The organism is Phocaeicola sp. RTP21198st1_B8_RTP21198_201120 (genome assembly GCF_040929485.1).
Taxonomy (GTDB): Bacteria; Bacteroidota; Bacteroidia; order Bacteroidales; family Bacteroidaceae; genus Phocaeicola; species Phocaeicola dorei.
Window position 1 is genome coordinate 1 of sequence record NZ_JBCOCI010000028.1, and the last position, 45,209, is coordinate 45,209.

The following is a 45,209-nucleotide window of genomic DNA, read 5'->3' on the forward strand; positions in this document are numbered from 1 at the left end:
AATAATAAAGCTAATGATGCTACTTTTGTTTTCATACGATATGATTTTTAGTTCGACATTTCCAAGACAACCGACAGAGCTTTCCTGTTTCCGATACAAAAGTACAGGTATTATTCCACAGTAGCTTTGCTGTAAGGCTCAAATATGCGAAACAGATAAAATATTTTTGTACTCTTGACCTTGCATGGCAGCAGTCGCCTTACTGTTATTATAGAAATAATATGCTCTTTTTCTTTATCTGTCATATACAGACAGATAAAGAGTTATTTGAAAGCATGAGGAATATGGTGGTTCTAAACAGTTTGCCTTTTTCTTATCCGTTGCCCGTTCTCATGTGAGTTTCATATAGGTTACTGATAGTCATATAAAATACTTCAGACGCAGACGCGGCAGACGCAGGTCCTTTTTTCTCACACACGTGCGTGTACCTATTATAGAGAAGAAAAATAAACGAGGCAGAGTGAGGAGAAGAGAAGCGCCGGAAAGAGAAAAGACGAAGGAAAAAAGATAAAAAGACCGGCGGCAAAACCGGAAGGGGATGATAAGACTTGGAAAAAAGGAAATTAAAAAAGTTTCTGAATAACATGGCTTGCATAAGTCTTGAAATTCGCATTAAATGGTAGTATGGCATACATCGTTTCAGGGGGAGGAGCCTTTGATGAGAGATGCCGGATTTAATCGCATTATAATGTACACGCACGTGTGTGAGAAAAAAGGACCTGCGTCTGCCGCGTCTGCGTCTGCGTTGGAAGTAGCTTCCGTCTTCTTGGGCATCTGCCGTTTTGTGTCTGTATTGTTCATGTTATGGGAACAGACGGGAGAGCTGAAAGATTTAAATCTTGCGGCGGTAAGATTATAGATCTTATACCTGAAAGATTATAAATCTTTCCCGGTAGCAACAGGTATGCCGTAAGTTCTTTTTTTAATAAATTATGGGAAACAAAAGATAAAAGCTGCGTTCTTTCAACCATTATGCCGATAAAATTGTTTAAATTTGCAGGAATACTTGTACAGACACTCAATGAAGAAAAAACAGCTTCGTTGGACATTGTGGACGATAGCATCTCCGTTCATTCTGTTCATCATTTTATGTATATTGATTTATTTGCCACCCATTCAGAACTTTCTGGTGGACAAAGCTGCTGTATATGCCTCGGAAGCTACCGGTATGAATATCTCCGTGGGACGTATCTCTTTGTCTTTTCCGTTGAATCTGGTGGTGACCGATGTAGATGCCGCTTCCCCGCATAAGGATACGTTGCTCAGTGTGCGCCGCCTGCAAGTGAATGTGCAGTTGCTGCCACTGCTGAAAAAGCAGGTGGAAGTGGATGGCATATCCCTGCAAGGAGCCACAGTGAATTCTAATGACTTGATACATGGCATGAGGTTGAACGGTACTTTGGGGGAATTGTTCATCTCCAGTCATGGAGTGGCGCTGGACCCCGAAACTGCCATCGTTAACAAAGTCTTGTTGAAAGATACGGATTTATCTCTCTGCCTGAATGACACCGCTGCGGCCGATACGGCTGCAAGTGACACCACCTATTGGAAAATAATATTACAGGATATTGATTTGCAGAATGTATCCTTTGCACTGGATATGCCTTTGGACAGTTTGTCATTGGCGGCTTCGCTGGATAATGCCACACTGCGCGACGGGCTGATAGACTTGCATAAATCGGCCTATTCGCTGCAAACTTTCCGGATAAAGAACGGGCGCGTGCGCTATGACAGCGGGAGGCCGAGTGCCACCGCATCTGCCGACAGCTTGTCCGCCGGACTGGATCCGTCCCATATTGCCTTGACGGATATCGGTGTGAAGCTGGACTCCCTGTACTACGAAGGCAGGAATATGAAAGCCGTCATCAGTCAGTTTGTGCTGAAAGAGCGTTCGGGGGTGGAGATCGTTTCTACCGAAGGGCGGCTGGTATCCAATGACAAGGTGCTGCGTGTGCCTTCATTGAAACTGGAAACCCGGGATTCTTATCTGGAACTGAATGCTGCGATGGATTGGGATGCCTTGGATTTCAAGAAGGAAGGCTTGGTGTCCGCACGCCTGATGGCTGATATCGGAAAACCGGATGTGGTGAGATTCATGGGAAGTATGGATGAAAAGTTTATCCGGAAATATCCTTCCGAACCCCTGCGCATCCGTACAGGGATTGACGGGGATTTGAACAAACTGAAACTGACCACTCTTACCGCAGAACTTCCCGGTGCATTGGAACTGTTCGCCAAAGGTGAGCTGACTAGCCTGACGGACAGCTTGCTGCGTGGAGGAGATATCACGCTGCAAGCTGAAACCAAAGATTTGAAGTTTATCTCCACGTTGGCCGAAGGAATAGAAATTCCATACGGAACGCGCTTGGAGGGTAAATTTACGATGGCGGGCCCTAAAATGGGCACGGACCTGTTGCTGATGCAGCCTGAAGCGCACGCGGTGGCTGCGGCCGATACCATTCCTATAACAGTTTATAATGACAGCATCTCCGTGGCGGATGATTTCAAGATGGAACGGGCGGCCCGTCTGTTTGCCAAATACGACTTGTCGCGTGACAGGTATGAGGCAGACTTGGCTGTCAATCATTTTGACTTGCACCAGTTTATGCCAGCCGATTCTTTGTACACCCTGTCCACCCGTCTGAAAGTGGAGGGGGAAGGTTTTGACTTTTTCTCCCCCCGTACTTATTTCAATGCAAAGGGCGGTATAGACCGTTTCCATTATGGCAGTTATCATTTGACAGGAATCTCACTGGCTGCCGGACTGGAGAAATCGAAGGTACATGCTTCACTGGCAGTGAAAAACTGGACCATGGATATCAAGGCGCATCTGGATGGTATCTTAAAACCTCATGATGTTTCGGGCAACTTGAAAATGGATGTGGCTCATTTGGATTGGCAGGCGCTTCATCTGATGGATACCCGTTTTCAGACCTCCCAGCACTTGGGTGTCCGCTTCAGCAGTGATCTCAGAAAAAGGTATGCCGTAGAGGCCGAGATGACAAATGCCACGATTGTCACTGCCAAACGTACTTCCCATTCCAAGGACCTGTTTGTCGGATTCAGCACTTCCAGAGATTCTACTTCTGCTTATTTACGTGCAGGTGACCTTGATCTGAGCCTGGAAGGAGCAGGGCACATTGAATCTATTTCCGGCAGGGCGGAGATGCTGATGAAGAAACTGACGGAACAATGGAATAGTAAACATATTGAGCAGGAAGAACTTCGGGAATTCCTTCCGGGGCTTTGCCTGAGGATATCTTCAGGTCCCGATAATCCGATAGCCAATTACCTTTCTATGATGGGGTTGTCATACGGCCGTTTGTTTATGGATATGGATTCATCTCCGACAGAGGGATTGAACGGAGAGGCTTATTTATATGGATTGCGTACGGACAGTCTGGTGTTGGATACGATCTATCTGGACGTGCAACAAGACATGAATGGAATAAACCTGCTGAGTGGAGTGGTAAATGGGCCTAAACCGGGGCAGGAAGCGTTTGACGTGACTTTGGAAGGAAATATAGGAAATAATAATGCCCAGCTGTTGGTGCAGTATCTTAATGCCCGTAAGGAACAGGGGGTATATATGGGCGTGACGGCCGACTTGCGCCGTCACGGCATACGCATGAAGGTCTTTCCGGAACACCCCACGCTGGTATACCGTCCTTTTACCGTAAACAGGGATAATTATATTTATCTGGCGAATAACGGGCGGATTCATGCTAATCTGAATTTGCATGACGACCAAGGCTCCGGACTCAGTTTTTATACGAATCGTGAGGATACTATTGCTAAACAGGATATGACTTTTGAACTTTCACGCATTAATTTGAAAGAATTCCGGCGTATTCTCCCTTACATGCCTGATATAGAAGGGTGGATAGGGGCGGAAGCACACTATATAGACTCTGGTCCGTATATGATGGTGAGCAGTGATTTGCGCGTGGACGAATTCAAGTACGAAGGTAGTGCGCTGGGAAATTGGGAATTCAGCGGGGTGTATCTGCCGGGTGAGGAGAAAGATCATCATCTGGACGCTTACATACGCCGTGATGGCAAGGAAATAGCTCATTTGGGAGGTATCTATCTACCTGCTGCGGAAGGGACAGGAAGTCTGAGTGCGGATATGGCTTTTGAGCATTTCCCGCTGAATGTTGTCAATCCGTTTGTTCCCGACCGTATGGTGGAACTGAACGGGGATATTGACGGAACTTTATCCATGAAAGGGGATCCTGCCAAGCCCTTGCTGAATGGGGAACTGGCATTGGACTCTGTGACATTCTTCATGCCGGAAATGTCTGCCATGTTCCGTTTTGATAATGAACCGGTGCAGGTGGTGAACAGTAAGATGATGTTCAAGGATTTTGATATATTCACCAAAGGGAAGACCCCTTTTACGATTAATGGAGAGGTGGACTTCTCGGATTTGGAACGGATGGCGGTGAACCTTAAAATGCATGCCGAGAATTATGAGTTGCTGAATGCTCCCCGTACCAAGCGGGCTATGGTTTACGGCAAGATGTATGTGGACTTTAACGCAACGCTGCGCGGTCCTGTGGAGGAACTGGTGATGCGGGGGAACATGAACATATTGGGGAAGACCAATGTGACCTATGTCCTGAAAGACTCTCCCTTGACGGTGAACGACCGTTTGGGGGATATGGTGACTTTTGTCAATTTTAACGACACAACCTCGGTGGAAGAGTCCTCTGTCCAGCAAATCTCTTTGGGAGGGATGGATGTGGCCATGACCATGCATATAGACCAGGCGGTGCAGGCACGTGTGGATCTGGTGCCGGACGGCTCCAACTATATGTTGCTGGAAGGGGGCGGAGACTTGTCATTCCAGTACACTCCTCAGGGGGATATGTTGCTGACCGGGCGTTATTCTTTGATGAGCGGGGAGATGAAATATCAGATTCCGATTATTCCACTGAAGACTTTTAATATTCAAAATGGCAGTTATGTGGAGTGGACGGGAAATATCATGAATCCGCAACTGAACATTACCGCGACCGAAAGGGTCCGTGCTTCGGTGGGCGAGGATGGAAAGACTTCGCGTATCGTCGGGTTTGATGTAGGGATCGCTTTGAGCCAGAGTCTGGAGAATCTGGGGCTGGCGTTTACCCTTTCGGCTCCCGAGGATGCGTCTGTGCAAGACCAGCTGAATGCCATGTCGGTGGAGGAACGGGGAAAACTGGCTGTCACCATGCTGGTGACCGGAATGTATATGGCTGAAGGAAACTCTACGGGAGGATTTAATGTGAATAATGCCTTGAACTCATTCTTGCAGAGCGAAATCTCGAATATTGCCGGAAAAGCACTTGATATCAATGTGGGCATGGAAACGGTGGATGATGCCGATAGCGGCGGGAAACGCACGGATTATAACTTCCAGTTCGCCAAACGTTTCTGGAATAACCGCTTCCGTATAGTGGTAGGCGGTAAAGTGTCTACCGGAAGTACGGTACAGCAGGATGAAACCTTTATTGATAATGTATCCATAGAATACCGCCTGGACAACAGCGGTACCCGGTATGTCAAGCTCTTCCACGACAAGAATTATGAGAGTGTGCTGGAAGGTGAGATCATAGAGACCGGTGTGGGTATTGTGCTTCGCAAGAAGATGAGCCACCTGGGCGAACTGTTTATTTTCAAGTCTAAGAAGAAAAAATGATCGTTGGAGATATGGAGAGAAAACATAACATAAACCTGCTTCTATTATCGGTATTGTTGCTGGTGACAGCTGCCTGCTCTACTACTAGGAACTTGCCGGAAGACGAAACGCTATATGTCGGTGTGAAAAATATGGAGATTCTGAATGAGGACAAGACCCCTGCCGGTGTCCAGACTTTGGAAGAGGTGGAGGCTGCTTTGTCTTATCCTCCCAATAATGCCATTCTGGGAAGCAACTCCTTGCGTTTTCCCATTCCTTTCGGTTTGTGGATATACAATGATTTTGTGAAATACCAGGATAAAAAGGGGGTGGGGCATTGGATCTTCAACAAGCTGGGGGCTGCTCCGGTGTATTTGTCTACAGTGAACCCGGAAACCCGTGTGAAGGTGGCGACCAATCTGTTGCACGATTATGGCTTTTTCAATGGTGCTGTGACTTATTCTGTAGACTCGTTGAAGAATCCTCGGAAAGCCAAGTTAAGTTATAAGATTGATATGGCGAACCCTTATTATCTGGACTCTGTCATGTATCTGAAATATCCTCCTCGCGCCGATAGTCTGATCAGGGCTGCTTATGACCAGAGGGTATTGCATAAAGGAGATAATTTCAGTGTATTGAAACTGGAGGAGGAACGCCAGCGGCTGAGTACCCTTTTCCGTAACAATGGTTATTATTATTTCCGTCCCGAATTCATTACTTTCCGTGCGGATACCTTGCGCAAACCGGGAATGGTCAGTTTGCAGGTTGTCCCGAAAGCCGGAGTGCCTGCCGATGCGAAAAAACCTTATTATATAGGGAATACCTCTGTTTATCTCACCGGATATAAAGGGGAGGAACCCACTGATTCCATCGTCTTTCCGGGAATGACTTTACACTATAGCGGTAAGAAACCCGGTATCCGCCCCGGAGTATTGGCTAAGCGCTTCTTTTACCAGAAAGGGCAGCTTTATTCTCAGGCCCGCCAGAATTTTACGCAGGAAGCCTTGGCGCGTCTGGGCATTTTCAAATTTGCCGAGTTCCGCTATGCCCCGCAAGATACATTGCCGGGGTGTGATACGCTGAATGTGCGGATGAATGCTACATTCGATTTGCCGTATGACGGAGAACTGGAATTCAATGTGACTACCAAAAGTACGGATCAGACTGGTCCCGGAGCGATTTTCAGCCTCTCGCGGAAGAATTTCATGCGTACAGCCGCCACGCTTTCTTTCCAGTTGAAAGGGTCATACGAATGGCAGACCAATTCTACGGCGGATGGGAACAGTTCTAAATTGAATTCATACGAGCTGGGAACTTCTTTCTCATTGGAGTATCCTCGCCTGGTGTTGCCGTGGATGAGTAAAAAAATGATGCGCTCACGATTTCCGCAGCATACCTCGTTTAAGTTGTATGCCAGTCAGTTGAACCGTGCCCGTTTCTTTAAAATGCTTTCTTTCGGTGGAACGGTGTCATACGATTTCCAGCCTTCGCGGGTATGGAAACATACGGTGACTCCTTTCAGACTGGCATTTAATACGTTGCAGCATACTACTACACGTTTTGATACGATAGTGGACAAGAACCGGAGTTTGAAGATCAGTTTGGGAAATCAGTTTATTCCGGCTATGAGTTATACGTTTACGTATGATAACGCCCCGTTGAAGAAACGCAATAATTTATGGTGGGAGACGTCCTTTACTTCGGCTGGTAATCTGACTTCGTTGGTGTATGCTGCTTTTGGGAAAGGATTCAAGGAAACAGATAAGAAGTTATTGAACAGTCCTTATGCGCAATTCCTGAAAATGACATCCGAAGTGCGTTGTTTGTTTAAAGTCGGAGAGAAACAGCATATAGCCACTCGTTTGATGGGGGGGATTTTGTATGCATACGGGAACCAGACTGTAGCGCCCTACAGCGAGCAGTTCTATATTGGGGGAGCCAACAGTATCCGTGCGTTTACAGTGCGCTCTATCGGCCCCGGTTCTTATCGTCCTGAAGATAAACAGTATGGTTATCTGGATGAGACCGGAGATGTGAAGCTGGAAGCGAATGTGGAATACCGTTTCCCTATCCTGGGTGATTTGTATGGGGCAGCTTTTCTGGACGCGGGAAATGTGTGGCTGCTGCGTGAGCAAAAGAATGAGGAAGGTGAGAATATACGCCCCGGCGGTTTGCTTACTCTTCGTAATTTTGCTAAAAGTGTAGCTTTGGGTACTGGGGTGGGGTTGCGTTATGACCTTACTTTCCTGGTGATCCGCCTGGATCTGGGTATTGCTCTTCATGATCCGTATGACACCGGCAAGAAAGGATATTATAATATTCCTAAGTTTAAGGATGGACTGGGATTGCACTTTGCTATCGGCTATCCTTTCTAGAAATAGGGCTTGATTTGCGTCAAAAGGAGGGAAATGATTGATTTATGCTCGAATTTGAATGGAATGTAGCTTTTTTCCTCCGTATTATTTTGTAGCTTTGTACCATCAAATATTCAATTTTAAATAAATAAACTATGAAACCAACTTTATTTTTATTGGCGGCTGGTATGGGCAGCCGTTACGGAGGATTGAAGCAATTGGATGGTCTGGGTCCTAACGGCGAAACTATTATGGATTATTCTATTTATGACGCTATCAACGCCGGTTTTGGAAAACTGGTCTTTGTTATCCGTAAAGATTTTGAACAAGATTTTCGTGAAAAGATTATTTCTAAATATGAAGGTCATATTCCTTGCGAACTGGTATTCCAGGCTTTAGACAATCTGCCGGAGGGTTTTACTTGTCCTGCGGAGCGTACAAAACCTTGGGGAACTAACCATGCTGTCATGATGGGAGCTGATGTGATACAGGAACCGTTTGCAGTGATCAATTGCGATGACTTCTATGGCCGTGACTCATTCCAGGTAATGGGCAAGTTCCTTTCTGTATTGCCCGAAGGTGCTAAAAACACTTACGCTATGGTGGGCTTCCGCGTAGGAAATACATTGAGCGAGAGTGGAACGGTATCCCGCGGCATCTGCGGAACCAATGCGGATCATTTGTTGACTTCCGTGGTAGAACGTACCAAGATTCAGCGCATAGACGGAGAAGTGAAGTATATTGACGACAATGGCGAATGGACAGCTACCCCTGACACAACTCCGGTGAGCATGAACTTCTGGGGCTTTACTCCTGATTACTTTGCTTACAGCAAGGAATTCTTTAAAGCATTCTTGAGTGATCCTAAAAATATGGAAAACTTGAAGAGTGAATTCTTTATTCCGCTGATGGTGGACAAGCTGATTAATGACGGTACTGCTACCGTTGAGGTATTGGATACTACCAGCAAATGGTTTGGAGTAACTTATCCTGAAGACCGTCAGAGTGTGGTTGATAAGATCCAGGCATTGGTGGATGCCGGTGAATATCCTGCGAAATTATTTTAAGATGAGAGGTAGTGTGGTCACACTTATATAATTTACTTTCGGGGGCTGTCCGTTTTTTTTCGGACAGCCCCCGTTGGATTACTATTTCTTATCTTCTGTTTTTATTATTGCATCTTGTATTCGCTGGGAGATAACCCGGTATGGTGCTTAAAGTATTTGCCAAAAAAGGAAGGGTTCGGGAAATTCATAAAATAGGCTACTTCCTGAATAGACATGACGGAATATTTCAATAGAGCTTTAGCTTCCAGTATTACATATTCGTCAATCCATTCTCCGGCGGTTTTTCCGCTTACTTTCTTTACTACGGTGGAGAAATGTTTGGGACTCAGGAATAATTGCTCCGCGTAAAAGTCTACGCGTCTTTCTTTGCGGTGATGTTCAGTCAGCAGATTAATGAATTGATTAAATAATACTTCTTCTCTTTTCAGTGATTTCGGATTTTCAGAAAGGAATTCCGGCTGTCTTCTATGAAGAATAGAACCTATCTTGTATAAATAGGCTCCCATCAGCCTACGTACGATTTCTGTTTTGAAGTTATCGTTCCGGCTTACTGTTTCTTCTATGAGTTGATAGAAGGATTTCAGTTCCTGCACTTCTTTTTCTGTCAAATGGAATTTGGGATTCTCTTTCAATGAGATGAAAAATGGCATGAAACTGTTCAGGTTGATATACATCTCTTTTAAGAAATCAGATGATATTAAAAACATTTGTGACAAATGAATGCCCGGTGATAACATGGACTGTAGAATATCGCCGGGAGCGCAAATAATCAGATCGTTTTTCTCAATGTCGTATTCCCGTAAATTGATATTGACTTTGGCAGAGCCTTTTTCACGGATAGAGATAATGATTCCATCCAGCCGTAATGGGTATTTAAAGATGGGGTTCATATTCTCGGGGATGTAATGTTCGCTTCTATCCATTACAAAATCATTGTTAATCCCTTTTAAACAGGGATTCATCTGTCGGATACGGGCTATGGATATATTTCCTATTTCATGTTCCATATTTCTTAATTTTGCCCCAAATGTATAAATCAAAAGTCAATAATCCATTCTTTTTTTCTCATAATATTATTTTTTAAATGAAATTGACGGATGTGAATACAGAAGAGCTTGATGGCAGAAAATCTTAATTCTATTTAAAAGGGTGAGGTTGGCAAACTGTTTGTACATAATAACATGTATATTTAACAACAAAATTATAAAGAACAAAACTATGTCAATGTATTGGATCTTATTTATTGGAATCGCGGTAATCAGCTATATTGTACAGAATAGTCTGCAAAGCAAGTTTAAGAAATACTCGAAGATGCCTTTGGCTAGTGGTATGACAGGAAAGGATGTGGCTGAAAAAATGTTACATGATAATGGTATTTATGATGTGCGTGTAACCAGTACTCCGGGTATGCTGACCGATCATTATAATCCGGCAAACAAAACGGTGAACCTTAGTGAAGGGGTATATGGAAGTAACAGTGTAGCTGCTGCGGCAGTTGCCGCCCATGAATGCGGACACGCCGTGCAACATGCGCGTGCATACGCTCCGCTAAAGATGCGCTCGGCTTTGGTACCTGTGGTGCAGTTCTCATCTTCTATTATGACTTGGGTGTTACTGGCAGGTATTTTGATGGTGAATACTTTCCCGCAGTTATTATTGGCAGGAATTTGTCTTTTTGCCATGACTACTCTTTTCAGCTTTATTACGTTGCCTGTTGAGATCAATGCCAGCCAGCGTGCGTTGGTATGGTTGAGCAAGGCCGGAATTACCAATTCGTATAACCATCATGCGGCAGAGGATGCGTTGCGTTCGGCTGCTTATACCTATGTGGTTGCGGCACTTAGTTCGTTGGCTACACTGATTTACTATATAATGATTTATATGGGACGTCGCGACTAAGACCTTATAAGGGAAATATATTTTTATTATAGAGGGCTGCCTGTGGGTAGCCCTTTCTGGTTATATTTTGATTTGTTTCGAAATAATTTTTGTTTTAATCTCTTTTTCTTTTCGTTTTAATTTGTATTTTTGTCCCGTCAGCAAAATGAGATAATACCTATGAAAAAACAATTACTGATCTTTTTAACAATTTGTTGTTTCCCGTTTATGCTAAATGCACAAATGCCGGAACGTACTCCCGGGAATATTGCAAAATACAAAGAATTGTGCCGTGCTCATATTTATAAAGATATGAAAGGCATGTATCGTGAAGCCGGAGGAGCTTTAGTCTTTCCGTTCCTTGCTCCGGGAAGTAATCAATACTTGGATATGCTATGGGATTGGGATTCTTGGTTGAGCAACATCGCTCTGCGTCAAATCTTATTAGAGAACGGCACGGAAAAGGATAAGCAGGAGGCCCTGAAGTATGAACAGGGATGCATCCTCAATTCCTTGCACTATGGAGGTATGGACGGTTGGATTCCTATCTGGATAGAACGGAATGCCCCTAGCCGCGAAGAGATGTTGAAAACACGGAACCCTTGGAAAAGCAATATGCACAAACCTACATTGGCACAACATGCCGCCTTTATTGTCCGCAATATGAACGGGGATGCGGAGTGGTTGCGCGATGATTTTTATACGTTGCAGGCATTTGTCTGTAAATATTTGAATTTTCATCGTCACAAGGCGACCGGGTTATTCTATTGGGAAACTGATGAGGCTATCGGAGTTGATAATGATCCCAGTACTTTTTATCGTCCTCAAGGCAGTTCGGGATCCATCTTCTTGAACGCGTTGATGTATCGCGAATTACAGGCTATGGCATACTTGGCCGGCTGTCTGAATTTGGATGATATAGCAGTTTCCTTTGAGAAAGAAGCGGCGGTATTGAAAGGAAAGGTACAAGAACATTGTTGGGACCCGCGTGACCGTTTTTATTATAGTGTGGATTTGAATCTGCTTCCGGTGGAGAAACCGGATATAAAGGGGCTGTACCCGGGACAATTGTTTCTGCACGTAGGGCAGCCGCGTGATTATGATTGTTTGATTCAGCGTCTTAGTGTGTGGAGCGGATTTATGGCGATGTGGGCTGAAATAGCCACTCCGGAGCAAGCAAAGGAAATAGTGCGGATTCATTTTCATGATACTTGCTCCTTTAACGCTCCGGCGGGAATCCGTACTTTGTCTCCTTTGGAAAAAATGTATAATGTACGTGCCAGTGGGAATCCGTCTTCCTGGCAAGGTCCGGTTTGGATTAATGTGAATTATCTGGTCTTTCGTGGATTGGTGAAATATGGATTTACGGAAGAGGCCCGGGAATTGGCGGAAAAGACCATTTTGCTTTTGGGACGTGACTATGAACGTTTCGGGGCATTACATGAATATTATCTGCCTGATAATGGTGAGCCGGTATTGAATAAAGGTTTTCAGAACTGGAATTTACTGGTGTTGAATATGGCTGCATGGTTGGATGGGAAACCGTTCGTTACTGAATTCTAGGTATGAAGCTGCCTCTTGACATAGAGCGGGAATTAATTCGGAAACTTATAAATGGAGACAAGATTGCTTTCAGCCATCTTTTCTCTTTTTATAAGTCCCAGGTCCTTTATTATTGTGTCCATTTTGTCAAGGATAAAGAGATAGCTGAGGATATAACACAAGATATTTTTTTGACCGTTTGGGAAAAGAAGGAAGATATTCGGATTGAGCAGTCTTTTTCCGCTTTTCTTTATACTATAGCAAGAAATCGTATTTACGATATATTTCGTTCTCTGTCTGCCCGATCTGTGCTATACGAAAAACTGATGGAACAGGCCATTGATTATGTAGATGATGTAGAGAAGAGTCTGGAAGAAAAGAATATTCAGGAATTGATTGCACAGGCTTTGGAGCAGTTGAGTCCGCGCCAACGGGAGATTTTCGAATTGAGCCGGAATAGAGGACTGTCTCATAAAGAAATAGCTGAACAACTTGGTTTGTCTGTTTATACCGTGCAAGATCATATAAAAAATGCATTAGAGAAAATTCGTGCTTATCTGATCCCTTTCATAAGTGCCTGTCCAATACTTGTAAGCCTAATCATATTAAAATACGTTAAACCATAAGATTCCTATCCCCACCTTTTGCTTTTGATTCGTATCCTTTATAGAGAAACGAAAGAAATGCATAATGAAAGAAAAACAAAAGATACATTATTCGGTTTGGAAAAGATTTGTTGACGGTATTTATACCTGTAAGGATATTGAGGAGCTGTTGGCAGACAAAAAGACAGACCGGTCAAAAGACTTTGATGAAGCTTCTGCTTGTTTATGGAAAACTGGTGAGGAAGAGTCTTCATCCTCATGGGAGGAATGGATTTCCAATGAGCGTCAGGCACTTCAAATTATCAGCAATTACGAGGACAGGCGTCGGAGTCACTCTATCTATTTAGTAAAAAAATGGGGGAGCATTGCTGCGGCTGTATTGCTTTGCATCGTTTTGAGCGTAGTTTATTTTGCTAATCCGGCAGACATGAAGGTTGCTCAATATGAAATACACGTACCTTATGGTAAAAGACAAAAAGTGGTGCTCCCTGACGGGACAAAAGTGATCTTGAATGCAGGCTCTTATATGAAATATCCGAGGCAGTTTGGAAAAGAAGACCGTTACGTTCATTTCAAGGGAGAGGCTTATTTTGATGTAGCTAAAAATAAAGACTGTCCTTTCATTATTCAAAGTCAGGATTATAAAATACGTGTTTTGGGTACTACTTTTAATCTGAATAATTATGAAGATAGTGAGGAACTGCAACTGACTCTATGCACAGGAAAGGTGCTGATGAATTTCGGCGAAGAACAATTGAAACTGACTCCCGGAGAGCAATTGGTATTGGATAAAACCAATATGCATCTGGAACGTGAGCATGTGAATACTCAAAATTATATGTTGTGGATGCAGAACAAGTTATACTTTAACCGTACTCCGATACAAGAAGTGACGAGGAGGTTGGAACGGGTGTATAACTACACTATACAATTGGACTCAAGTTTTGTCTTTAATAATTTTCTTTCAGGTACGCATGATAATAGGAGTTTGGAGGCGGTTTTGGAGTCCATTCGCTTGGCTACGGGAATTAAATACAGGAAAGAAAACAATTCGTATATTCTATATAAATAATACCTTAATAATTAAATAATCAAGATCTATGAAACAACATGCGAAGAGGGCTTCGTGGGCCCGAGTATTGCTTGTACCGACCTTGTTGCTAGGTTCGGCATCCATGGCTGCTTTCCCTGTGCATGCAGCACAAGTTGAATTGAATCAGACTGTTACATTGCAGATGCGTAAAGTAAAATTGGCTGATGTGTTCAAGAAACTGAGTAACCTTTCCGGTTATGAGTTTTTCTATGATGAGAGTGTTGTCCAAAAGTATAATACGATTGATATTGATTTGGACAATGTAAGTTTCGACCAGGCTTTAGAGCAAATCAGGAAACAAACTAGTCTGCAATTGAGCAAGGTGAATAATACCATTGTGGTGAGTCTTGCCAAACAAGTACTGGCATCTTCCGGTAAAGTACAGGCTTCCAGGCATAGAGTCACCGGTAGAGTAACCGATGCTAATAATGAACCGCTGATTGGGGTAAGTATAGTTATTCAAGGAAATAGCGGAGGAACTATAACGGATATTGACGGACGTTATACGTTGGAAGAAGTGGATGCCGATGCCACTTTGGTCTTCTCTTACATCGGTTATGTTCCACAGAAAATAGTTGTCGGAAATCAGCAGACATTGAATGTACAAATGAAAGAAGACAATCAGACTTTGGAAGAAGTCGTAGTAATAGGTTATGGTGTGCAAAAGAAAAGGGATATGACCGGTTCCATTGCTTCTATTAAAAGTAAGGATATCACAGCTATTCCTACTACCAATGCCTTGGAGGCATTACAAGGAAAAGTAGCCGGACTTGATCTTACAAACTCTTCGGGGCAAGCAGGAAGCACACCTAATTTTACAATCCGTGGAGAGCGTTCATTGACGGCTAGTAATGCTCCGTTGATTCTTGTGGATGGTATTGATTATGGTACCTCGCTAGATATAAATCCCACTGATATAGAATCTATTGAAGTGTTAAAAGATGCCTCTTCTACAGCTATTTATGGAACACGGGGTGCGAATGGTATTATTATGATTACGACTAAAAAGGGAAAAGAAGGAAAGTCAAAAGTATCCTTTAATGCTTTTGTTTCTTCTACCATGATAACTGATTATCCTGATATCATGGATGCTGAAGAATATGCCCAATACAAAAGAGAGGCCTATCGGGACAGAACAACAGGAAAATACGCAGAGGATGCTGCTGTATTTGCTCCTGAAGAACTGACTTATCTGGAAAAAGGATATGATACGAACTATCGTGACATGTTGATGCACAACGGATTTAACCAAAATTATGAGGTGTCTGTATCCGGGGGCAATACGAAAACCAAACATAATATATCTTTGGGTTACAGAAGCGAAGAGGGACTCTTTAAGGATGATAACTATAAACGGTATAATGCCCGTGTAGCACTGGACCATCAATTGTTTGACAATGTGCAGGTAGGGACAAACATTATCTATGCCTATGTAGATAAGAATAATCGTTATAGTCCGCTGAATATGGCTAATAAAATTGTTCCTATCTCGAAACCTTATGATGAGGAGGGGAATTTAGTGATGTATCCGTCTCCCGGTTATAATACTCAGATGAATCCGTTGATTGACGATCAGGAGGGCATGCGTGTGGATAATACCATCCAGGAGCGTTTCTTCGGCAGCTTGTACCTGAACTGGAATATCACCAAGGATATTTTATTCCGTACAACGCTGGGATTGAACTCAGTGAATGTGCGTAGAGGCTTTTTCTGTGATAAGAACTCGTTGCAGGGAAGTGGCAAGGATTCACAATCCTATAAAGAGCACACCATGACACGTAATCTGACATGGGAGAATGTGCTGACTTATTCAAAGGACTTCTCTGATATCCATAGTTTGCAGGCAATGGTTGGAACCAGTACGATTCTCAACTCTAAAGAATATACCTATGCAGGTGGAAAGGGACAAGTATATGCTGATAACTGGTTCCATAATTTGTATTCCAATGAAAAAGAAATCACTATAAAGAGTTCACTGGTCGATCAAAATCTGGCTTCCTTCTTTGGGCGTGTTAATTATAAATTGATGGATCGCTATATGCTGACTGCTTCTTTGCGTGCCGATGGTTCTTCTGTTTTTGCACCAGGTAAGAAATGGGGCTACTTTCCGTCTGTAGCACTGGCCTGGCGTATCAATGAAGAGAATTTCCTGAAAAATGTGGATGCTATTTCAAATTTAAAACTCCGGTTGAGTTGGGGACAATCTGGCCAATGTGCTATTGATCCTTATCAAACCGTTGGTTTGCTGGGTAACTCCACTTATTCGTTCAATAATGAGGGAGCTTATGGATTCTATCCTAAAACGATGTCAAACAAGGAACTGACTTGGGAAACTACCACGCAGTATAACCTTGGTCTGGATTTCGGATTTTTTAATAATCGTATTTCAGGTAGTATTGATATTTACAAGGCAGAAACCCGGGATATTTTAATGAATCGTGTAATTCCATCTATTAACGGTTATGCTTCGGTTATGGAAAATATCGGTAAGACTGAAAGTACTGGTGTTGATTTGACACTGAGCACGGTTAATATTCAAAACAAGAACTTCTCCTGGTTCTCAGATTTCTCATTGTCACACAATAGGGAAAAAATAAAAGAACTTGCTTCGGGACAATTAAAGGATGAGGCGAATGCTTGGTTTGTAGGAGAACCTTTCAAAGTGTTTTATGATTATAAGAAAGAAGGTATCTGGCAATTGGGTGAAGAGGCTGCCGCTGCTGCCAATGGACAGGAACCGGGTGATATAAAGGTACAGGATGTGGATGGTAATGGTGTCATAACGACAGATGATCGTATCATTTACAGTCAGCGTCCGGATGTAACTTTTGGTTTCAATAATACTTTTAATTATAAGGGGTTTGATTTGTCTGTATTCTTGTATGCTCGTTTGGGTCAGTGGATTGCGTATGATTATAATACTACGTATCGTATCAATGCGTTGGAAAATGGTGGAAATGTAGATTACTGGACTCCCGAGAACCCTACCAATGCTTTTCCGCGTCCTAATAAAAGTAAGAGTTATACACAGGTTACTTACTATTCAACGTTGAAGTATGAAGATGGTTCTTTCTTTAAAATACGCGATATTACGTTGGGATATACTTTCAAACCGGAACTTTTGAAACATCTCAATCTATCCAGACTCCGTGTATATGCTACAGCAAAGAATTTCTTTACTTTCAGCAAGATTGATAATTATGATCCCGAACAGGGAGGAAGTATTTCTTTCCCTATGACAAAACAACTTGTATTTGGTCTGAATATAGAATTTTAACTGGTAAAGAATGAAAATTATGAAACGAATTACATTATTATATGCATTGGCAGCTACTCTTATGGTTTGCTCGGGCTGCTCTGATTTTTTGGAAGAACACAATCGTAGTGCGGTTACTACCGAAGGTGGTTATTATGATACTGAGAAAGGTTTTGAGTCTTTGATTAACTCTTGTTATACTCCCTTGCGTTTTTGGGGTGGAAAGTCTGCTGCTATGGCATTCAGTGAAACGGGAACGGATATATTGGCTCCGGGCGGCGGTTGTGATTATCCCGCCATTGTTTCTTATCAGAATGATTTTGATGGGACCAATCCTATCAGTAAAGAGTATTATGACCGTTTTTACAAAGCGATCAACTTTTGTAATACAGCCATCTATCATGTAAAGAATGTTCCGTTCAGTGATAAGGCACTTACCAGTAAACGAGAAGCAGAGGTGCGTTTCTTACGGGCGTATTATTATTGGATTCTGGTGGAAACATTTGGAGATACTTATTATACGGATCAGCCATCGGAGTCTATTGTTATGGCACCTAGGAAAACCTCGGTTTCAGAGATTTATACTCATATTTTTGAAGATTTGGATTTTTGTATGGATAGCCGGTTGTCTGTTGCGCAATCGGATGGAGGGCGTGTTACGATGTGGGCTGCCAAAGCTTTGAAGGCTCGTTTGCTATTGACTAGAGCAAGTGAATTGAATGATAAAGCATTGTATGAACAAGCCTATACTTTGGCAAAAGAAGTGATTGATAATGGCCCTTTTGAGTTATCAAAGGATTTTGCCTCAGTATTTGATATGGAAAATTCTGATGGAAATGGCAATAAGGAAGTGATTTGGTATATTGATTATTCTTCTACCAATCAGTTGTATAATCAGGAAATGGATAATGATATTATTCGTTCAGGGGGTAACCATACTCATTTGATTTTCTGTATGAAGTATGATGACCAGCCCGGTATGGTCAGAAGCATAGAATATGGTCGTCCTTTTAATCACTATATGCCGACGCGTTATTTGCTGGATTGTTATGACGAGAATATAGACCAACGTTTTGAAGTGACTTTCCGTTCGTTATGGAAGGCTAATGGAGGAAAAACCGGAGATAACTACCCTTATATGGTACAAGGGGATACTGCTATATGGGTAACAAAAGATGTTGTTCCTCAGGTAAAGCGTCAGTGGGCCAAAGGACGTTATCAGATACTTGATCGGACAGATATTTATCATGAAGATGGTTCTGTAAAAAGTCAGAAACAATGTATGCCTATCTCTAAATTTGAAGACCCTACTCGTGCTACGGTGAACGAGGATCGTGGAACACGGGATGCTTTTATAATCCGTGTGGCAGAAATGTATTTAATTGTGGCGGAAGCAGGAGCAAAAGCCGGCAAGGCGGATGCGTTGGCTTATATGAATATTCTTCGTGCCCAAAGAGCTAAGGCTGGCAAAGAGGAGGCTATGAAAGTTGCTCAAAGTGACATTGAGGATATTGATTTCATATTGGATGAACGTGCTCGGGAATTGGTCGGAGAACAATTGCGTTGGTTTGATTTGAAACGAATGGGAAGTGAAATATTTATCCGTCGGATAAAAGCCGGAAATCCTGATGCCGGTAAAAATGTGAAAGCTTATCATATGTTGCGTCCATTTCCACAAACTTTATTGGACGCCATAACGAATAAAGACGAATTTTTACAAAATGAGGGATATAAATAGGCTTGTAGGAAATAGGGTGAAAAGGTAGTTAGGAAAAATGGCAGCTGTTGGTTCTTATACCAAAGTTGCCGTTTTTTTCTATTTTAACCTTGTATTTTATGTCTAATTGATAATTTATTCTAGGAGGAAATCTACATTTGGTTATCTTTGTACTTTGTTTGGTAAATCGATATAAAATGGAAAACACAATAAAGTTAAAATATATATGGGGCATCTTGTTGTTAGCTCTTCATTTTGTTTTTGTCAAAGGACAACCGATTTGTGTTGCACGTCAATATACTGTTAGAGATGGATTGATTCAAAGTAATCCGGCGCAGATTCTTCAAAGTCATAATGGTTTTATATGGGTTAGTACTTGGAATGGGGTAAGCCGGTTTGATGGACGCGATTTCGAGACTTTTCAGTTTGATTCTCTTTTGAACCAGCACATGCAGCGGCTGGAGAATACGGCCGACGGCAATTTATGGATGATTGCATACGATCGTCATAGCCTGTATTTATATGATATTCATGAAAATAAGCTGATTAATGTTCTGAAACAGTATGAACAACATTTTAATACTCCGTTGCAAATAGAAAATTTGTATCCTTTATCCAAAGGGATTACTTGGGTTACTTTAAATAATGGAGGATGTTTCAGAATTTCAGATAAAGAGTGTACTGTTTCTTCAGGGATTCAGTATATTACAGCTATTGATGATGTGGAACTGGGGAAAGTCAGTAGGGTCTTTGAAGATAAACAGGGAGAGGAATGGGTATTTAGTGACAAGGGAGTTAGCATATTTGGCAAGCGGACCATTAGTTCATATCCCTTTTCTATGTTCGAAACAATGGATAATCTTGTTTTTCTTGCATCACAGAATGGCAGGCTAGCCTATTATGATGTAAATACCATGCAATTCAACATCGTTCCTTTTCAAGAGAAGATTCAGCATATAAACGGAATTAAAGTGTTGAAAGATAATCAGCTGGCTGTTTTGTCTGATAAAGGTTTGTACCTATGCCGTTTCCCTGAACTGGCGATGGAGAAATATGATTTCTCTCTTCCGGGGCATGACGATGCGGCTGTGAGAAAAGTCTATCAGGATTCTAAAGGATTTCTATGGATATTTACCGGATTGCCGGGAATTATCCGGCTTGATCCGGAAACCGGAGTGAAACAATATTTGAATACTCCTTCCGGATACATGGCTTCTTCTCCGGAAAATGAACTCTTTATTTATGAAGATCCTAACGGAGTGGTTTGGACTATTCCTTATAAAGGTATATTCAGTTATTATGACGAAAAGAGCCGGGAGTTAAAAGTTTATTTTACACCGGGAAGGAATCATATACCTTATTCTCCTATTATTAAAACAACTTATGTTGACAAACAAAATAATTTGTGGATCAAATCCCAGCGCTCATTTATAAAAATGTTCTTTCCGCCTAGTCCCTATACTTATAGGGAGTTGGACAATTATTTTGATACAAAATCATTTCTGTTTGATAGCGACGAACATTTATGGATTGCAACAAAGAAAGGGATTATACGTATTATGGATTCACAGAAAAACTTGCTGGGTTATTTGTCGCCTGATGGGGAACTGGCTCAAACGGAAACAGTTTTTGCAGAAGGTGGAATCTATGTCATGCTGAAGGATCAGGCGCAGACAATATGGCTTGGCAGTAAGGAAAACGGATTGTTCAGGCTTGTTCCTCGGAATCGTCCTTATCATTATGAGGTATATCATTATATGAATAATCCGTCGGATCCTTATTCCATCAGTGACAATAAAATATCATGCATTGATGAGGATCATAACGGACGTATTTGGATTGGTACTTACGGTGGCGGATTGAATTTGGTTGAGGAAAAGGAAGATGGGGCGATACGTTTTATTCATGCGGAGAATAAATTGTCCGGTTTTCCTATTAATCGTACCAACAGTATTCGTTGTATGGTGGAGGGACCCGGTCATACTATGCTGGTGGGTACTATAGAAGGTTTGATTACTTTTTCTTCTGATTTTTCGGATTACGAAAATATTCGTTTTTATCTTAACCTTCCTCGTCCGCAGGCGGCTGACGGGTTGTGTAGTGCTGATGTGATGTCTGTTTTACGAACGACAGATGAAACTATCTATTGTTATTGTTATGGAGGTGGCCTTTGCAAGTTGGTTTCATCAAATTTATTATCTGATGAACTTCGATTCCGGTCGTTCGGCAAAGAGACATCTCCGTTGGCTAGAGCCTTGATTGAAGATAAAAATCATAATATATGGATCGGCTCGGAAACGGATATCACTCTGTTTGATGTGCACGATCAGACTTTTGAGTCTTTTGGAGAAACTTTTTTCAATCGTTCTTTTAATTATAGTGAATGTCTTCCGGTTGCAGACAGGCAAGGGGATATCTTAATGGGTACAGAAGGCGGTATGCTTGTCTTTTCTCCGGATAGTATCGTTAAGCAGGCTTATGAAGCTCCTATTGTAGTGACAGGTATAAAATATTCGGAGGATAATTTATCTCATGTATTGAGTGATGCGGATTATTTAGAGATTCCTACCCGGCGGAGGAATTTTACCATCTCATTTGCTGCGTTGGATTATACTAATTCCTTGGATATCGAGTATGCTTATAAGTTGGATGATAATCAATGGTATTATATAGGTAAGAAGAACTCGGTTAGTTTTGTAAGTCTTCCGGCAGGAAAATATCAATTTCAGATAAAGGCGACCAATGGGGATGGTATTTGGATGAACTCTGTGAAAACGGTTACTTTACAGGTATTACCCACCTTTTGGGAAACCGGTTGGGCTAAGGCTTTTTATATAGTTGTTGTCTTGGTGATATCTTTAGCTATCGGATATATTTTTTTCTATATTTACTATTTGAAACACAAGGTAAATATGGAACAAAGATTGGCGGAAATAAAAGTACGTTCTTTTATTGATATCTCACATGAACTACGTACTCCTTTAACCCTTATATCCGGTCCGGTATCCGAAGTGTTGTCCCAGGAGCCTTTGACTTCCCGGACCCGGCATCATCTTCAATTGGTGCAGAAAAATATCAATCGTATGTTATTGCTCATTAATCAAGTATTGGATTTCAGAAAGATACAGAATAAAAAAATGGGCTTGACTATTGAATACCGGGATATCATTATCATGCTTCATAATATAATGGATAATTTCCGATTGTTGTCTGAAGAGAAAAATATAAATTTTTCTCTTCAGACAACGTTGCCTTCTGTTTTTTTGTGGATAGATAGTGATAAGTTCGAGAAAATTATCTTTAACTTGCTTTCCAATGCCTTTAAGTATACACCGGATAACAAGTCGATTACCTTGATTGTGATGGAAAGCGGACAGTTTGTTTCGATTGCCGTAAAAGATGAAGGTATTGGCATTCCCAAAGATAAAGTGCCATCCATATTTGAACGTTTCACTACAGTGTCCAAGGAAAATGACATGCAGCCTTCATCGGGTATAGGGCTTTCGCTGGTGAATGAGTTGGTTAAAATGCTGCATGGGGAAATTCAGGTCGAAAGTGAAGTAAAGAAAGGAAGTGTATTCAAACTGGTTTTGCATAAGGGAAAGGAAATATATGCTCAGGATAAAAATGTTGAATATATATTGAACGACACTTCGGAAGAACAGGAAACGGTCTTGGCGGAACCGGAACAAAATGATGAAATATCTTTGCCGGACATGCCTCCGGCAACAAAAGAAACTTTAGTAAAAGTGATGGTAGTGGAGGATAATGCTGAGTTGCGTCAATTTATATGTGAAATATTGTCGGGTACTTACCGTGTTGTTGGAGTTGCCGATGGAGTGATGGCATTGGAAGAGATAGAAGAGGAAGTTCCGGATTTTATTATTACAGATATTATGATGCCGCGTATGGATGGTATTGAATTGATAAGGCACATCAAGGAGAATGTCAATACTTGTGATATCCCTATTATTATCCTTTCTGCAAAATCGTCTGTTGAGGATCGTATTCAAGGTTTACAATTAGGGATTGATGATTATATACCTAAACCTTTCAGCAGCGATTATTTAAAATCGAGAATTGAGAACTTGATCAGGCAAAGAAAAGTGCTTCAGTCGGCTTTTTTGTCAAAATATGGTGCTCAGCCGAAGAAAGAACCTTTAGAAGCCATCGCTTATCCTGTGTCGCAAATTGTTCCTTTGGATGAGCTGTTTATGCAGAAGCTGGTAGGGTTTATGGAAGAGAATTACAGTAATCCGGGACTGCGGGTTAATGATCTGGCAGAGTTCATGAATATGAGCCGTTCTGTATTCAATCGGAAAGTGAATGGTATCATGGGGATTTCTCCGATAGAATATATAAAGAATTATAGGTTGAATAAAGCGAAAAGTTTTATACAAAGTGGTATGTCTTTCTCTGAGGTTGCTTTTGCCGTCGGCTTCTCTGATCCCGGTTACTTTGGCAAGGCGTTTAAAAAAGCATTTAATCAGACTTTGACTGAGTATAAAAATAATAACTAAGTTCCGTTTTGTGCTGTTTATGAAGGTAAATAGCAAGAAAATACCTTATTGATGTAAGATTTTACCTTTGGTTCTCAAGGGTAAAATCTATCTTTGTGCTCATTGACACAGTATGAAAATGTTCCGGAAAACTTTTATGAATATAATTTTTTAAACATGATAGGATGAGTACGAAATTTTATGTAATAGCTGTTTGGACGCTGTTAAGTTTTGTGGTAAAAGTAAATGCACAAGACAAAGTGGAATGTTGGGACCGGTTTGAGTTGAGTTTTAAACAGGTGACCAAAGGGAATCCTTTTGATACACGTCTTTCCGCTACTTTCATTTGTGGAAAGGAAAAGAAAACGGTGGAAGGATTTTATGATGGTGAGAATACTTATAGGATACGGTTTATGCCTGCTGTCGCCGGGGAATGGAGGTATGTTACATCTTCCAGTATAGGAGCTATGAATGGTCGGAAAGGTACATTCACAGTGGTACCCGCCGGAAAAGATAATCATGGCATGGTGTTGGTGGACGGAGAACATAATTTTAAATATGCGGACGGTACCCGTTATTATCCGATGGGTACGACGGCCTATGCATGGACACATATGAAGGAAACGACTCAGGAGGCTACTTTGAAATCGTTTGGTGAAGCCGGTTTTAATAAGGTAAGGATGTGTGTGTTTCCTAAAAACTATTCTTTAGTGAAAGACGAGCCCGCGCTTTATCCTTTTGAAATGGAGAAGACGATAAAAGATAAGGAAGGAAATGAAAGGAAAGAATGGGACTTTGACAGATTTGACCCGGCTTTTTTTCAGCATTTGGAGAAACGGATAGACCAACTGAACCGTTTGGGGATTGAGGCGGATTTGATCCTTTTCCATCCTTATGATAAAGGAAGATGGGGCTTTGATGCTATGTCGAATGAGGTGAATGTACGTTATATTAAATATATTACTGCGCGTTTGGCTTCTTTTAGAAATGTATGGTGGTCTATGGCAAACGAGTGGGATTATGTAAAAGCGAAAACTGTGGACGATTGGAAGCTGTTGACGAAAACAGTGGTTGAGAATGATCCTTATCGCCATTTATGTTCTATTCATGGAGCGACGGCTACTTATTTTGATTATTGGATGCCTGAATTTACCCATGTCAGCATACAAGATGAGGCACCGGTACTGAGTTCTACCGCTTCTGCTACTTTAAGAAAAATTTATCGCAAACCGGTTATATGTGATGAGGTTGGGTATGAAGGGAATCTACCTTATCGTTGGGGAAGGTTAAGTCCGCAGCAGATGACTTACTTTATTTTGAATGGTTTGTTGGGTGGGATTTATGTCACTCACGGTGAATGTTATCAGCAGGGGAACGAACCTATCTTTTGGGCGCAAGGGGGATCTTTAAAAGGTGAAAGCTGGAAACGTGTGAAATTTTTGAGAACGATTCTTGAAGCTGCTCCCTATCCGTTGGAGATGGCAGATATCAGTCGTGACTTGGTTACTTCTACTGCTGGACCAGACTATTATCTGGTCAATATGGGAAAAGATGTGAAAGGTTTCTGGACTTTTAATCTGCCGGTAAAAAATGCAGATTATAACAAATTGCAAAAGAATAAACGGTTTAAAGTAGAGATTATTGATGTGTGGGCCATGACTGTCACGGAATATCCTGTGATATTTGAAACAACAGAGGAATTGGATTATCGTGTTTTTGATATACATCATCGGGGAGTAAGAATTCCGGATACTCCTTATATTGTTCTTAGAATAACAGAGGTGAAATGATGGGATAAGCCTTCTGACGGGAGATGATTGATTTTTTTTATCATAAAAAAGGCTAATAGTTTTCGATTCTTTTTGTTTTAGCTTAAATTTGCGGTATAATTAACTCCCTAGATACACTAAAATGTTAAATACAGTAGAAGAAGGATTGGAAGATATTCGTCAGGGCAAAGTATTGATCGTTGTTGATGACGAAGATCGTGAAAACGAAGGCGATTTTATCGTTTCAGGAGAAAAGATTACTCCTGAAATTGTAAATTTTATGATTACTCATGGCAGAGGGTTGTTATGTGCTCCTCTGCCACGTTCACGTTGTGAAGAACTTGGTCTGGCTCCGATGGCAGAAGAAAACACTTCATTGCTAGGTACACCGTTTACTATGTCGGTAGATTTAAGAGGGTATGGCTGTACTACGGGAGTTTCTGCTTTCGACCGTTCGTCAACAATAAAAGCTTTGGTGGCAGGAAATCTGAATCCTTCCGAGTTTGCTCGTCCGGGGCATGTGTTCCCCCTTTACGGTGCGGAAAATGGAGTATTGGAACGTAATGGACATACCGAAGCTACACTGGATATGACAAGAATGGCAGGTTTGAAACCCGGAGGAGCTCTTGTTGAAATTTTGAATGAAGATGGTACAATGGCGCGTCTTCCCCAACTAGGTGAGATTGCAGCAAAATTCGGTTTGAAAATTGTTTCCATTAAGGATATTCAGGAATATCGTAAAAAACATAACCTCTAAATCTAATAAATATGGCACTCAATCAAAGAAGAGTAAAGATATTGCATCTGATTCGTGAAGACGGACATGCAAAAGTTCAGGACCTTAGTAAAATTTTCAATGTGACGGATGTAACGATCCGTCAGGATTTGGAAGCCTTGGAACAAATGGGGTATATCCAAAGAGAGCATGGAGGTGCGTTTCTGAAAGGAGTAGGGTCGTTTGCCAAGACCGGACAATTGTTCAATCAGACTCATTTGGAGGAAAAGAAAGAAATTGCTCAGAAAGCTATTCAGTTTATTCAGGAGGGGGACAGTATAATTCTTGATTCCGGTTCTACAACTACAGAGATCGCAAAGCTTTTAATGAATTATAAGGACCTGACAGTCATTACTAATGCTTTGAATATAGCTTTGATTTTAGGTGAGAATCATGGTATTAATCTAATTGTTACCGGAGGTGAGTTCAAGGCTCCTACACTTTCTTTGACAGGAAAAATGGCGGCCGATTCATTTAAAGATATACGCGCTAATAAATTGTTTCTAGCTACAGCTGGTATTTCTTCGGATATGAAACTGACTTATCCTAGTCTAAGTGATTTGGTCGTGAAATCTGCTATGATAGAATCTGCCAGTAAAGTGTATCTGGTGGCTGATTGTTCAAAAATAGGTGTCAGTGCTTTTGCTAGTTTAGGCTCGGTTTCATTAGCAAATGCTATTATTACAGATAGTACTATAACCGAGGAGGATTTTGAAAGATTAAAAGAATTAGAGGTCGAAGTAATCTGATTCTTACTGAAATAAAGGTAATATGGGTGATTGAGAATGTTGGAAAATACATTCTTGATCACCTTTTTTATCAACTCTGATTTTTGCTTCCCTATTTGTCCTTATTGTTTGCTTCTTTTTTTATAACTGTTCTGCTGGGTACAAAAGAGACGATCGAAGAGTCTTATTTATATAGAGATATAACCTTGTTGACAGAATAAATTAATTGTCCCGGTTTATAGGTTATATGGAAATATATTGTTAATATAATCAAATTGAATTTCATTTTCTTTCGTTTAATGTTGGATAATTCCGGTTGAATTCCGTTATTTGCGAAAGAATAAGAAAATAAATGATAATAATATGCAAGTTGAAACGTTAGAATTACAATCGGAAAAGAATCGGAAACGATTGGTTGAGATTGTGTATAAAGCAAAAGCAGGGCACATTGGAGGTGATCTATCGTGTCTTAACGTGCTTACAGCACTTTATTTTGATATAATGCGTGTTTGGCCGGATAAACCAAAGGAAACGAAAAGAGATCGTTTTGTAATGAGTAAGGGACACTGTGTGGAGGCTTTATATGTTACTCTTGAGGCAAAAGGCTTTATTTCTCATGAGATAACCGATACTTTAGGTGAGTTCGGGTCTATTTTGTCCGGTCATCCTACTATAGAGGTACCGGGTATTGAAGTAAATACGGGAGCTTTAGGGCATGGCTTGTCTGTAGGCGTTGGAATGGCGATTGCTGCCAAAATGGATAAAGCTGATTATAAAACGTATGTACTGATGGGAGATGGTGAGCAAGGGGAAGGTTCGATATATGAAGCTGCTATGGCAGGAAACCAATATAAATTGGATAATCTGGTAGCCATTATTGACCGTAATCGTTTGCAGATCAGCGGTACAACCGAGGAGGTCATGTCATTGGAGAGTATGCGTGACCGCTGGACTGCTTTCGGCTGGGATGTGTTGGAAATGAATGGGGATGAAATGGAAGATATCATCCGGACTTTCCATTCTATTGATTATACGAATAAAAAGCCTCATTTGCTTATCTCCCATACAACAAAAGGGAAAGGAGTATCTTATATGGAAGGCATTGCAAAATGGCATCATGGCGTGCCTACAGCCGAACAATATGAAGAGGCTGTTCGCGAGATATCCGAAAGAATTGAAAAACTAGAAAAAGAAAACAATGGCAAATAATATAATAGCGTGCAGAAAGAGCTTTACAGATACATTACTGGAGTTGGCTCGTCAGGATAAAGATATTGTGGCGGTTACAACAGACGCCAGGGGTTCTGTTACTTTGGGAGATTTTGCAAAAGAATTACCCGCACAGTTTGTAGAATGTGGAATAGCCGAACAGGATGCGGTAGGAATTTCAGCAGGTTTGTCACATAGCGGAAAAAAAGTGTTTGTATGTGGCCCGGCTTGCTTCTATGTGGCCCGTAGCTTGGAACAGGTGAAAGTTGATTTGGCTTATAGTCAGAATAATGTGAAGATATTGGGAGTGAGTGGTGGTGTCGCATACGGTGCTTTAGGGGCTACTCATCATAGTCTGCATGATATTGCCGTATTAAGAACTTTTCCGGGAATGAATATCGTTCTCCCCTGTGATGCCCGTCAGACACGCAAGCTGGTCAAGCTATTGGTCGATTATCCCGAACCGGTGTATGTACGTGTAGGAAGAGCTGCTGTTCCCGATGTGTATGAGAATGATGATTTTGATTTTGTTCTGGGAAAAGCTAATATGTTGCTGGATGGTACGGACCTGACCATCATTGTCGCCGGAGAAACGGTTTATCATGCTTATCAAGCTGGTTTGATGTTACAGGAGAAAGGCATTAAGGCACGTGTGTTGGATATGTCTTCCATAAAGCCTGTTGATGTGGAAGCTATCAAGAAAGCGGCAGAAGAAACCGGAAGAATTATCACTGTGGAAGAGCATAGTCAGTTTGGTGGTTTGGGAGCTATTGTGGTTGAGACGCTTTCTGAAAATCCGGTTCCGGTACGTATTATCGGTATTCCCGATGAAAATGTAGTTCATGGAAACTCTCATGAAATCTTTGCTCATTATGGGTTGGATAAAGAAGGAATCTGTAAGGCTGCTCTTGAATTCATGAAAAAATAAACATGTCCTTTTAAAATCTAATAGTATGATTAGCAAAATAATTACCATAGACCAAAGTACTTCGGCGACAAAAGCTATGCTGTTCTCTGAAAGTTGCGAATTGTTGCATCGGGTCAATATAGAGCATCAGCAATTCTATCCGCAACTAGGATGGGTGGAACACGATGCCGAAGAAATTTATAAAAATACCATAGAAGCTATACATTGTTTGCTAGAGAAGGAGGAAGTGAATGGGAAAGACATTTCTTATTCTCTTGCCATCACAAATCAGCGTGAAACGGTAGTTGTTTGGAATAAGCGGACTGGTAAACCTGTTTATCACGCTGTGGTATGGCAATGCCAGCGAGGGGCAGCAATTTGCAAGGAACTGAAAGATAAGGGATACAGCGAACTGGTACAACGAAAGACCGGATTGCTTATCGATCCTTATTTTTCTGCCAGTGGTGCTAAGTGGATATTGGATAACGTGGAAAATGCACGTGAACTGGCAGAAAAAGGCGATTTGTTGATGGGAACTATTGATTCCTGGCTGATTTGGAAACTGACCGAAGGCAGGAATCATCTGACAGATTATACGAATGCGTCGCGTACCATGCTTTTTAATATTCATACTTTAGACTGGGATGAAGAGTTGTTGAAACTCTTCACTATCCCCCGGAGTATGATGCCGGAAGCTTTGCCCTGTGATGCTATTTTTGGAGAAACAACGATAGAGGGTTTGTTCAAATCTCCGATGCAAATAGCAGGTGTTTTAGGTGATTCCCATGGAGCATTAACCGGTCAGATGTGTTTTGAGGCAGGTATGGGCAAGGTGACATACGGAACAGGCTCATCGGTCATGGTTAATATTGGAGAAGAGGCTGTTACTGCTCCTGAAGGGCTGGTCACGTCCGTTGGATTCTCGGCTTTAGGCAAAGTGTATTATGCTTTCGAAGGAAATATCCATTGTACCGGAGCCACTATCAAGTGGATGGTGGAGAAATTGGGATTGGTGGATTCGTTCAATCAAATTGAAACTTTAGCGACTTCGGTTAAAAACAATGATGGAGTCTATCTGGTTCCGGCTTTTACCGGATTGGGAGCTCCTTGGTGGAAACCGGATGCCAAAGCTGCCATCTGGGGAATGACACTGAATGCAGGCAAGGCACATGTGCTGCGTGCGGGATTGGAATCTATCGCTTATCAAGTGAAGGATTTGATAGACATGATGACACGGCAGGCAGGTATCGAATTGAAAGCCCTTCGTGTTGACGGAGGCCCCACGAAGAATCAGTTCCTGATGCAGTTTCAGGCTGATATGTTGCAGGCTGTCATTAACCGTTCGGAAATAGAAGAAGCTTCTGCATTAGGGGCTGTTGTCATGAATGGCTTTGCCCGTAAGAAATGGACTAGTTTCCAAGAAGCTGCTGCCATGCGTACCATTGATAATTGCATTACTCCCTGTATGGAGGAAAAGGAACTTCAATCCTTGTATAGCGGATGGCGTGAAGCTGTCAAAAAAGTAATAGGACAGAATAACTAACTGAATATATCGTAACTTTTAATACCATTAGAAATGAAAAACAAGAAGAAAATGTGTTTTGGTGTTATCATTGGAACACGCGCTTATTTTAACTCGGAATTAGCAAAAGACGTTCGCAAACAATTGCTGGAAACACTGACAAAAGAAGGGTATGACTATGTCATTCTTCCCGAAGATGCTACGCCGACAGGCAGTAGCAGTATCGAAACAAGAGAAGATGGCTTGAAGTGTGCTAAATTGTTCCGTGAGAATCGGGAACGTATAGATGGAATCATTGTTTCACTGCCCAATTTCGGTTTTGAAATCGGTATCATCAATGCCATCAGTGTGGCCGATCTGAATGTGCCTGTTTTGGTTCAGGCATGTGATGACGAGAATGATAAAGTTGATTTGGATAGCCGTCGTGACGCGTTCTGTGGTAAGATTTCCGTATGCAATAACTTGTATCAGTACGGCATTCCTTTTACTGATACCACCCTTCATACTTACTCTATTTATTCTGATTTGCTGGCTGCCGATATCAATAAATTTGCAGCTATCTGCCGTGTAGTTAATGGTCTTCGTCATGCTCGTATCGGTGCTATCGGTACTCGTCCCGCAGGATTCCAGACGGTTCGTGCCAGTGAGAAGCTGTTGCAGGCATCGGGTATTACAGTCATTCCGGTAGACCTTTCCGAGATTTTGGCTGCTGCCCATAAGATTGAAGATACCGATGAGGTATTGCAGGCCAAACTGAAAGAAATCAGACAGTATGCTGTTGTTCCTGAACAATACAGTGATAAGCTGGTTTTGCAGGCTAAATTTGGTGTGGCCGTAGAAAAATGGATGGAGGTCAATGAAATTGATGCTGTAGCTATCCAGTGTTGGGACTCTTTGGAACAAAACTACGGTTGTGCGGCTTGTGTGACTATGAGTATGTTGAGTGAGAAACTAATTCCTGCTGCCTGTGAAGTGGATATTGCCGGTGCAGTATCTATGTATGCGTTGACTTTGGCTTCCGGGCGTCCGTCGGCGTTGCTTGACTGGAACAATAACTTTGCCGAAGATCGTAACAAGTGCGTATGTACACATTGTGGTAACTTCCCTAAATCTTTCGTCATGAATGATCTTAAACTGGGAACCTTGGGTGTATTGGGTAGAACCTTGGGTAAAGTACACACTTTCGGTGCCGTTTACGGTAAAGTAAAACAGGGTGATTTTACATTCTTCCGTATCTCGACAGATGATACGAAGGGTTGTATCAAGTCTTATTTGGGTAAAGGTGACCTGACTGATGATCCATACGGAATGGATGGTTGTATAGCAGTAACCAAGGTGGATAATCTGCAGCCGCTTATGAAATATATCTGTAAGAATGGATTCGAACATCACGTGGCTATGTGCCGTGGCAATGTGAAAGATATTCTGGCAGAAGCTATTGAAACTTATCTGAACTGGAATATCTATATTCACGAATAATATCAATAAAATATGATATTAGTAGATAATTACTTTTTGGCAATCCTCTGCTGTGTCATTTGCTGTGCCTGTTGGGGTTCCTGGGCAAATACACAGAAGATGGTTGCTGCCAAGCAATGGAGCTTTGAACTGTTTTATTGGGATTTGACCGTCGGTTTGTTCCTTACAGCTTTATTGGGGGCGGTGACTTTAGGAAGTATGGGAAGTGAAGGCCGTACCTTTTTTCAGGATTTGGCAGTCATGGACTGGTCTAGCATTCAATATGCATTCTTGGGCGGTGTTGTATGGAATTTCGGCAATATATTTCTTACAGCAGCCATTGCTGTAGCCGGAATGTCAGTAGGTTTTCCTATCGGTGGAGGCTTGGCCTGGATTGGAGGTATTGTATTCAATTATTTATTAATCTCTTTGGCCGGTCAGACCTATCAGGGAAATCAGTTTTTACTATGGAGTGGTGTGTTAGTCATCATTATCGCTATCTTGATTTGCGGAAAAGCATATGGAAAGTTATCATCCGGTAAAGCTTCCACACCCAAGAAAGGTATCTTGTTGGCTATTATGGCAGGTATTGCTATCATGTTCTTTTATGGATTGGTTGTAAAATCCCTGGATCCGCAGTATGTGGCCGGTGGAACCGGAACATTGACTCCTTATACAGGTGTGTTCTTCTTTGCGGTAGGTATATTGGTTAGTACACCGATATTTAATACATTCGCCATGAAACATCCCGTGGAAGGCAGGGTAGTGACCATGAAAGATTACTTTGCCGGTGATGCAAAGACTCATCTCACAGGGATGCTGGGAGGTTTTATATGGATGGGTGGCATGGTGATTAGTTTTATGGGAGCCGGTGCTGCCAATCCGGCTATCTCATACGCCCTTAGCAACGCGGCCCCTGTGGTGGCCATGATATGGGGAGTCTTTGTCTGGAAGGAGTTTAAAGATGCTCCGAAAGGAACTGATAAACTGATTGTGGCTATGTTTGCTTTGTTTATTATCGGCTTAATAAGCATAACTTTGTCGAATTGAAATTTGAATGAAGAGAAACTATAAAATAGGGCTTGTAATGAAGTCGTTACAAGCCGATTTTTTCAAAGTGATGAAAGAGGGGGCTATTCAGTATGCGGCCCCTCTTCCGTTTTTGGATTTGGTTTGTGTGGGAACGGCTACACAGACAGAGGTAAAGGAACAGATTGACTTGATGTATTCTTTGATTCATCAACAAGTCGATGCCATCGTATTGGTGCCTATAGACTCAAAGGCTTTGGTTCAGCCTGCAGTAGAGGCTGTCAGGAAAGGAATTCCGGTAATTAATATTGATATTCAGCTGGATGCTCAGCTATTGGAGCAGGCAGGAGTAGAAGTGGCTTTTGTGGGACCGGATAATTTTGCGGCTGCGTATGAAGTGGGTAAATTATTGGGTAAGAAGTTGCGGAATGAAGATAAAGTTGCTATTATTGAAGGATTGGCGGCAGCCGATAATGCGCAGCAGCGTAAAAGAGGTTTCATCAAAGCGATAGAAGAAAAAGGGTTAAGATTGGTGGCGTCCGAACCAGCCGACTGGGAAACGGAGAAAGCCGCCGAAGTCTTTCAGGCTATGTGGATGCGGTATCCTGATTTGAAAGCTGTATATTGCAGCAATGATGCGATGGCGTTGGGGGTTCTTCAGCAAATGCAAGAAAAAAAATGCTATTTGCCGGTAGTGGGTTTTGATAATGATGCGGTAATGAAAGAATTTCTTTCTACAGGAAAACTGGTTGCTACAGCTGACATTTTCAGTTCACAAATGGCTGTCCGAGGGATTGAGTTCGCTTTGGATGTACTGGAAGGAAGAATAGAGAATAGAGGGGTTCATTCTACTGCCTATGAAATTATAAAACAATGAGTTTATATTGGGAAACGGCCTATACTGAGATATGCACCCAAAGCACCGGCTGTTTAACTTCTTAATATGACTGACAATGAGCAATATTAAGAAGTATTCTTTTTACGAATGAAATATTTAGTGTAATTTTGTGGCTCAAAATAAATTAAATAGAATCATTATGGCAGCAAAACCAGGTATACCTAAAGGAACGAGAGATTTTTCGCCGGTGGAAATGGCGAAACGTAATTATATATTCAATACGATTCGTGATGTATTTCATCTTTTCGGCTATCAGCAGATTGAAACTCCTTCTATGGAGAATTTGTCTACCTTGATGGGAAAATACGGTGATGAAGGGGATAAGTTATTGTTTAAGATACAGAACTCAGGTGATTATTTCAACGGCATTACCGATGAGGAATTGCTGAGCCGCAATGCGGTAAAGTTAGCGAGCAAATTCTGTGAAAAGGGATTGCGCTATGACCTCACTGTACCGTTCGCCCGTTACGTGGTCATGCACCGTGACGAAATCAGTTTCCCTTTCAAGCGTTATCAAATTCAGCCGGTTTGGCGTGCGGACCGTCCTCAGAAGGGCCGTTATCGTGAATTCTATCAGTGTGATGCCGATGTGGTAGGCAGTAATTCTTTATTGAATGAAGTGGAGCTGGTACAGATGATAGACCGGGTATTTGGCAAATTCGGAGTACGCGTTTCAATTAAAATCAATAACCGTAAGATATTGACCGGTATTGCCGAGATCATAGGTGAGGCCGATAAAATTGTGGATATCACCGTAGCTATTGATAAGCTGGACAAGATAGGCTTGGAAAATGTAAATGCGGAATTGGCTTCTAAAGGGATTCCTCAAGAGGCTATTGATAAATTGCAGCCGATTATTTTATTGAGTGGAAGCAATGAAGAGAAATTGGAAACTTTGAAAACAGTCCTTGCAGCCAGTGAAACGGGAATGAAGGGAGTAGAAGAAAGTGAATTCATATTAAAAACCGTATCTACACTGGGTGTGAAGAGTGAAGTGGAACTGGATTTGACTTTGGCTCGTGGCTTGAATTATTATACTGGCGCTATTTTTGAAGTGAAAGCCTTGGATGTACAGATTGGCAGTATCAGCGGTGGCGGCCGTTATGATAACCTGACCGGTGTCTTTGGTATGGACGGTATGTCTGGTGTAGGTATCTCTTTCGGAGCCGACCGTATTTTTGATGTGTTGAATCAGTTGGATTTGTACCCGAAAGAAGCGGTGAACGGAACTGAACTGTTGTTTGTAAACTTCGGTGATAAAGAAGCTGCTTATTGTCTGCCTATCCTGGCAAAAGTCCGTGAAACAGGGGTACGTGCCGAAATTTATCCGGATGCTGCTAAAATGAAGAAGCAGATGGGATATGCCAATGACAAGCAGATTCCTTTTGTTGCCATTGTTGGTGAAAATGAAATGAACGAAGGGAAACTGACTTTGAAGAATATGACTACGGGCGAGCAGTCACTGGTTACACCGGATGAGTTGTTGGCAGTAGTGAAAGCTTGATCTCATCAAGCGGATGTTGTCGGAATAGTCCGGTATATTCATCCGTGATTATCTATGCGGATTAACAGATTATTTTTTTTCTTCCGTCACTATATCTCCTTTAGAATCAGTGAGATGTGGTGACGGAAGTTCTTTTTCCCCTCCGAAATGGTTTGTTCTCCTTTCCCTGTGTGGAGTCGACAAGGCGGAATGCCCGTTCTTGTCGTTGTTGATTGTATTTCTTGTTTTAAGGATGAAAACTGATGAAGCTGACCTGAAATATGATTTTCTTTTGCGAGGGTCTGATATTATTATATATATTTGTGAAATGCTAGCCTTATAAATTTAATCAGATGATAGATGAAAAGCAGTTGATATCCCATTTGTATCAAAATAGGGAGAATGGTCAATGGATGATACAAACCAATGATGAACATCAAAAGGGGGTTGCTGATATGGCGGCATCCTTCGCCGGGCAGTTCGGACTTCCTTCTTGGGGGCGTGCGCTCGGCCTACTTCATGATAAAGGAAAGGAACGGGCGGCATTCCAGCAATACATACGCAAGATGAATGGTTTGCCTACGAGTGACAAGAAGCGCTATGATGATCATACCCATGCTTTTGTGGGTGGAATATTGGCAAAAGAACTTATGGGAAAAGATGTTTCCCATCTTCTTGTAAACCAAATTATTTCTCATCACACGGGGTTACATAATTTTGGGGATGTGGAAAACATATTGAAAGAGAGGCTATTGTCCGAAGAAATAAACGAGGGTGACATTAGCATAAACAAACCTTTATTATTCCAAGAATTTATTGATTCACCTTTTTCTAAATCAAAGGTTGAATGGAAACACTTTCATCACCTTTCCCGTATGCTTTTTTCCTGTCTTGTAGATGCCGACCGACTCGATACAGAACGGTTTATGGATGTAGAGTCATGGCGGAAGCGGGGAAATTTGGCTACGCTTGTCGATTTGCTTCCACAACTGGAGGTATATATGCAAAAACTGCAATCGAATGCAGCCGATACGAAAGTGAACCGCATCCGCCGGCAAGTGAAAGAACAATGCAGTAGAACTTCTTCAAGCGAAAAAGGATTTTATAGCCTTACGGTTCCGACGGGAGGCGGTAAAACACTTTCTTCTTTGTTATGGGCCATGAAGCATGCTGTAAGCCATTCAATGAATCGTATCATCATCGCCATCCCATATACCAGTATCATTGTGCAAACGGCAGGGCTTTTGAAGGAAATCTTTGGTGAAGAAAATGTATTGGAGCATCATAGTAATTTCGACCCCGATGATATTAAGGACGAGGAAAATAGGGAAAAAGCAAAATTGGCTACAGAGAATTGGAACTATCCCATTATTGTCACTACCAATGTACAGCTTTTTGAATCTATGTTTAGCAATAAAACATCTGATTGCCGCAAACTGCACAACATGGCAAATTCAATTCTTGTTTTGGATGAGGTTCAGATGTTGCCAACCGGCTTCTTGCAGCCGATAGTCGATGCGCTGAAAGCGTATCAGGAAATGTTCGGGATTTCGGTATTGTTTACCACGGCAAGTCAGCCGGTATTGAGCGGTCTGATAGAAGGAACAAATCCTAAAGCTGATTTTAAGGGAATAGAACATATCAAGGAAATTATTCCGGAAGAATTTGCTTTGCATGACCAACTTCGCCGTGTGAAGTTGGCAATCGATGATACAGGAAGAACATACGATGAGATAGCTGCAAAGGTGTCTGAATATAATAAGGTGTTGTGCATAGTGAACACTCGTAAAGATGCCAAAGAGCTGTATGACCGTTTGCCCAATGACGGAGTGAAATTGCATTTGTCTAGAATGATGTGCCCTGCCCACTTACACGAAACTATTGGTAAAATAAAAACTTTATTGAAGGATGGGTTGCAGCCGATTGTCAGGGTCATTGCAACCCAACTTGTGGAGGCTGGTGTGGATATAGACTTTCCGGTTGTGTTCCGTCAAGAAGCAGGACTCGATTCTGTATTGCAAGCAGCGGGACGGTGCAATCGGGAAGGACGAAGTGCAATGGGACATACATTTGTGTTCAGTCTGGCTGCAGAGAAGCGAAATCCCTTCGGTTCAATGGCTGACTCCAACAATGCTCGGTTGAATTTGCCGGAAGATAGTGATTGGTTTGCTCCTTCTACCATGAAAGCGTATTTTTGTCAATTGTATAGCAGAAAACAAACATTTGATGAAAAGGATATAAAGCACTGGCTTTACAAACCTACTGAGTTATGTTTTGAAACTGCATCAAAAGAATTTCGCCTGATTGATGATACAAGTATAAATGTTATCGTAAATTGGGAAAACAGCATGGAACTTATAGAGCAGTTGAAAGAATCGGGGTGTACCTACTCGTTGGTGAAGCAATTGGCGAAATTTACTGTAGGCATCCGTTCCTATGATTTTAAGCAACTGAAAGGCTATGGGCTTGTCGAAGAAATATTGGAAGGAATATATGTATTGGCAGACAGGTCTCAGTATAATAAAGCCACAGGTCTCAGTCTTGATAACCATTGGCTGGAGGAAGTATTAATGATATAAAGAAACGGATATGACAAAGAAAGAAACATTGAAATTGTTTGAAGAACGTAAAGTCCGCACCGTGTGGGATGATGAAAAGGAAAAATGGTATTTTTCGATAGTTGATGTGGTGTCAGTTTTAACAGACAGTGTTGATGCAACTGCTTATTGGCGTAAGTTAAAGCAAAGACTTAAAGAAGAGGGAAATGAAACCGTGACAAATTGTCACGGTTTGAAAATGAAAGCCGCAGACGGTAAGATGCGACTTACAGATGTGGCTGATACAGAACAACTACTACGTATCATTCAGTCTATCCCATCTCCCAAGGCAGAACCGTTCAAGCAATGGATGGCACATGTAGCATCCGAACGTCTTGATCAGATGCAAGACCCTGAGTTGAGTATTGAGCAAGCTATGATGGACTACAAGCGACTTGGTTACTCTGACAACTGGATAAACCAACGCTTGAAGAGCATTGAAATCCGTAAAGATCTTACAGATCAATGGAAACTACATAATGTAGAGGAAGGTGTTCAATATGCTACTCTTACAGACATTATCTATCAGCAATGGGCTGGAAAGTCGGCAAAGGAGTACAAACAGTTCAAGGGCTTGAAGAAAGAAAATCTCCGGGACAATATGACCAATGAAGAATTGGTTCTTAATATGCTGGCCGAACTCTCTACGACAAGTATTACTAAAGCTAAAAATCCTCAGACATTGGGTGAAAATATGCAGTGTGCGGCTGATGGTGGTGATGTGGCTCGTGTGGCACGCGAACAGTTGGAGCAAAAAACCGGTCGTGAAGTGGTAACTCCCTTGTCGGCAAAAAGGTTTTTTGAAGGTCAGAAGCCAGAAGATTTATTGGAAAACAAGGAAAACGATGAATGATATGGAATATACAGATAAAGAATATTGTTTGGAGGTGTGGGGCGATTGGGCTTGTTTCACTCGTCCGGAATTGAAAGTAGAGCGTGTGAGTTACGATGTCATAACGCCATCGGCGGCACGCGCCATCTTTGAAGCGATACTGTTTAAACGCTATGCCATGCGTTGGCAGGTAACCAAGATTGAGGTACTCAGGCCTATAAAATGGGCTACCATTAGACGGAATGAAGTTGGAGCGGTGGTAAATTCCAGCATGAAACCAATTTATATAGATGATGGAAAGACACGCCAACAGAAGAACACTTTGCTTCTGCTGGATGTGCGTTACCGAATTTATGCTAAGTTAGTATTTATTCCGGTAAAAGACCGTCCCAAAGAGGCTTTTGCCAAGCATCAGCCAAGTGCTGACGAGAATCCTATGAAGTATTATCAGATGTTCGAACGCAGGGCATCACAAGGGCAATGTTTTACGCAGCCCTATCTCGGATGTCGTGAGTTTTCTGCAAACTGGAAGTATATTGAAAGTACTGATAATCTTGATAATCCCTTAGCCGAAGACAGGGATTTCGGCATTATGCTTTATGATATGGACTTTGAGGAAAATCCACAAAAACCGAATGCTATGTTTTATAGAGTCCAAATGAAAAAGGGAGTGATTGTTGTACCGGATAAAGATAGTGAGGAGGTGTTGAGATGATACTGAAAGCATTATATGATTACTATCATCGAAGTGGAGATGATGTGGCCCCTTTTGGTTTAGAATACAAAGAGATTGGATTTATTATTGTTATTGATAGATGTGGAAAATTTCTGCGCTTTGAAGACAGGCGCATAGATAAGAAGTCGGCACAGCAGTTTCTTGTTAAGAAAAGTGTTAGCCGGTCAAGTGCCCCTGTTGCAAACTATTTGTATGACAATTGTAAATATGTATTTGGTTATTCCGATAAGGGGGATATGGAAAAGATACGTAAGTACTTTGAAGTATTTAAGGCGAAAGTAAAAGATATATATGATGCTTTTCCGGATAATGAGGACATAAAAGCTGTTTATGCATTTTATCAGCAAGACCCTTCTATTATAGTTGGGGCTATGCAGAAAGATTCTTTATGGGATGATATAGCCAAAAATCTTAATAAGAAATATTCTACCTTTTCTTTCCTTATAGAAGGGGATACGAAAATAGTGGCTTCGAAAACGGAATTGATAAATTTGTTTGAAGAGAATCATGGCGTGGTAGGAAATCTTTGTTTGATAACAGGGAGATATTCAAAAGTTGTAGAGATTACAACTGCTACAAAGATACTTGGAAGCCAAGAAACAGCCAAACTGGTTGCATTTCAAGTTAATTCCGGGTATGATTCGTATGGGAAATCTAAAGGATACAATGCTCCAATATCAGAAGAAGCTGAATTTGCATATACAACCGCATTGAATCATTTGCTGCGTTCGGATTCTCACAATAAGTTTATGGTGGGCTCACGTACTTATCTTTTCTGGGCTTCCTCCAATAGCGAGGCTTCAAAAGAGTCCGAGAATAGTTTATTTTCTTTGTTGGGGCGGATTGAAGAAGAAAATGACGACCCAAACAGGCGTATAAAGTTAGTATATGATACTTTCCAGTCTATCTATAACGGAAAATTATCGGCAAACGATGATGACAAATTCTTCATTTTGGGTTTGGCTCCTAATTCGGCAAGAATTGCGGTAGTATATTGGAATGAGATGCCTTTGCGTGAGTTTGCAGGTTTGATAAGTAAGCATTTTACAGATATGGAGATGGTGGACACTCGCAAAGATAAGAAGCCGTACTTGGGACTGCATTCCATTCTTGGAAATGTTACTCTTGGAGGAAAGTCAAGTGATGCGACTCCCAACCTTCCTGATGCTGTGGTGAGAAGCATATTTCAAGGGTTGCCGTATCCGGCTTCTCTCTTTCAAGCATGTATTCGTCGCATACGTGCAGAACAATCCGTCAATATAGTGCGTGCTGCTATCATCAAGGCATATCTCAACAGACTAAACGAAAATAACAACCATAAAAAATTAGATGTTATGTTAGACAAAGAAAATCAAAATCAAGGGTATCTTTGTGGAAGGCTATTTGCCGTACTTGACAAGATACAGGAGGATGCCAATGGTATTCATTCCATTCGAGAACGCTATATGAATGCTGCATCAGCAACTCCTTCCATGGTTTTTGCCACGGTGCTCAACCTTTCTACTCATCATATAGAGAAGTTGAATCCGGGTGGACAAGTGTTCTATGAGAAGCTGAAACAGGAAATTATATCCAAACTTGATGCAAAAGGATTTCCTCCACATCTTAACCTGCAAGATCAAGGACGGTTCTTTGTGGGATATTATCATCAACGTCAAGACCTTTTTATGAACAAGGAAAATAAAGAAATGGAATAATAATTTTAAAAATATAAAGTTATGTCAGAACTAAAGAATAGAATTGATTTCGTTTACATATTTGATGTAAAAGATGGTAACCCAAATGGTGATCCGGATGCGGGTAATCTACCACGTGTGGATGCCGAAACAGGTATGGGACTTGTTACGGATGTCTGTTTGAAACGCAAGGTTCGTAACTATGTACAAATAGCAAAAGGGCTTGTGAATGGCTTTGATATATTTATCAAAGAGAAGGCAGTCCTGAATACTTTGATTGATAATGCACATGATGATTCAGAAGTAAAAAATGCAAAGGACAAAATAGAAGCAGCACGTCGTTTTATGTGTAATAATTACTTTGATATCAGAACATTCGGCGCAGTTATGTCAACAGGTAAAAATGCGGGTCAAGTTCGTGGCCCTATCCAGTTCACCTTTGCTCGTTCTATAGATCCAATTGCTGTAGCGGAACATTCTATTACTCGTATGGCAGTAGCAACAGAGAAAGAAGCAGAAAAACAAGATGGTGGCAATCGTACAATGGGACGTAAAGCCACCATTCCTTATGGCCTCTACGTCTGTCACGGCTTCATCTCCGCCAACTTGGCACAACAGACAGGATTTTCTGAAGAAGACCTTGAACTATTTTGGAACGCATTAAAGAATATGTTCGATGTGGATCGTTCGGCGGCACGTGGATTGATGAGTGCTCAAAAACTGATAGTCTTCAAGCATGACTCCATATTGGGTAATGCTCCCGCCAACAAGTTGTTTGAATTGGTAAAAGTGGAGAAAGTCTGCGATGGAGCACCACGCTCATTCATCGATTATTCAGTTACTATAGATAAGGAGAATGCTCCATCAAATGTAACTATTGAGGAACTGATATAATTCCATCGTATGTACAATGAAGACGATATGCTCATGTTGTCGGGGATTCAGCACTTTAGGTTCTGTCCCCGGCAATGGGCTTTGATACACATTGAGCAGCAATGGGGCGATAATCGTCTCACCATCGAAGGACAGATTCTGCACAAGCATGTAGATGATCCGTTTTATAGACAGAAGTGTGGTGACCAGATAACATTGCGTGCGGTGAATATCGCTTCGCGTGAACTTGGACTCTATGGAATCTCTGATGCCATAGAGTTGTTTCCTTCCTCATCTCTTGAAAATACTATCTTGCATCCCAACTATCCGGGGCGATGGCAACCGGTTGCTGTGGAGTATAAGCATGGCAAACCGAAAAGAAACGAGGTGGATGAAGTGCAGTTGGCAGCACAAATTATGTGCATAGAAGAAATGTATGCTATCCATATACCATACGGCGCTTTCTTTTATGGGGAGCTTCGCCATCGGGTTAATGTGGATATAACGGAGGAACTGCGAGATATAGTCAGACAATGTGCCCGGGATATGCACGATATATTTAGTAAAGCGGTTATCCCGAAGGCTGAATATGGGAAACATTGTGACAAGTGCTCGCTGAAAGATATTTGCATGCCGGAAATGGTAAATAATTGTACTTCGGTAGATAATTACCTTACTAAAAATCTGTATCTATGAGAAAACTATTGAATACTTTGTATGTGACGACACCGGAAGCGTATCTTAGTAAGGATGGGCTGAATGTCGTTATATCTGTTCAGCAGGAGGAGGTGTTTCGTATTCCTGTCATAAATATAGAAGGCATCGTTACGTTCGGATATATGGGCGCAAGTCCCGGTGTGATGAAATTGTGTAGTGACAATGGTATATCACTCACATTTCTTTCTCCACAAGGCAGATTCATCAGCAGGGTTCAAGGTGTTACGAAAGGAAATGTTCTGTTACGCAAAAAGCAGTACCAATTGTCGGACGATGCATCTTGGTCGTTGCATGTGGTTCGGTTGATGATTGGTGGTAAGATTCAAAACTATCGCAATATATTGAGGAGATATATTCGTGATTATGGTGAGAATGAAGACATTAATAGGGCGGTGCAAGTATTGGAACGTGCCAAACGTGATGTTTTGAAGGCTCAAGATAAGACGGAATTAATTGGTTATGAGGGGATGGCTTCGAATGCCTATTTTGAGGTATTGCCAATCTTGATACTTAATCAGAAGACTGATTTCCCATTTCATGGTCGCAATCGTCGTCCTCCCAAGGATGCGGTGAATGCCATGTTGTCTTTTGCATATACCTTGATTGCCAATGATGTTGCGGCCGCTCTCGAAACTGTTGGCCTTGATCCATACGTCGGGTTTCTCCATACACTCCGTCCAGGGCGCACGTCGTTGGCTTTAGATATGATGGAAGAGTTACGTGCTTACCTTGGCGACCGTTTTATTTTGTCGTTGATTAATAAAAGACAGATTTCAGTAAAAGACTTCTTGTTCCAAGGTGATAATGGGGTTGTTATGACAGATAAAGGGAAAAAGACTTTTATTACTGCATGGCAGGCAAGGAAAAGGGAAGTGATAATTCATCCTTATCTTAATGAAAAAGTTGAAATAGGGCTTCTGCCTTATGTGCAGGCTATGTTAATGGCAAGATATATCAGGCAGGATATTGACGATTATCCGGTATTTCTTATAAAATGATTTTTAATTATGTACATTCTTGTGACTTACGATGTGGATACTACAAGCAAAGAGGGGGCTCACCGTTTACGATGTGTGGCCAAGGCATGTTTGGATTATGGACAGAGGGTGCAGAACTCAGTCTTTGAGTGTGTAGTGACGGAAGCGCAATATTCTCTTTTAAAAGGGAGAGTTAGGGATATTATTGATATGTCTCTTGATAGTGTTCGTTTTTATATTCTTAGTAAAAATGAGAATAAGAGGGTAGAAGTAATAGGTGTTGAAACGGCTTATAAAGTTGAGGAGGCTCTTATAATATAATGCGAATGTGGTGTGTTACAAAAAAAGTAGTATCTTCGCATGTGTTAATAATCAGTAGATTAAATTATTTGTAGAGTATTTCTTCGTTATGAAGTTGAATAATAATGATGATTCGCATAACAGTGGATTAAACTTGCTGATTTATAATATGTTATTAGATATAGAGTCACACCCTACGTGGGTGTGTGGATTGAAACTTGAAAGACAAGCAAAGAAAGAGGGGATAACATTGTCACACCCTACGTGGGTGTGTGGATTGAAACTCTGAATCTCAATGGGAAAAGCACCTGGCTTATGGTCACACCCTACGTGGGTGTGTGGATTGAAACATTCGCTCAAGCTAAGAAGCTTATATCTGAGTCGTCACACCCTACGTGGGTGTGTGGATTGAAACTTTTCTTTGCCCCTGTAGAAACCAACTCATTAAAGTCACACCCTACGTGGGTGTGTGGATTGAAACAAAATCTGTAAATAATCAACCACAGCCCCGTCTGTCACACCCTACGTGGGTGTGTGGATTGAAACATAACCATTTTATTTTAAGTTCAACTTTAACCGGGTCACACCCTACGTGGGTGTGTGGATTGAAACCTATGGTCTTCGTAATGCTATTGATTATGGTACTGTCACACCCTACGTGGGTGTGTGGATTGAAACCTTCATGTCTCTAAGTTCCTCCGGTGTTGGCATGTCACACCCTACGTGGGTGTGTGGATTGAAACTCTCTGGGACTATAAGAACGTAAATCATCGTAAGTCACACCCTACGTGGGTGTGTGGATTGAAACATCATTAAAACAGGCATAGAATATGAGAAGAAAGTCACACCCTACGTGGGTGTGTGGATTGAAACGTTATTGGCAATGGAAGTCTAATATCGATACTGTGTCACACCCTACGTGGGTGTGTGGATTGAAACTCAATATCCATTTCCGCAAAATTCTTATCATAAGTCACACCCTACGTGGGTGTGTGGATTGAAACGTTATTGGCAATGGAAGTCTAATATCGATACTGTGTCACACCCTACGTG

The 45,209-nt window shown here is 41.6% G+C and carries 30 protein-coding genes and 1 CRISPR repeat array; of the genes, 29 read left to right on the forward strand and 1 reads right to left on the reverse strand.

What is annotated here, in order from left to right; genetic code table 11:
* Positions 1–616 precede the first annotated feature (616 nt).
* The 4 genes from AB5935_RS11970 to AB5935_RS11985 all read left to right on the forward strand — a co-directional run bounded on the left by AB5935_RS11970 (position 617) and on the right by AB5935_RS11985 (position 9,080).
* Positions 617–859 (forward strand): hypothetical protein, encoded by a 243-nt coding sequence (locus tag AB5935_RS11970; protein ID WP_244057957.1) that lies wholly within the window; start codon positions 617–619, stop codon positions 857–859.
* Positions 860–1,021: 162 nt separating this feature from the next.
* On the forward strand, positions 1,022–5,680 hold the full coding sequence (locus AB5935_RS11975; protein ID WP_368327435.1) for a translocation/assembly module TamB domain-containing protein: 4,659 nt from the start codon (positions 1,022–1,024) through the stop codon (positions 5,678–5,680).
* Complete coding sequence (locus AB5935_RS11980) at positions 5,677–8,034, forward strand: BamA/TamA family outer membrane protein (protein WP_007830938.1); 2,358 nt, start codon at positions 5,677–5,679, stop codon at positions 8,032–8,034. The genes AB5935_RS11975 and AB5935_RS11980 overlap by 4 nt, the downstream gene beginning before the upstream one ends.
* Before the next feature lie 134 nt (positions 8,035–8,168).
* A complete protein-coding gene (locus AB5935_RS11985; protein ID WP_007843588.1) occupies positions 8,169–9,080 on the forward strand; it encodes a hypothetical protein in 912 nt (303 codons plus the stop codon).
* A 104-nt stretch (positions 9,081–9,184) separates the two neighbouring features.
* On the opposite strand, the gene AB5935_RS11990 is transcribed toward AB5935_RS11985, so the two are convergent.
* Positions 9,185–10,087, reverse strand: a complete 903-nt coding sequence (locus AB5935_RS11990; RefSeq protein ID WP_007843585.1) for a helix-turn-helix domain-containing protein — start codon at positions 10,085–10,087, stop codon at positions 9,185–9,187.
* 211 nt (positions 10,088–10,298) lie between these two features.
* Between AB5935_RS11990 and AB5935_RS11995 the strand changes: the two genes are divergently transcribed.
* The 25 genes from AB5935_RS11995 to cas2 all read left to right on the forward strand — a co-directional run bounded on the left by AB5935_RS11995 (position 10,299) and on the right by cas2 (position 44,177).
* On the forward strand, positions 10,299–10,979 hold the full coding sequence (locus AB5935_RS11995) for a zinc metallopeptidase (RefSeq protein WP_005842367.1): 681 nt from the start codon (positions 10,299–10,301) through the stop codon (positions 10,977–10,979).
* 159 nt (positions 10,980–11,138) lie between these two features.
* Positions 11,139–12,521: an MGH1-like glycoside hydrolase domain-containing protein gene (locus AB5935_RS12000; protein ID WP_022185923.1), complete on the forward strand. Its 1,383-nt coding sequence runs from the start codon at positions 11,139–11,141 to the stop codon at positions 12,519–12,521.
* A gap of 2 nt (positions 12,522–12,523) precedes the next feature.
* Positions 12,524–13,126, forward strand: coding sequence for an RNA polymerase sigma factor (locus tag AB5935_RS12005; protein WP_007843579.1), 603 nt, complete (start codon positions 12,524–12,526; stop codon positions 13,124–13,126).
* Between the two features lie 64 nt (positions 13,127–13,190).
* On the forward strand, positions 13,191–14,177 hold the full coding sequence (locus AB5935_RS12010; RefSeq protein ID WP_007846881.1) for a FecR family protein: 987 nt from the start codon (positions 13,191–13,193) through the stop codon (positions 14,175–14,177).
* Between the two features lie 28 nt (positions 14,178–14,205).
* The gene (locus AB5935_RS12015) at positions 14,206–17,475 is read left to right on the forward strand and encodes a TonB-dependent receptor (protein ID WP_368327436.1); all 3,270 of its coding nucleotides are present in this window, start codon (positions 14,206–14,208) and stop codon (positions 17,473–17,475) included.
* 19 nt (positions 17,476–17,494) lie between these two features.
* On the forward strand, positions 17,495–19,192 hold the full coding sequence (locus tag AB5935_RS12020; protein WP_008674085.1) for a RagB/SusD family nutrient uptake outer membrane protein: 1,698 nt from the start codon (positions 17,495–17,497) through the stop codon (positions 19,190–19,192).
* Positions 19,193–19,368: 176 nt separating this feature from the next.
* Positions 19,369–23,691: a hybrid sensor histidine kinase/response regulator transcription factor gene (locus AB5935_RS12025; RefSeq protein WP_038611534.1), complete on the forward strand. Its 4,323-nt coding sequence runs from the start codon at positions 19,369–19,371 to the stop codon at positions 23,689–23,691.
* Between the two features lie 164 nt (positions 23,692–23,855).
* Positions 23,856–25,460 (forward strand): DUF5060 domain-containing protein, encoded by a 1,605-nt coding sequence (locus tag AB5935_RS12030; RefSeq protein WP_007843572.1) that lies wholly within the window; start codon positions 23,856–23,858, stop codon positions 25,458–25,460.
* Between the two features lie 121 nt (positions 25,461–25,581).
* Positions 25,582–26,196, forward strand: coding sequence for a 3,4-dihydroxy-2-butanone-4-phosphate synthase (ribB, locus tag AB5935_RS12035; protein WP_007830960.1), 615 nt, complete (start codon positions 25,582–25,584; stop codon positions 26,194–26,196).
* A gap of 11 nt (positions 26,197–26,207) precedes the next feature.
* Entirely contained in the window at positions 26,208–26,963 is a 756-nt protein-coding gene (locus tag AB5935_RS12040; protein WP_005842359.1) for a DeoR/GlpR family DNA-binding transcription regulator, read from the forward strand.
* 342 nt (positions 26,964–27,305) lie between these two features.
* Positions 27,306–28,151, forward strand: coding sequence for a transketolase (locus tag AB5935_RS12045; RefSeq protein ID WP_007830962.1), 846 nt, complete (start codon positions 27,306–27,308; stop codon positions 28,149–28,151).
* Complete coding sequence (locus tag AB5935_RS12050) at positions 28,141–29,079, forward strand: transketolase family protein (protein WP_087388584.1); 939 nt, start codon at positions 28,141–28,143, stop codon at positions 29,077–29,079. Before AB5935_RS12045 ends, AB5935_RS12050 begins: the two co-directional genes overlap by 11 nt.
* Before the next feature lie 25 nt (positions 29,080–29,104).
* Positions 29,105–30,601, forward strand: a complete 1,497-nt coding sequence (gene glpK / locus AB5935_RS12055) for a glycerol kinase GlpK (RefSeq protein ID WP_087388586.1) — start codon at positions 29,105–29,107, stop codon at positions 30,599–30,601.
* Positions 30,602–30,634: 33 nt separating this feature from the next.
* Entirely contained in the window at positions 30,635–32,059 is a 1,425-nt protein-coding gene (locus AB5935_RS12060) for an L-fucose/L-arabinose isomerase family protein (RefSeq protein ID WP_087388588.1), read from the forward strand.
* Between the two features lie 12 nt (positions 32,060–32,071).
* Positions 32,072–33,088, forward strand: a complete 1,017-nt coding sequence (locus AB5935_RS12065) for a GRP family sugar transporter (protein ID WP_007843565.1) — start codon at positions 32,072–32,074, stop codon at positions 33,086–33,088.
* 7 nt (positions 33,089–33,095) lie between these two features.
* On the forward strand, positions 33,096–33,944 hold the full coding sequence (locus tag AB5935_RS12070; RefSeq protein WP_007830980.1) for a substrate-binding domain-containing protein: 849 nt from the start codon (positions 33,096–33,098) through the stop codon (positions 33,942–33,944).
* A gap of 160 nt (positions 33,945–34,104) precedes the next feature.
* Positions 34,105–35,469 (forward strand): histidine--tRNA ligase, encoded by a 1,365-nt coding sequence (gene hisS, locus AB5935_RS12075; RefSeq protein ID WP_007843562.1) that lies wholly within the window; start codon positions 34,105–34,107, stop codon positions 35,467–35,469.
* Between the two features lie 332 nt (positions 35,470–35,801).
* Positions 35,802–38,027: a CRISPR-associated helicase/endonuclease Cas3 gene (locus AB5935_RS12080; protein ID WP_007843560.1), complete on the forward strand. Its 2,226-nt coding sequence runs from the start codon at positions 35,802–35,804 to the stop codon at positions 38,025–38,027.
* A gap of 10 nt (positions 38,028–38,037) precedes the next feature.
* Complete coding sequence (locus AB5935_RS12085) at positions 38,038–38,898, forward strand: Bro-N domain-containing protein (protein WP_007843558.1); 861 nt, start codon at positions 38,038–38,040, stop codon at positions 38,896–38,898.
* A 1-nt stretch (position 38,899) separates the two neighbouring features.
* Positions 38,900–39,592 (forward strand): type I-C CRISPR-associated protein Cas5c, encoded by a 693-nt coding sequence (cas5c, locus tag AB5935_RS12090; RefSeq protein ID WP_007843556.1) that lies wholly within the window; start codon positions 38,900–38,902, stop codon positions 39,590–39,592.
* Entirely contained in the window at positions 39,589–41,310 is a 1,722-nt protein-coding gene (gene cas8c, locus AB5935_RS12095; RefSeq protein WP_007843554.1) for a type I-C CRISPR-associated protein Cas8c/Csd1, read from the forward strand. The genes cas5c and cas8c overlap by 4 nt, the downstream gene beginning before the upstream one ends.
* A 21-nt stretch (positions 41,311–41,331) precedes the next feature.
* Positions 41,332–42,183, forward strand: coding sequence for a type I-C CRISPR-associated protein Cas7/Csd2 (gene cas7c, locus AB5935_RS12100; RefSeq protein WP_007843553.1), 852 nt, complete (start codon positions 41,332–41,334; stop codon positions 42,181–42,183).
* Positions 42,184–42,192: 9 nt separating this feature from the next.
* The gene (gene cas4 / locus AB5935_RS12105; RefSeq protein WP_007843550.1) at positions 42,193–42,858 is read left to right on the forward strand and encodes a CRISPR-associated protein Cas4; all 666 of its coding nucleotides are present in this window, start codon (positions 42,193–42,195) and stop codon (positions 42,856–42,858) included.
* Positions 42,855–43,877, forward strand: coding sequence for a type I-C CRISPR-associated endonuclease Cas1c (cas1c, locus tag AB5935_RS12110; RefSeq protein ID WP_007843548.1), 1,023 nt, complete (start codon positions 42,855–42,857; stop codon positions 43,875–43,877). Before cas4 ends, cas1c begins: the two co-directional genes overlap by 4 nt.
* Positions 43,878–43,886: 9 nt before the next feature.
* Entirely contained in the window at positions 43,887–44,177 is a 291-nt protein-coding gene (gene cas2 / locus AB5935_RS12115) for a CRISPR-associated endonuclease Cas2 (protein WP_007843546.1), read from the forward strand.
* Positions 44,178–44,342: 165 nt separating this feature from the next.
* Positions 44,343–45,160: direct repeats of the CRISPR family, unit length 32 nt; unit sequence GTCACACCCTACGTGGGTGTGTGGATTGAAAC.
* Positions 45,161–45,209 lie beyond the last annotated feature (49 nt).

Excerpts from the sequence above, each read along its gene's own strand:
- AB5935_RS11970 (WP_244057957.1), top strand. The coding sequence starts at position 617 with ATGGTAGTATGGCATACATCGTTTCAGGGGGAGGAGCCTTTGATGAGA.
- AB5935_RS11975 (WP_368327435.1), top strand. The coding sequence starts at position 1,022 with ATGAAGAAAAAACAGCTTCGTTGGACATTGTGGACGATAGCATCTCCG.
- AB5935_RS11980 (WP_007830938.1), top strand. The coding sequence starts at position 5,677 with ATGATCGTTGGAGATATGGAGAGAAAACATAACATAAACCTGCTTCTA.
- AB5935_RS11985 (WP_007843588.1), top strand. The coding sequence starts at position 8,169 with ATGAAACCAACTTTATTTTTATTGGCGGCTGGTATGGGCAGCCGTTAC.
- AB5935_RS11990 (WP_007843585.1), bottom strand. The coding sequence starts at position 10,087 with ATGGAACATGAAATAGGAAATATATCCATAGCCCGTATCCGACAGATG.
- AB5935_RS11995 (WP_005842367.1), top strand. The coding sequence starts at position 10,299 with ATGTCAATGTATTGGATCTTATTTATTGGAATCGCGGTAATCAGCTAT.
- AB5935_RS12000 (WP_022185923.1), top strand. The coding sequence starts at position 11,139 with ATGAAAAAACAATTACTGATCTTTTTAACAATTTGTTGTTTCCCGTTT.
- AB5935_RS12005 (WP_007843579.1), top strand. The coding sequence starts at position 12,524 with ATGAAGCTGCCTCTTGACATAGAGCGGGAATTAATTCGGAAACTTATA.
- AB5935_RS12010 (WP_007846881.1), top strand. The coding sequence starts at position 13,191 with ATGAAAGAAAAACAAAAGATACATTATTCGGTTTGGAAAAGATTTGTT.
- AB5935_RS12015 (WP_368327436.1), top strand. The coding sequence starts at position 14,206 with ATGAAACAACATGCGAAGAGGGCTTCGTGGGCCCGAGTATTGCTTGTA.
- AB5935_RS12020 (WP_008674085.1), top strand. The coding sequence starts at position 17,495 with ATGAAACGAATTACATTATTATATGCATTGGCAGCTACTCTTATGGTT.
- AB5935_RS12025 (WP_038611534.1), top strand. The coding sequence starts at position 19,369 with ATGGAAAACACAATAAAGTTAAAATATATATGGGGCATCTTGTTGTTA.
- AB5935_RS12030 (WP_007843572.1), top strand. The coding sequence starts at position 23,856 with ATGAGTACGAAATTTTATGTAATAGCTGTTTGGACGCTGTTAAGTTTT.
- ribB (WP_007830960.1), top strand. The coding sequence starts at position 25,582 with ATGTTAAATACAGTAGAAGAAGGATTGGAAGATATTCGTCAGGGCAAA.
- AB5935_RS12040 (WP_005842359.1), top strand. The coding sequence starts at position 26,208 with ATGGCACTCAATCAAAGAAGAGTAAAGATATTGCATCTGATTCGTGAA.
- AB5935_RS12045 (WP_007830962.1), top strand. The coding sequence starts at position 27,306 with ATGCAAGTTGAAACGTTAGAATTACAATCGGAAAAGAATCGGAAACGA.
- AB5935_RS12050 (WP_087388584.1), top strand. The coding sequence starts at position 28,141 with ATGGCAAATAATATAATAGCGTGCAGAAAGAGCTTTACAGATACATTA.
- glpK (WP_087388586.1), top strand. The coding sequence starts at position 29,105 with ATGATTAGCAAAATAATTACCATAGACCAAAGTACTTCGGCGACAAAA.
- AB5935_RS12060 (WP_087388588.1), top strand. The coding sequence starts at position 30,635 with ATGAAAAACAAGAAGAAAATGTGTTTTGGTGTTATCATTGGAACACGC.
- AB5935_RS12065 (WP_007843565.1), top strand. The coding sequence starts at position 32,072 with ATGATATTAGTAGATAATTACTTTTTGGCAATCCTCTGCTGTGTCATT.
- AB5935_RS12070 (WP_007830980.1), top strand. The coding sequence starts at position 33,096 with ATGAAGAGAAACTATAAAATAGGGCTTGTAATGAAGTCGTTACAAGCC.
- hisS (WP_007843562.1), top strand. The coding sequence starts at position 34,105 with ATGGCAGCAAAACCAGGTATACCTAAAGGAACGAGAGATTTTTCGCCG.
- AB5935_RS12080 (WP_007843560.1), top strand. The coding sequence starts at position 35,802 with ATGATAGATGAAAAGCAGTTGATATCCCATTTGTATCAAAATAGGGAG.
- AB5935_RS12085 (WP_007843558.1), top strand. The coding sequence starts at position 38,038 with ATGACAAAGAAAGAAACATTGAAATTGTTTGAAGAACGTAAAGTCCGC.
- cas5c (WP_007843556.1), top strand. The coding sequence starts at position 38,900 with ATGGAATATACAGATAAAGAATATTGTTTGGAGGTGTGGGGCGATTGG.
- cas8c (WP_007843554.1), top strand. The coding sequence starts at position 39,589 with ATGATACTGAAAGCATTATATGATTACTATCATCGAAGTGGAGATGAT.
- cas7c (WP_007843553.1), top strand. The coding sequence starts at position 41,332 with ATGTCAGAACTAAAGAATAGAATTGATTTCGTTTACATATTTGATGTA.
- cas4 (WP_007843550.1), top strand. The coding sequence starts at position 42,193 with ATGTACAATGAAGACGATATGCTCATGTTGTCGGGGATTCAGCACTTT.
- cas1c (WP_007843548.1), top strand. The coding sequence starts at position 42,855 with ATGAGAAAACTATTGAATACTTTGTATGTGACGACACCGGAAGCGTAT.
- cas2 (WP_007843546.1), top strand. The coding sequence starts at position 43,887 with ATGTACATTCTTGTGACTTACGATGTGGATACTACAAGCAAAGAGGGG.